Consider the following 55,924-nt stretch of genomic DNA (forward strand, 5'->3'; position numbering starts at 1 on the left):
GAAGACTCGAACTTCCACGACCTTGCGGTCACCAGCACCTGAAGCTGGCGTGTCTACCAATTTCACCATCTGGGCAGTATCGGCAACGTTGCCGTCGTCGATGGCGCGCACTATACGGACCACCTTTTAAACTGTAAACCCCTGTCATCAAAAAAGCCTGGAAAATTTCCCGGGCGGTCGCGCAAGGTGCGTTCCAGGGGCTACAAAGTGTTTTTACGAGCTTGTTGATGTCTGAAATTTCCCGTTTCAATACGCGTATGCCAAACTAACCCGCATATAGACAAGGTGAAAACTCTCTAATGGCCGATTGGCAGTCCCTCGATCCCGAGGCCGCTCGTGAAGCGGAAAAATATGAAAACCCTATTCCTAGCCGCGAACTGATTCTGGCGCATCTCGCCGATCGGGGTTCGCCTGCTAGCCGCGAGCAGTTGGTTGAAGAATTCGGTCTGACCACCGAAGACCAACTCGAAGCCCTGCGCCGCCGCTTGCGCGCCATGGAGCGCGATGCTCAGTTGATCTACACCCGCCGTGGCACGTACGCGCCCGTGGACAAGCTCGACCTGATCCTTGGTCGCATTGCCGGCCACCGTGATGGTTTCGGTTTCCTGATCCCGGACGACGGCAGCGACGACCTGTTCATGAGCCCGGCGCAAATGCGCTTGGTGTTCGATGGCGATCGTGCTCTGGCACGCGTGTCGGGTCTGGACCGTCGCGGTCGTCGCGAAGGCGTGATCGTCGAGGTGGTATCGCGCGCCCACGAGTCTATCGTCGGCCGGTACTTCGAAGAGGGTGGCATCGGCTTCGTGATTCCGGATAACCCGAAGATCCAGCAGGAAGTGCTGGTCACGCCGGGCCGTAACGGCGCCGCGAAGGTCGGTCAGTTTGTCGAGGTGAAAATCACCCATTGGCCAACTCCACGCTTCCAGCCTCAGGGCGATATCGTTGAAGTGGTCGGCAACTACATGGCGCCGGGCATGGAAATCGATGTTGCGTTGCGCACCTACGATATTCCTCACGTCTGGCCTGAAGCTGTGCTGAAAGAGGCTGCCAAGCTCAAGCCGGTAGTCGAAGAAAAAGACAAAGAGAAACGCATCGACCTGCGCCATCTGCCGTTCGTCACCATTGACGGCGAAGATGCTCGTGACTTCGACGATGCGGTCTATTGCGAAGCCAAGCCTGGCAAGCTGCGCCTGTTCTCCGGCGGCTGGAAATTGTTCGTCGCCATTGCCGACGTGTCCAGCTACGTGAAGATCGGTTCGGCCCTGGACAATGAAGCCCAGGTGCGCGGCAACTCGGTGTATTTCCCCGAGCGCGTAATTCCGATGCTGCCTGAGCAGTTGTCCAACGGCTTGTGCTCGCTGAACCCGAAAGTCGACCGCTTGGCCATGGTCTGCGAGATGACTATCTCGAAAACCGGCGAAATGACCGATTACCAGTTTTACGAGGCAGTGATCCACTCCCAGGCGCGCCTGACCTACAACAAGGTCAGCACCATCCTGGAGCAGCCGAAAACCAGCGAAGCCAAGACTCTGCGTGATGAGTACGGCCATGTCGTGCCGCACCTCAAGCAGCTTTATGCGCTGTACAAGGTATTGCTGGACGCACGTCATATACGTGGCGCGATCGATTTTGAAACCCAGGAAACCCGGATCATCTTCGGTTCCGAGCGCAAGATCGCCGAAATCACTCCGACTACCCGTAACGATGCGCACAAGCTGATCGAGGAATGCATGCTGGCCGCCAACGTGGCCACCGCCGAATTCCTGAAGAAACACGAGATTCCTGCGCTGTATCGGGTTCACGATGGTCCGCCGCCGGAGCGTCTGGAAAAACTGCGCGCCTTCCTCGGTGAGCTTGGCCTGTCCCTGCACAAAGGCAAGGACGGCCCGTCGCCGAAGGATTACCAGGCCTTGTTGGCGAGCATCAAGGACCGTCCGGATTTCCATCTGATCCAGACCGTCATGCTGCGTTCCTTGAGCCAGGCGGTGTACAGCGCTGATAACCAGGGTCACTTTGGCCTGAATTACGAGGCGTACACCCACTTCACCTCGCCGATTCGCCGTTATCCGGACTTGCTCACGCACCGGGCGATCCGTAGCGTGATCCATTCCAAGCAGAACACCCCGCACGTCCAGCGCGCCGGTGCCATGACCATTCCGAAGGCGCGGATTTATCCGTACGACGAAGCGGCCCTGGAACAGTTGGGCGAACAGTGCTCCATGAGCGAGCGTCGCGCCGACGAAGCCACCCGCGACGTGGTGAATTGGCTCAAGTGCGAGTTCATGAAAGACCGTGTTGGCGAGTCGTTCCCTGGTGTGATCACTGCGGTGACCGGTTTTGGCTTGTTCGTCGAGCTGACTGACATCTACGTCGAAGGCCTGGTGCACGTCACCGCCTTGCCGGGTGACTACTACCACTTCGACCCTGTGCATCACCGTCTGGCGGGCGAGCGCACCGGTCGCAGCTTCCGCTTGGGCGACACCGTGGAAGTACGGGTCATGCGCGTCGACCTCGACGAACGCAAGATCGACTTCGAAATGGCGGAAAAAACCATTGCCGCACCGATTGGCCGCAAGAAGCGTGGCGCTGAAGCCACTGCTCCTGCTGGCAAGGGCGTCCCTGCGAAAGCCGCTGTCGAGTCTGCACCGGCCAAGGCTGCTGGTCGTCGCACGTCGACCAAGGAAAAAGCCCCTGAGGTTTACCGTCCAGGCGATGCTGCGGCGAAAAACGCCGAGCTGCGCAAGAGCCGTGAGTTGAAGCAGGCATTGCTCAACGAAGCGAAAAGCGGTGGTAAAGCGGCGTCTGCGGGAAAGTCCCAGGGGGCGGAAAAGCCGTCGAGCAAGCCGAGTAAACACCGTAAAGGCCCGCCAAAAGCGGGTTCGGCTCCCGCGAAAAGCGGCGGGTCGCGCAAACCTAAGGCCAAGTCATGAGTCTGGAAAAAATCTATGGCGTACACGCCGTAGAAGCGTTGCTGCGTCACCACCCAAAACGCGTCAAGCAGGTTTGGCTGGCGGAAGGTCGCAATGATCCGCGGGTACAAACGCTGATCGAACTGGCTAACGAAAATCGCGTGGCCGTGGGCCAGGCCGAGCGTCGCGAAATGGACGTCTGGGTTGAAGGCGTGCACCAGGGTGTGGTGGCGGACGTGAGTCCGAGCCAGGTCTGGGGCGAGGCGATGCTCGATGAGTTGCTCGATCGCACTGAAGGTGCGCCGTTGCTGTTGGTGCTCGACGGCGTGACCGATCCCCACAACCTCGGCGCCTGCTTGCGTTCGGCGGATGCTGCCGGTGCGCTGGCGGTGATCGTTCCCAAGGACAAGTCGGCCACCTTGACGCCTACCGTGCGCAAAGTGGCCTGTGGTGCGGCGGAAGTAATTCCGCTGGTGGCGGTGACCAACCTGGCGCGCACCCTGGAGAAGCTCCAGCAGCGCGGCTTGTGGGTTGTCGGCACAGCGGGGGAGGCCGAGGTCAGCATTTATGACCAAGACCTCACCGGTCCTACCATCCTGATCATGGGGGCCGAGGGTAAGGGCATGCGTCGCCTGACCCGCGAGCATTGTGATTACCTGGTGAACCTGCCGATGGCGGGTAGCGTCAGCAGCCTCAACGTGTCGGTAGCGACGGGCGTGTGCCTGTTCGAAGCGCTGCGTCAGCGCGGCGCCAAGGCCAAAGCCAAGAAGTCCTGATTCGCGCACTATCTACTGTAGGGGTGAGCAAGCTCGCTCCTACAGCGTTAGGGCCAGGCTCACATTTTTCGCAGTGTCTGTGATTGTTCAAATAATCACCAATTGCCTTGCGCCCTTTCTTTCCCTTCTCTACAATTGCGCCCCTTGCCTACCTGGCAGGCACACATGTGCCTACCCTGCGGCAAGATCCATAAGTGTCATTCACTCCTTGTCTGACCGTTTTTTAGCGGCAGGCTACAACCCGTAAGGAGCATTCATGCGTCATTACGAAATCATCTTTTTGGTCCACCCGGATCAAAGCGAGCAAGTCGGCGGCATGGTTGAGCGTTACACCAAGCTGATCGAAGAAGACGGCGGCAAAATCCACCGTCTGGAAGATTGGGGCCGTCGTCAACTGGCCTATGCAATCAACAATGTTCACAAGGCTCACTACGTGATGCTGAACGTTGAGTGCACCGGCAAGGCTCTGTCCGAGCTGGAAGACAACTTCCGCTACAACGATGCAGTGATCCGTAACCTGGTCATCCGTCGCGAAGAAGCCGTTATCGGCCAATCCGAGATGCTCAAGGCTGAAGAAAACCGCAGTGAGCGCCGTGAGCGTCGCGACCGTCCTGAGCACTCCGACAGCGCCGATGGCGTTGATGGTGATGACAGCGACGCCAGCGATAACGCTGACGAGTAATCCACGGACCTTTTAAGGAGCCAATTACATGGCACGTTTCTTCCGTCGTCGTAAGTTCTGCCGCTTCACCGCTGAAGAAGTGAAGGAGATCGATTACAAAGATCTCAACACTCTGAAAGCCTACGTATCCGAGACCGGCAAAATTGTTCCAAGCCGCATCACCGGTACCAAAGCTCGTTATCAGCGTCAGCTGGCCACCGCTATCAAGCGCGCCCGCTTCCTGGCCCTGCTGGCCTACACCGACAGCCACGGCCGCTGAGACCGGGCAGTCGACAAGTAGTAAGGGATTGAATGCATGCGCGCCTTAGCTGAGTTCATCATGCGCGGTCGTGTGCAGGCCACTCTAGTAGTGGCTGGATGTGCAGCATTGCCGTTGTTGTATTGGTTGGGTGCTGCCGCTGGATGCCTTGTGCTCCTGCGGCGCGGTTTGAAGGACGCCTTGGGTGTTGTTGCCCTGGGACTGCTGCCAGCCTTGGTCTGGTGGCTGCAATTCGATGATCCACGGGTACTTCTGGTGCTGCTGGGGTCATCGGGACTTGCGTTGGTTTTACGCGCAAGTGAGTCCTGGAGCCGTACGCTGCTGGTCAGCGTGGCATTGGGGTTGGTGTATTCGGTATCGTTAGGCGCGGCTTTCCACCCGCAAATCGAGGCGCTGGCGCAGGAAATCGTCAAGATCCTGCCCTTGGCCCTCGGGGAGCTCTACCAGCAGTTATCGGTAGAGGAGCGAGCGCGCTTTGCTTCACTGGTTGCACCGGTTCTTACCGGCCTGATTGCGGCATTGTTGCAGGTCGTCAGTGTGCTGAGCCTGATTCTTGGGCGCTACTGGCAGGCGTTGTTGTACAACCCGGGTGGTTTTGGTCGCGAGTTTCGTAGTATCAGAATCCCAGCAGGACCGGCGATGTTGCTGCTGGCGTGCATGCTTGTCGGACCGAACTTCGGTCCGCAAATGGCCATGTTAACGCCGTTGTGCAGCGTACCGTTGGTGTTCGCCGGGCTGGCCTTGATTCATGGGCTGGTGGCGCAAAAGCGACTGGCCAGGTTCTGGCTGGTGGGGTTGTACGTGACGCTGTTGCTGTTCATGCAGCTGATCTATCCGTTACTCGTGGTTTTGGCCATTGTCGACGGCCTGATTGATTTTCGCGGTCGTCTGGCGCCGAAAGACGCCGACAACGCGAACGGTGAAGGTTAAAAGTTAGAGGATTTTCACATGCAACTGATCCTTCTGGAAAAAGTCGCCAACCTGGGCAACCTGGGCGACAAAGTGAACGTTAAGGCCGGTTACGGTCGTAACTACCTGCTGCCATACGGCAAAGCCACCGCTGCAACCGCTGCCAACCTGGCTGCGTTTGAAGAGCGTCGTGCAGAGCTTGAAAAAGCAGCAGCAGACAAAAAAGCTTCGGCCGAAACTCGCGCTGCCCAACTGGCTGAGCTGGAAGTGACTATCACTGCCACCGCCGGTGACGAAGGCAAGCTGTTCGGTTCGATCGGCACCCACGACATCGCTGACGCACTGACCGCCTCCGGCGTTGAAGTGTCGAAAAGCGAAATTCGTCTGCCGAACGGCACCATCCGCAACGTTGGCGAATTCGATGTAGCCGTGCACCTGCACGCTGAAGTCGAAGCAACCGTACGCGTTGTTGTGGTAGCAGCTTAAGCAGCACCTAACTGACTGGCACCTCGCGTGCCAGACGGTTAACATCGGGCACGATCCTGTTCACAGGTCGTGCCTTTTGTTTTTCTACAGCCCCCTAATTTCAAGTGGCCATGAACGATATCTCCGCTCCTGAGCAATACGATCTGCAAACCGCGTCCCTGAAGGTGCCACCGCACTCCATCGAGGCCGAACAGGCCGTGCTCGGTGGTCTGATGCTGGACAACAACGCCTGGGAGCGCGTGCTTGATCAAGTCTCGGACGGTGATTTCTATCGACATGACCACCGCCTGATCTTCCGCGCCATCGCCAAACTGGCTGATCTGAATTCCCCCATCGACGTCGTGACCCTTGCCGAGCAATTGGACAAGGAAGGTCAGACCTCGCAAGTGGGCGGTCTTGGATACCTGGGCGAGTTGGCGAAGAACACCCCGTCCGTCGCCAACATCAAGGCCTATGCGCAAATCGTGCGTGCGCGGGCGACGCTGCGGCAATTGATCGGTATCGCTGCCGAGATCGCTGACAGCGCCTTTAACCCGGAAGGGCGTACGGCCGAAGAGATCCTCGACGAAGCAGAGCGGCAGATCTTCCAGATCGCCGAAGCGCGGCCGAAAACCGGAGGCCCGGTGAGCGTTAACGACCTGTTGACCAAGGCTATCGACCGCATCGATACCCTGTTCAATACCGATAACGCCATCACCGGCTTATCTACGGGTTATACCGACCTCGATGGCATGACCAGTGGCTTGCAGCCGTCTGACCTGATCATTGTCGCCGGCCGTCCGTCCATGGGTAAGACCACCTTCGCCATGAATCTGGTGGAGAACGCCGTACTGCGTAGCGAGAAGTGCGTCCTGGTCTACTCGCTGGAGATGCCAGGTGAATCGCTGATCATGCGGATGCTCTCGTCTCTGGGCCGCATCGACCAGACCAAGGTCCGCGCCGGCCGCCTGGAAGATGACGACTGGCCGCGCCTGACCTCGGCGGTCAACCTGCTCAACGATCGCAAGCTGTTCATTGATGACACTGCGGGTATCAGTCCCTCGGAAATGCGTGCGCGGACCCGTCGTCTGGTGCGTGAGCACGGCGAGGTTGGCCTGATCATGATCGACTACCTGCAACTGATGCAGATCCCCGGTTCCAGCGGCGACAATCGGACCAACGAGATTTCCGAGATTTCCCGTTCGTTGAAGTCCTTGGCCAAGGAATTCAACTGCCCGGTGGTTGCCCTGTCCCAGCTCAACCGCTCCCTGGAACAACGCCCGAACAAGCGCCCGATCAACTCTGACTTGCGCGAATCCGGAGCGATCGAACAGGATGCTGACGTAATCATGTTCGTTTACCGGGACGAGGTTTATCACCCGGAGACCGAGCACAAGGGCATCGCCGAAATCATCATCGGTAAACAGCGGAACGGTCCAATCGGCACCACACGCTTGGCGTTTATCGGTAAATACACCCGTTTTGAAAACCTCGCGCCGGGCAGTTATAACTTCGACGACGAATAATTCGTCGCTGGCCAGCAAGCGTTCACGGGCTAATAGAGGCTGATAATTTCCGAGCGTTATAGTCGGAATTGGTCAAATTTTGTGCTATATTCCGCGCCCGCGATTTTTCATCTCAACACCGGTCATCGTCATGCAAACAGCCAAGCCGTTATTTGACTATCCCAAGTACTGGGCCGAATGTTTCGGTCCTGCGCCATTCCTGCCGATGAGCAGGGAGGAGATGGATCAGCTTGGCTGGGATTCGTGCGACATCATCATCGTCACCGGTGATGCCTACGTCGACCACCCATCGTTCGGTATGGCAATCATCGGCCGGCTGCTGGAGTCCCAGGGCTTTCGCGTCGGGATCATTGCCCAGCCCAACTGGCAGTCCAAAGACGACTTCATGAAGCTCGGCGAGCCGAACCTGTTCTTCGGTGTCGCGGCCGGCAACATGGACTCAATGATCAACCGCTACACCGCCGACAAGAAAATCCGGTCCGACGACGCCTATACCCCTGGCGGCATGGCTGGCAAACGCCCGGACCGTGCGAGCCTGGTCTACAGCCAGCGCTGCAAGGAAGCCTACAAGAATGTGCCGATCGTGCTCGGTGGTATCGAGGCTTCCCTGCGCCGCATCGCCCACTACGACTACTGGCAGGACCGCGTACGCAACTCGATCCTGATCGACGCCTGCGCCGACATCCTGCTGTACGGCAACGCCGAACGGGCCATTGTCGAAGTCGCTCAGCGCCTGTCCTACGGTCACAAGATCGAAGACATCACCGACGTGCGCGGCACCGCGTTCATTCGTCGTGACACGCCAAAAGACTGGTACGAAGTCGATTCCACACGCATCGACCGTCCGGGCAAGATCGACAAGATCATCAACCCGTACGTCAACACTCAGGACACCCAGGCCTGCGCCATCGAGCAGGAAAAGGGCCCGTCTGAAGACCCGCAGGAAGCCAAGGTCGTACAGATCCTGGCCAGCCCGCGCATGACTCGCGACAAGACCGTGATCCGTCTGCCATCGGTAGAAAAAGTCCGTGGTGACTCGGTGCTTTATGCCCACGCCAACCGCGTACTTCACCTGGAAACCAACCCCGGCAACGCCCGCGCCCTGGTGCAGAAGCACGGTGAAGTGGACGTGTGGTTCAATCCGCCGCCCATTCCCATGACCACCGAAGAAATGGACTACGTGTTTGGCATGCCTTACGCACGGGTTCCGCACCCGGTATATGGCAAGGAAAAAATTCCGGCCTACGACATGATCCGCTTCTCGGTGAACATCATGCGTGGCTGCTTCGGTGGCTGCACCTTCTGCTCGATCACCGAGCACGAAGGCAGGATCATCCAGAACCGTTCCGAAGAGTCGATCATTCGCGAAATCGAAGAGATCCGCGACAAGGTTCCGGGCTTCACCGGCGTCATCTCCGACCTCGGCGGGCCGACCGCGAACATGTACCGCATTGCCTGCAAGAGCCCGGAAATTGAATCCGCGTGCCGCAAGCCATCCTGCGTGTTCCCTGGCATCTGCCCGAACCTGAATACCGACCACTCGGCGCTGATCCAGCTGTACCGCAGCGCCCGTGCGTTGCCGGGTGTGAAGAAGATCCTGATCGCATCTGGCCTGCGTTACGACCTCGCGGTCGAGTCGCCGGAATACGTCAAGGAACTGGTGACCCACCACGTCGGTGGTTACCTGAAGATCGCCCCGGAACACACCGAGGAAGGTCCGCTCAACCAGATGATGAAACCGGGCATCGGCAGCTATGACAAGTTCAAGCGCATGTTCGAGAAGTACACCAAGGAAGCGGGCAAGGAGCAGTACCTGATCCCGTACTTCATCGCCGCCCACCCCGGCACCACCGATGAAGACATGATGAACCTGGCCCTGTGGCTCAAGGGCAACGGCTTCCGTGCCGACCAGGTGCAAGCGTTCTACCCCTCGCCAATGGCCACCGCCACGGCGATGTACCACTCGGGCAAGAACCCGCTGCGCAAAGTCACCTACAAGAGTGACTCGGTGACCATCGTCAAGAGCGAAGAGCAGCGCCGCCTGCACAAGGCCTTCCTGCGCTACCACGACCCGAAAGGCTGGCCGATGCTGCGTGAAGCACTGACCCGCATGGGCCGCGCCGAGCTGATCGGGTCGGGCAAGGATCAACTGATCCCGCTGCACCAGCCTGCCACCGACAGCTATCAGAGCGCCCGTCGCAAAAACTCGACGCCGGCTGGTAGCCATAAGGTTGCCAAGGAAACCACCACCAAGATCCTCACCCAGCACACCGGCTTGCCGCCGCGTGCCAGTGATGGTGCTAACCCGTGGGACAAGCGTGAACAGGCCAAGGCTGCGGCGTTTGCCCGCAATAAGCAGGCCGCCAAAGAGCGCACCGATGCGGCCAAGGGCAAAGGCAATAAGCCAGCCCGCAAACCGGTCGTGCCGCGTTGATCGCAGCCTGAATCACAAAACGCCAGCCTTCGTGCTGGCGTTTTGCTTTCTAGCGCCCGGCATGGGCGCAATCTTGTGGATGAACGTCCCGCCGTAAGCTGACCACAGCGAACGAAGTGAAGCGCAACTGCATGAGGGCGACCGAGTGTGGGGAGGAAGCGTGAATCGACGTCAGGGCAGATCACGGCGCCGGGTAATCCCACTCCACCTGGGTAGATTCACCACCCGCCCTCACGCTCTTGGCACAAATCTGTGCAACCCTCGCACCACGACGGCAGCCATCGCGCCGTTTTGGTGCTGTACTGCACCGGGTCCCACGATAAAGCGCAATGACCGCCGCACTGGCATAAGTCTTGCGCGCTTTGTTTCATGCTCTGGCTCGCAGGAGGCCGCCGTGTCGATTCATGTCGCGTTGCACCACGTTACGCATTACCGCTACGACCGCGCGGTCGAACTGGGCCCTCAGATTGTGCGTTTGCGTCCGGCGGCCCATAGCCGTACGCGGATTTTGTCCTACGCGCTGAAAGTGCTGCCGCAGCAACACTTCATCAATTGGCAGCAAGACCCCCAGGGCAATTACCTGGCGCGCCTGGTATTCCCGGAAAAGACTGACGAGTTGCGTATTGAAGTCGACCTGGTTGCCGAGATGGCGGTGTTTAATCCGTTCGACTTTTTCCTTGAGCCCTACGCCGAAAAAATCCCGTTCAGCTATGCCGCCGATGAGCAACGCGAACTGGCGCCGTACCTGGAAACTTTGCCGATGACGCCGAAGCTCGCCGCGTACCTGGCAGGCATCGACCGTACGCCACTGCCTGCCGTGGATTTTCTGGTGGGCCTCAACCAGCGCCTGGCCGCCGACATCGGCTACCTGATCCGTATGGAACCGGGGGTGCAAGCCCCGGAATTCACCTTGGAAAACGCTTGCGGCTCGTGCCGCGATTCGGCCTGGCTGTTGGTGCAACTGCTGCGTAATCTTGGTTTGGCAGCACGGTTTGTTTCCGGTTACCTGATTCAATTGACCGCCGACGTCAAAGCCCTCGACGGCCCATCCGGCACGGAAGTGGACTTCACCGACCTGCACGCCTGGTGTGAAGTGTATTTGCCGGGTGCCGGCTGGATCGGTCTCGATGCCACTTCCGGCCTATTCGCCGGTGAAGGCCATATCCCATTGGCCTGTAGTCCCGATCCGTCTTCAGCGGCGCCCATCAGTGGCCTGGTGGAACCTTGCGAGTGCGAATTCACCCATGAGATGTCGGTGGAGCGTATTTGGGAAGCCCCACGGGTGACCAAGCCCTACACCGAAGAACAATGGCTGGCGATCCAGGCCTTGGGCCGGCAGATCGATGGTGACCTGCTCAAGGACGACGTGCGCCTGACCATGGGTGGCGAGCCGACCTTCGTCTCCATCGACGACCCCGACGGCGCCGAATGGAACACCGCAGCCCTGGGCTCGGACAAGCGCCGGCTCTCTGCCGAACTGTTCCAGCGCATGCGCAAGCATTACGCGCCCAAGGGCCTGGTGCACTTCGGCCAAGGCAAGTGGTACCCCGGCGAGCAATTGCCGCGCTGGTCGCTCAATTGCTACTGGCGTCGGGATGGCGTGCCGATCTGGCACAACAGCGCGCTGATTGCCGATGAACAACAAGACTACGGCGCTGATGGCGTGATGGCCGGGCGTTTTCTCGCCAGCGTTGCCGAGCGCTTGAAGTTGCCTGCGCACTTTGTGTTCCCGGCCTACGAGGACAATTTCTATTACCTGTGGCGCGAAGGCGCCTTGCCTCAGAACGTCACCGCGCAAGACCCACGCCTGGGCGACGACCTTGAGCGTGACCGCCTGCGCAAGGTCTTCAGCCAGGGTCTGGATAAAGTCATTGGCCAGGTGCTGCCGCTGGCGCGCACGGCGGCTAATGACTGCTGGCAGAGCGGGCGCTGGTACCTGCGGGATAACCATTGCCGCCTGGTGCCGGGTGATTCGCCCTTGGGCTATCGTCTGCCATTGGCCTCGCAGCCTTGGGTGACGGCGGCGGAGTATCCGTTCGTGCATCCCACCGACCCCAATCAGGATTTGCCTGATCTTCCGACGACGGCGCAGCTGCAAAGCCACGGCGAACCGGCCCTGAGCGACGATCGTATTGCGAAGATCGACGAATCCGCCGATTGGCTCACCCGCACCGCCCTCTGCGCGCAAGCGCGAGATGGCAGGCTGTACCTGTTTATGCCGCCTCTGGAGCGGGTCGAGGACTACCTGGAGCTGGTGGCCGCTATCGAAGCCATCGCCCAAGAGCTGCATTGCCCGGTGCTGCTCGAAGGCTACGAGCCACCGAGCGACGTCCGCCTGAGCAACTTCCGGGTCACGCCGGACCCAGGCGTGATCGAAGTTAACGTGCAACCGTCCGCCACGTGGGACGAGTTGGTGGAACGCACCGAATTCCTCTATGAAGAAGCGCGGCAAACCCGCCTGACCACCGAGAAATTCATGATCGACGGCCGTCACACCGGTACCGGTGGCGGTAACCACTTTGTCCTCGGCGGTGCTACGCCCACGGATTCGCCGTTCCTGCGTCGTCCCGATCTGCTGCGCAGCTTGATCAGCTACTGGCATAACCACCCGTCGTTGTCCTACTTGTTTTCCGGCTTGTTCATCGGCCCGACGTCCCAGGCGCCACGGGTCGATGAAGCTCGCAACGACGCGCTGTACGAGTTGGAAATCGCCTTCGCGCAAATGCCGGTGCCCGGTGAGGAGTGCCCGCCCTGGCTGGTGGACCGACTGCTGCGCAACCTGCTGATAGACGTCACCGGAAATACCCATCGCGCCGAATTCTGTATCGATAAGCTTTACTCGCCGGACGGCGCTACCGGCCGCCTTGGCCTGTTGGAATTGCGGGCCTTCGAGATGCCTCCCCATGCGCGCATGAGCCTGACCCAGCAACTGTTGTTGCGGGCGCTGGTAGCGCGGTTCTGGCGTGAGCCCTATGCACCGCCGAAGCTGGTGCGCTGGGGTACGCAATTGCACGACCGCTTCTTGCTGCCGCACTTTATCGAGCAGGACTTTGCCGATGTCATCGTCGAACTGAACGCTGCCGGTTATCCGCTGCGTGCAGAGTGGTTTGCTGCGCACCTGGAGTTTCGCTTCCCCAAGGTTGGCGATTACTCCGTCAGCGGCATTGAACTGGAACTGCGCCAGGCCCTGGAGCCCTGGCATGTGCTGGGAGAAGAGGGCGCGGTGCGTTATGTCGATTCGTCCCTGGAGCGTTTGCAGGTCAAGGTGAGCGGCTTGGCGCCGCAACGGTATCTGCTGACCTGCAACGGCATTCCAGTACCGCTGCAACCTACCGGGCGGGTCGGTGAGTTTGTAGCTGGCGTGCGTTACCGTGCCTGGCAGCCGGCCAACTGTTTGCAGCCGACCATCCCGGTTCATGCGCCGCTGGTATTCGATCTTTTCGATACGTGGATGCAACGCTCATTGGGCGGTTGTCAGTACCATGTCGCCCATCCGGGCGGGCGCAATTACGACAGCCTGCCAGTCAATGCCAATGAAGCCGAGAGCCGGCGCATGGCGCGGTTTTTCCACCTGGGTCACAGCCCTGGAACGTTGCCCGTGCCGGCGGTGGTGATTAACGACGAATTGCCGATGACCCTGGATTTGCGCCGTTTTGCGAAAAAAATAGAGGATTGAATCTACATAATCCCGAAAACAACAAATCTATAATGTGGGCTTGTCTGCGATAGCATCACCTCGGTACACCTGATGCCCCGAGGTGCCTGCATCGCGGGCAAGCCCGGCTCCCACACTCTGACTTCCCTTGCCTCTGCCGAGCGTTCCATGCCCGACTTGCTCGACCGTTACCCGCTAACCGCGGGCACTTATCACGAACTGCTGGACGACAGCGGCGCGGTCCGCGGCCATTGGCAGCGCCTGCTTGGCCATCTGCAACGCAGCACCCCGGCGCAACTGGCTCAGCGCCAAGCCTTGCTGACCCGGCAGATCCAGGAAAACGGCGTGACCTACAACGTCTACGCCGACCCCAAGGGCGCCGATCGGCCGTGGGAACTGGACCTGTTGCCCCACGTGCTGGCAGCGGATGAGTGGAAGCACCTGTCGGCCGGCATCGCCCAGCGTGCGCGGTTGCTCAATGCGGTATTGGCGGACCTCTACGGCCCGCAACGGCTGATCGCCGAGGGTTTGTTACCAGCAGAACTGATGTTCGGCCATAACAACTTCCTGTGGCCGTGCCAGGGCATACAGCCGCCCGAGGGTGCGTTTCTACACCTGTATGCCGTGGACCTGGCGCGCACCCCCGATGGCCACTGGTGGGTCACCGCCGACCGTACCCAGGCACCGTCCGGCGCTGGTTATGCCCTGGAAAACCGCACCATCGTGTCCCGTGCGTTTCCGGATATGTACCGCGACTTGCAGGTGCAGCACCTCACCGGTTTCTTCCGCACCCTACAGGAAACCCTGGCCCGCCAGGCGCCGAGTGATGACCAGCCACCGCTGATCGTGCTGCTGACCCCGGGCCGTTTCAACGAAAGCTATTTCGAACACCTGTACCTCGCCCGCCAGCTCGGCTACCCGCTGGTAGAAGGCGGCGACCTGACGGTGCGCGACGCCACGGTCTACCTGAAAACCCTCAGCGGCCTGCGCCGGGTCCATGCCGTCATGCGCCGCCTGGACGATGATTTCTGTGACCCGCTGGAGCTGCGCACCGACTCGGCCCTCGGCGTGCCGGGGCTGCTGGACGCCGTGCGCCAAGGCAATGTGCTGGTGGCCAATGCCCTGGGCAGCGGTGTGCTGGAGTCTCCCGGGTTGCTGGGTTTTCTGCCGAAGATCAATCAGTTTCTGTTTGGCGAAGAGCTGATCCTGCCGTCCATCGCCACCTGGTGGTGCGGCGAAGCGCCGGTACTGGCCGAAGCCCTGGAGAAACTGCCGGAGCTGGTGATCAAGCCGGCGTTCCCGTCGCAAAGCTTCGCCCCGGTATTTGGTCGCGACCTGAACGACGAACAACGCCAGGCCCTGGCCGAACGCATGCGGGCGCGGCCTTATGCCTACGTTGCCCAAGAGCTGGCGCAACTGTCCCAGGCGCCGATCTGGCATACCGTCGACGAACATCTACAACATCGCGCCATCGGCATGCGCGTCTACGCCGTCGCCAGCGCCGACGGTTACCGGGTGCTGCCCGGTGGCCTGACCCGCGTGGCCGCCGAAGCCGATGCTGAAGTGGTGTCGATGCAGCGCGGCGGGGCGAGCAAGGACACCTGGGTGCTCGGCGAACGTGCCCCTGGTGGCGAGCAGTGGCGTGCGCCGCGTTCTATTGGCGCCCATGACTTGATTCGACGTGATCCGTACCTGCCGTCGCGGGTGGTGGAAAACCTGTTCTGGTTCGGCCGTTATTGTGAACGCTGTGATGACAGCGCCCGCTGGCTGCGGATCGTCCTCGCACGTTATGTCGACGCAGGCGACCCGCAAGCGCTGCAAGCGGCGGTGGAACTGGGCGAGACGCTGCGACTATTGCCGCAAAAGGGCGAGTTGCCTGAGCGGCTGCTGGCGGCTTTGCTTGGCGATGACTGGCCGTCGAGCCTGCGGGCTAATTTGCAGCGCTTGCAGTGGGCGGCGTCCCAGGTGCGCGGCAAACTGTCCCGTGAAAACTGGCAGGCCTTGGTGGAGTTGCAGCGCGAAGCCGTGGAGCTGGAGGCGCAAGAGCCAGATTTCGGCGAACTGCTGGACTTCCTCAACCGCTTGGTGATGTCCCTGGCGGCGCTGTCCGGTTTTGCCTTGGACGACATGACCCGTGACGAAGGCTGGCGCTTCTTGATGATGGGCCGGCGCATCGAGCGTCTACAGTTTCTCAGCAGCAGCCTGACGGCATTTCTGCGGGGCGTGGCGGTGTTCGATCAGGCGGGGCTTGAATGGTTGCTGGAACTGGGCAATAGCAGTATCACTTACCGTTCCCGCTACCTGGCGGTGCCGCAATTGATCCCGGTGCTGGACCTGTTGCTGCTGGATGAGCAAAACCCCCATGCGGTGCTGTTCCAGCTCAAACTGGTGAGCCGCACCCTGCGTCGTCTGAATGATGATTTCGGTATGCCGCGGGAGACCGGGCTGGCGCCGTTGGTGGAGCGACTGTCGCGCTTTGACCTGGGCTGCCTGGAAAATCCGCTGTTTGGCGAATCCAGCGTGCGCGCCGCCCTCGATGGCCTGGCGGACCTGTTGCAGGCCGTCGCCGATGAAAGCGGGCAAGTCTCCGATCGCCTGGCCTTGCGCCATTTTGCCCATGTTGATGATGTCAGCCAGCAAACGGTGTCCGTGTAATGAGTGCCCGTTACCAGATTTTCCACGATACCCATTACCACTACGACAGTCCGGTGTCCCTGGCCCAGCAGTTGGCGCACTTGTGGCCGCGCCCCTGCGCCTGGCAGCAGTGTACGGTGCAGCAATTGCTCATCCGCCCTGAGCCGACCTCGCGCCGGGATGAGCTGGACGTATTTGGCAACCCGATCACCCGCCTGGCGTTCGAGCGGCCCCATGATGAGTTGCTGGTCAACGCCGGGCTCACGGTGGAAGTCTTCGCGCGGCCTGTGCTGGATTTCAGCCAGTCGCCAGCCTGGGACCAAACCCGCAGCAGCTTGACCTACAGCAGCCAGCCGTTGTCCCCCGAGGTGATCGAGGCGTGCCGCTATCGTTTCGAATCGCCCTATGTGCATCTGAAGAAAAGCTTCGTCGAGTTTTCCGAAAGCTGTTTTCCACTGGGCCGTCCGTTGTTGCTGGGCACCCAGGTGCTGATGGAAAAGATTTTCAGCGAATTCACCTTCGATGCCGAAGCCACCCAAGTCGCCACGCCGCTGGTGGAAGTGCTGGAGCGTCGGCGCGGCGTGTGCCAGGACTTTGCCCACTTGATGCTGGCGTGCCTGCGCTCCCGAGGCCTGGCGGCGCGCTATATCAGCGGCTACCTGCTGACCCAGCCACCGCCCGGCCACCCACGGCTGATTGGCGCCGATGCGTCCCATGCCTGGGTCTCGGTATTTTGCCCGGTGCTGGGCTGGGTAGATTTTGATCCAACGAATAATGTGCAGCCGGCACTGGAGCACATCACCCTGGCTTGGGGCCGGGATTTTTCCGATGTTTCGCCGTTGCGAGGGGTGATTCTGGGAGGGGGGAGTCATGACCCGGAGGTGCGGGTGACGGTGATGCCACTGAAATAAGGCCTGTGGCCGCTGCCTTGGCAGCGGCCACAGTGAGAGGCCTTAGGCGTCAGGCGCCTGATCTTTCGGTGTTTCGGTCTCGTCAGTGGCCACTTCACCTTCTGCATCCGGGTTCAGTACGCCAGCTTCTTCGTCGGCTGCAACTTTCTTGCGTTGCAGCTTTTCCTCTTTCTTCTGCTCTTTGGCCAAGTCTCTCTGACGTTTGGCGAAGGAGTAATTAGGTTTTGCCATGGGCGATCCTCTGGGGGTCGAAGGTGAGGTTGAGCGGCGCGTATTCTGCCTTTAATCGCGTCCCAAGGGTTAATCGGGTTTTTGGTCCACCCATTTGGGCAGGACCAGCGGTTGCCAGGCATCCAGTACGTCAAGCAGCTCAGCCGGCGATTCGCTGGTTTGCAGCATGGCACGATGGGGCGCGCGGACGAAGCCTTCGCCGACGATATGATCGAGAAAACCGGTCAACTTGCTGTAGAAACCATTCACTTCCAGTAAACCCAGCGGCTTGCCGTGGTAACCGAGCTGGCCCCAGGTCCAGACTTCGAACAGCTCTTCCAGGGTGCCGAGGCCGCCGGGCAGGGCGATAAAGGCATCGCTCAGCTCGGCCATGCGCGCCTTGCGAGCGTGCATGCCGTCGACTACTTCCAGGCGAGTCAGGCCCTTGTGGCCGATTTCCAGGACTTGCAGGCTTTCAGGAATGATTCCGACCACTTCGCCACCGGCTTGCAGGGCAGCATCGGCCACAATCCCCATCAGGCCGACGGCGCCGCCGCCGTATACCAGGGTCAGCTTTCGCTTGGCCAACTCGCGCCCGAGGGCAATGGCCGCTTCACGGTAGGCTGGATTAGTACCGCTGCTGGCACCGCAAAATACACATACAGACTTCAAGGACATACCTGACTCCATGCTCAGTAATGGCTAAAGAGTAAAGGTTGGCCGGCGTGTCTTAAAGGATTAAACCTCGCGCTCGCTCTTTTCATAGGTGCCGCTGGCGCCACAGGCATAAGCGGCAAGCAGGCCGCGAAACAGGCTATTGAGGTGCATGGCTGGTACTCCAAAGGTGATGACGAATCGAGCATAGGCCGGTGATAGCCCTTTGGCTGGTTGATTGTGTCGATCAGGCCAATAGCCTAAAGTTGTATACAATCTATTGATTCAGATCATGGGAACTTCTGCCTGTATCAGGCAATCTTGTCGCTGTATGCATTTTTTAACCCTGCCTTGGAGATCCACATGTTTGCCAAACTCGTTGCTGTTTCCCTGCTGACTCTGGCTAGCGGCCAGTTGCTTGCTGCAGAGTGCAAGGTCACCGTTGACTCCACTGACCAGATGACCTTTAACACCAAGGCCATTGAAATCGATAAAAGCTGCAAGACGTTTACCGTTGAGCTGACTCACTCCGGTAGCTTGCCTAAGAACGTCATGGGCCATAACTGGGTGCTGACTACTGCGGCAGACATGCAGCCGGTGGCGACTGAAGGCATGGCCGCTGGCATCGGCAAGAACTACCTGAAAGAAGGCGACACCCGCATCATCGCCCACACCAAAATCATCGGTGCTGGCGAGAAAGATTCGGTGACCTTTGATGTGTCGAAGTTGACCGCTGGCACCGACTACGCGTTCTTCTGCTCGTTCCCAGGCCACATCTCGATGATGAAAGGCACTGTTACCCTGAAGTAATCAGGACAGCAGGCATAAAAAAAGCGCCTTCTCAGGCGCTTTTTTTGTGGTTGGATACGTGTGACGAGCCGCTCGCCACACAATCGCGCTCAGCGCTTATGGCGCAAGCGGCATCACCCGCTTGTGTTCGGTCTTGCGATAGGTCTCGCAGATGATCCGGAACGCCTCTTCGCGCACCGGTTCACCGTGCAAAAACGCATCGATCTCGGCATAGGTCACGCCATGGGAAGCTTCGTCCGGCTTGCCGGGGGAAAGGTCTTCCAGGTCGGCGGTCGGGATTTTCTCCACCAGCGATTCCGGCGCATTGAAGTGCCGGGCAATTTCCCGTACCTGGTTCTTCACTAGCCCGCTCAATGGCGCCAAGTCGCAAGCGCCGTCACCGAACTTGGTGAAAAAGCCCATCACCGCTTCCGCCGCATGGTCGGTGCCGATCACCAGGCCCCCGGCCGCGCCAGCGATGGTGTACTGCGCCACCATGCGCATGCGGGCCTTGGTGTTGCCCAGCACGAAATCCCGGGAGACCGCATGTTTGCCTTCGAAGGCTGCCACTTCATTGGCCAGGGATTTGACCGCTGGGCCGATGTTCACCGTGTGGCGCTCGTCCGGGGCAATAAAGTCCACCGAAGCCTGGGCGTCGTGTTCGTCGAATTGGGTTTCATAAGGCAGGCGCACGGCGATAAAACGGTAGGCCTCATCGCCATTGCGCGCGCGCAACTCGTCCATGGCCCGTTGGGCCAGCAGGCCTGCGGTCAGAGAGTCGACGCCGCCGCTGATGCCCAGCACCAATGTCTTGAGCCCCGAGTTAAGCAGGCATTGCTGGATAAAGGTGATCCGTCGTGCGACCTCCGCCTCCAGGGCGGCCTGGTCTTTGAACGGCGCTTGGACCTTGAGCTGTTCAGCAATCTCGCGCTGTACGGCTTGCATGATTCACTCCTTGCTGGATAGGGCAGGTACTTTGAAAACGTGGCGCAAATAGGCGACGAAGTTCGGGTCGGTACAGTGGGTCTTGCCCGCTTCATCGGAGATCTTCGCCACGGGCTGGCCATTACATGCGGTCATTTTAAGCACGATGCTCATCGGGTCCACACCTGGTATGTCGCAGGTCAGGTTGGTGCCGATGCCGAAGCTGACATTGATACGCCCCCGCAACGCCCGAAAAATCTCCAGGGCCTTGGGCAGCGTGAGGCTGTCGGAGAACACCAGGGTCTTGCTCATCGGCTCGATGCCCAGCTTGTGGTAGTGGGCGATGGCTTTTTCCGCCCAGATTATCGGGTCGCCGGAGTCATGGCGCAAACCGTCGAACAGCTTGGCGAAGTACAAATCGAAATCACCGAGGAAGGCATCGGTGGTGATGCAGTCGGTCAGGGCGATGCCCAGCAGGCCGCGGTACTCGCGCACCCAGCAATCGAGGGCGGCAATCTGGCTGTCGATCAGCCGTGGGCCCAATTGCTGGTGTGCCATGATCCATTCGTGGGCCATGGTGCCCAGGGGTTTCATGTCCAGTTCGCGGGCCAAATGCACGTTGCTGGTGCCGACAAAACGTCCGGGAAAATCGTGCTTGAGCACGTTGACCACTTCTTCCTGGACCCGGTAGGAAAAGCGCCGACGAGTGCCGAAATCGGCGACCTGCAACTCGGACAATTCGTCACTGCTGGCATTGGCGGTCAGCCAGTCGAACTTGCGGTACAACTGCTCGCGCGCTTGTTCGAGGATCACGGTCTGATAGCGATAGCGGTTACGCACCTCGCTGACGATGGCCAGCATCGGCACTTCAAACAGAATCACATGCAGCCACGGCCCGCGCAGGCGGATAAACAACTCGCCGTTTTCGATACCGGTCTGCACGTAGCGCAGGTTGAAGCGAAACAGGCCAAGGAAGCGCAGGAAATCCGGCTTCATAAAGCTGATGCGTTCCAGGAATCCCAGCTGGTCGGGGCTCAGGCTCAGCTCGGCCAGACGCTCGATCTGATAACGAATCTCCGCCAGATACGGGCGCAGGTCTTCACTGTTGCGGCAGCGAAACTCCCATTCAACTTCCACGTTGGGGTAGTTGTGCAGCACCGCCTGCATCATGGTCAGCTTGTAGAAGTCGGTGTCGAGCAGGTTCTGCACGATACGATCGGCAAATACACTCTCGCTCATAACGGGAATCTCCAGACGGGTCGGCGATGGGCGCCGACCGTTACGCACAATTAAGGAATGACGCTAGTGGCGCATAGACGCAGGTCGGTTTGCTAGCGTTTTTTCAGGTTGCGTCAACCTGTTCCATCATCCACTTCACAAAATCGCGCACTTTGGGCACTTGCGCCGAATGCTCGGGGTAGGCCAGGTAATAAGCATCCTGGCTCGGCATCGCGTGTTGCCAGGGGATGATCAACTTGCCGTCGGCCAACTCCTCTTCCACCAGGAACCGTGGCAACAGTGCCACGCCACAGCCCACTTGTGCGGCGCGGATGCACATATAGAAGGTATCGAAACGCGGGCCGTGGTAGCTGTGTTCGGTCTGGTAGCCCTGGCTGGCGAACCAATCGTGCCAGCCCTGGGGGCGCGAGGCGTTTTGCAGCAGGACCAGTTCGCTCAGTTGCGTGGGATCGGTAAACGGTTGAGCAGGCAGGCTGCCCGGTGCACACACCGGAACAAGTTCTTCGCTGAATAACTTCAGGCTTTCGGTACCGGGCCGTGAACCCTGGCCGAAGTAAAAGGCGAGGTCGGCGCGGCCTTGTAGTAAGTCGTCGGGCTCCTGTTCGTTGCACAGGTCCAGGTGGATCTGCGGGTGACGCAAGCGCCAGCCCTTAAGCCTCGGCACCAGCCAGCGTGCGCCGAAGGTGTAGGGCGTAGACACCCGCAATACTTCGGTCTCGCCGCCGTAGGAACGAAGGTAATGGGTCGACATCTCCACCTGGGTGAGGATTTTTCGTACTTCCACCAGGTACAGATCCCCCGCAGGGGTCATCTGCAAACGCCTGCGCACCCGGAGAAACAGCAGGTGCTGCAGCAGTTCTTCCAGCTGCGCGACTTGCTTGCTGACGGCGCTTTGGGTCAGGTTCAGCTCTTCGGCGGCGCGGGTGAAGCTCAGGTGGCGGGTGACGGCCTCGAAGCACTGCAGGGCAGTGATCGAGGGCAAATGTCTTTTATTCAGCACGGTTGGCCTCTTTTTTCTTGTCGTGACACGTTCAGCATGAATAAACGGAATGATATCTCGCCTAATGGTCGTTTGTTGGCAAGTCTTGGGCCAGCTACAAATAAGGTCTGGATCGCCGTGTCAGTTGGCGGCGCATATTTTTGTTTGTGGATTGAAGGAGTGACCCATGGTTGCCGCATTGCTTGATCGTCTCGGGGTAAACCCGGCGCTGTACCAGTCGGGTAAACAACCCGTGCATTCGCCTATCGATGGCAGCCGAATTGCCAGTGTGCACTGGGAAGGCGCCGCCGAGGTGGAGCAGCAGGTCAGTCGCGCCGAGCATGCATTCGAAGCCTGGCGTAAGGTGCCGGCGCCGCGCCGTGGCGAGCTGGTGCGTCAGTTCGGCGAAGTGCTGCGCGAATATAAGGCTGACCTGGGCGAGTTGGTGTCCTGGGAAGCTGGCAAAATCACCCAGGAAGGCTTGGGTGAAGTGCAGGAAATGATCGACATCTGCGACTTCGCCGTCGGCCTATCCCGTCAGCTGTATGGCTTGACCATCGCCTCCGAGCGCCCAGGCCACCACATGCGTGAAACCTGGCACCCGCTGGGCGTGGTGGGGGTGATCAGTGCCTTCAACTTCCCGGTAGCAGTGTGGGCGTGGAATACCACGTTGGCGCTGGTGTGCGGCAATGCGGTGATCTGGAAACCTTCGGAAAAGACGCCGCTGACTGCGCTGGCGTGCCAGGCGCTGTTCGAGCGCGTCCTGAAAAACTTCACTGACGCCCCGCAATACCTGAGCCAGGTGATCATCGGCGGTCGCGATGCCGGTGCCGCGCTGGTGGACGACCCCCGTGTAGCCCTGATCAGCGCCACTGGCAGCACCCGCATGGGCCGCGAAGTGGCGCCGAAAGTCGCCGCACGTTTTGCCCGCAGCATCCTGGAACTGGGCGGCAACAACGCGATGATCCTTGGCCCAAGCGCCGATCTGGACATGGCCGTGCGCGCCATTCTGTTCAGCGCCGTCGGCACCGCCGGCCAGCGCTGTACCAGCCTGCGCCGGTTGATTGCCCATGAATCGGTGAAAGAAGAGATTGTCACCCGCCTCAAGGCTGCCTATTCCAAGGTGCGCATCGGTCATCCGCTGGAAGGCAATCTCGTCGGCCCGCTGATCGACAAACACAGCTTTGAAAACATGCAGGACGCCCTGGAGCAGGCCTTGAGCGAAGGCGGCCGGGTGTTTGGCGGCAAGCGCCAGTTGGAAGACACATTCCCCAGCGCTTACTACGTGTCGCCGGCGATTGTGGAAATGCCGGAGCAGAGCGATGTGGTCTGCACTGAAACCTTCGCGCCGATTCTGTATGTGGTCGGCTACACCGATTTTGCCGAAGCACTGCGCCTGAACAACGCCGTGCCTCAAGGCCTGTCCTCGTGCATCTTCACTACCGATGTGCGCGAAGCCGAGCAGTTCATGTCTGCGCTGGGCAGCGACTGCGGGATTGCCAACGTCAATATCGGCCCGAGTGGCGCGGAAATTGGCGGTGCGTTTGGCGGCGAGAAGGAAACCGGTGGAGGTCGTGAGTCGGGTTCCGATGCATGGCGTGGGTATATGCGTCGGCAGACCAATACCGTGAACTATTCGCTCGAGCTGCCGTTGGCCCAAGGCATCACTTTCGACTGATCGCGTACACCTGTTGATCGTTCCCGCACAGAGCGTGGGAACGAACGGTGGTGAAATCCTCCCGGAGTCTGGCAATGCCATTACGCGAAGCGTGTTTGTGGGAACAACTGACCCCTGGCCGGCCGGATCGCGCTGCGCTCAAGGGTGAAGTAAAGGTGGATGTCTGCGTGATCGGCGCCGGTATCACCGGTTTGTCGGCGGCCATTCATTTATTGGAACAAGGCAAAAGCGTCTGCGTGCTGGAAGCCCATCGCACCGGTCATGGTGGCTCTGGGCGCAACGTCGGGTTGGTCAACGCCGGGATGTGGATTGCCCCGGACGAGATCGAGGCCGGTTTTGGCGAGGCGGTGGGCAGTCAGCTCAACCGCATGCTCGGTGCGGCACCGTCCCTGGTGTTCAGCCTGATCGACAAATACAACATTGATTGTCAGTTACGCCGCGAGGGCACCTTGCACATGGCGCATAACGCCCGTGGCGAGGCGGATTTGCGCAGCCGTGAAGAGCAGTGGAAGCGTCGTGGTGCGCCAGTGGAACTGTTGACGGGTGCCGCGTGCGAGCAGGCCACCGGCACCAAAAAGATCGCTGCCGCCTTGCTGGATCGGCGGGCCGGCACGTTGAATCCGATGGCTTACACCAGTGGTTTGGCCAACGCCGCCGTCGGCCTCGGTGGCCAACTGTTTGACCATTCGCCGGTCACCCAATTGGAGCGCCAGGGCCAGCGCTGGTCTGTACAAACTGCTCAGGGCGCGGTGCAGGCCGAGCAAGTGGTGATCGCCTCCAATGCCTACACCGAAGGCGAGTGGACCGAACTGCGGCGCAATTTCTTTCCCGGTTATTACTATCAGGTGGCGTCAGCACCGCTGACCGCGGACGCCGCACAGCAAATCCTGCCGGGCGGGCAGGGCTCCTGGGACACTCGCCAGGTACTCAGCAGCATCCGCCGCGACGCCGATGGCCGGTTGCTGCTGGGCAGCTTGGGCAATGGCAACCAGAAACCAGCCTGGTTCCTCAAGGCCTGGGCCGATCGGGTGCAGCAACATTATTTTCCCTACCTTAAATCGGTGGACTGGGAATGCACCTGGACTGGCTGCATCGCCTTTACCCCGGACCATCTGATGCGTCTTTTTGAACCAGCGCCCGGTTTAGTGGCAGTCACCGGCTACAACGGACGCGGCGTGACCACCGGTAGCGTGGTGGGCAAAGCTTTCGCCGACTACCTGTGTCACCGCAATCCCCAGGCCCTGCCGATTCCATTTGCTCCGATGCAGCCGCTGGCCGGGGTGGGCCTGCGCAGTTGTTTATACGAGGCAGGGTTCTCGCTGTATCACGCGGGGCAATGTCTGCGTATTGTCATCTGATCAGCGAAATACCAGTAAGAAGGCGGCATTTTATTAGCAAGCTACTAATCTGTATTGGTGCGACGCGTAGCAGTGGCGCACTGTAAATGTGCAGTTCCGTTACGCACATTGTTACAGATGCTCGGACTGTCGCTTGATGGCAGCCTGATATCAAACCGTGGAGAGGGTTGTACTTTTTCGATGCGTTGGTTGCACCTCTGCGAGCTAAAGGGTTGCACGTTCAATCAAAAGGCGTCGAAACGCCTGTAATAACAATGACACCGTGTCTTTTTGAATAATAAAAACGCAATGGCACGCGCCTTGCTCTGGGCTTTCAAGTGAAAGTTTGAAGTGACGTTGCAGTGCCAATTCAACAAAAACCTCGGAGCACCACCTCATGTCCCAGACGTTTTACAAGAAAGGCTTTCTGGCCCTCGCAGTGGCAACTGCGTTGGGTGTTTCTGCGTTTGCTCAAGCTGATGTGAAGATTGGCGTAGCAGGGCCGATGACCGGTGCCAACGCGGCATTCGGTGAGCAGTACATGAAAGGTGCCCAGGCGGCGGCGGATGCGGTCAACAAGGCCGGCGGTATCAATGGCGAGAAAATCGTCCTGGTCGCCGGTGACGATGCCTGCGAACCCAAGCAGGCTGTTGCCGTGGCCAACCGTCTGGCCGATCAGGAAAAAGTGATTGGTGTGGTCGGGCACTTCTGTTCGTCGTCCACCATCCCGGCCTCCGAGGTCTATGACGAAGCGGGGATTATTGCGATCACTCCAGGCTCCACCAACCCTCAAGTGACCGAGCGAGGCCTCTCCGCCATGTTCCGGATGTGCGGGCGTGACGACCAGCAAGGCATCGTGGCAGGCGATTACATCGTCGATGTGCTCAAGGGCAAGAAGGTCGCCGTTCTGCACGACAAGGACACCTACGGTCAGGGTCTTGCTGATGCTACCAAGGCACAGCTGACCAAGCGCGGCGTGACCCCGGTCCTGTACGAAGGCCTGACTCGTGGCGAGAAAGACTTCAGCGCCGTAGTGACCAAAATCCGCGCCGCTGGCGCTGACGTCGTTTACTTCGGTGGCTTGCACCCGGAAGCCGGACCACTGGTTCGTCAACTGCGTGAGGCCGGGCTCAAAGATGTCAAGTTCATGTCCGATGATGGCGTAGTGACCGATGAACTGGTGACCACCGCTGGTGGCGCGCAATACGTCGACGGCGTCTACATGACCTTCGGCGCCGACCCGCGCCTACTGCCAGACAGCAAGGTGGTGGTGGATGAGTTCCGCAAGGCCGGCACCGAGCCAGAGGGCTACACCTTGTACGCCTATGCCTCGATCCAGACCCTGGCTGCCGGTTTCAACGGTGCCAAGTCCAACAAGGGCGAAGATGCGGCCAAGTGGCTTAAGGCAAACCCTGTGAAGACCGTGATGGGCGAGAAGGCTTGGGACGCCAAGGGCGACCTGAAAGTCTCTGACTACGTGGTTTACCAGTGGGACAAGGATGGCAAGTATCACCAACTGGAAAAGCAGAAGTAATCCGAACCGACTGCATGACCTCTCTGTAGGAGCGAGCTTGCTCGCGAAGAACGTTAACGATGACGCGGGCATCCTAGATGCACGCGGCGCTCTCGGGTTTTTCGCGAGCAAGCTCGCTTCTACAGGGGGTTAGTGCCGAGCCTCTGTTTTCCTCCTAGAAGAGCCGCATACCCACAGGTGTGCAGGTTCTCACTGCGTGAGATTGCGTTATGGATGGTATTTTCCTGCAGCAACTGGTCAATGGCCTGACCCTCGGGTCGGTCTATGGCCTGATCGCCATCGGCTACACAATGGTCTATGGCATCATTGGCATGATCAACTTCGCCCACGGCGAGGTTTATATGATTTCCGCTTACCTTGCGGCGATCAGTCTGGCTCTGCTGGCCTACTTCGGTATCGAATCCTTTCCGCTGCTCATTCTCGGCACCCTGGTGTTCACCGTCGTCGTCACCGGCGTCTACGGTTGGGTCATCGAGCGTGTCGCCTACAAACCGCTGCGTAACTCCACCCGACTGGCTCCGCTGATCAGCGCCATCGGTATTTCACTGATCCTGCAAAACTATGCGCAGATCGCCCAGGGCGCCAAGCAACAAGGCATTCCCACCCTGTTGGCCGGAGCCTGGAGAGTCGACATCGGCACCGGGTTCGTCCAGCTGACTTACACCAAAATCTTCATTCTGGTGGCGGCGTTCGCCGGGATGGCCTTGCTGACTTACATCATCAAGTACACCAAGCTCGGCCGCATGTGCCGCGCTACCCAGCAAGACCGCAAGATGGCTTCGATCCTCGGCATCAACACTGACCGGGTGATCTCTTACGTATTCGTCATTGGTGCAGCCATGGCGGCGCTGGCCGGCGTGCTGATTACCCTGAACTACGGCACGTTCGACTTCTATGCCGGCTTTATCATCGGCATCAAGGCATTTACCGCAGCGGTACTCGGCGGCATCGGTTCCCTGCCTGGGGCCATGCTCGGCGGGATCATCCTCGGCATCTCCGAGTCGCTGTTCGCAGGGTTGATCAACTCTGATTACAAAGACGTGTTCAGCTTCTCGCTGTTGGTGGTGATTCTGATTTTCCGTCCTCAGGGCCTGCTCGGTCGCCCTCTCGTGGCGAAGGTATAAACATGTCTGCTGCCAAATCTATCGATATCAAGAAAAGTGTGGTCGATGCGGTCCTCGCCGGGCTGATTTCGTTGATCGTGTTCGGTCCGATCGTCGGCGTGGTGCTCGACGGCTACAGCTTTAACCTGCAACCGGCTCGCGTGGGCATTCTGGTGGCTATCGTGATGGCCGGGCGCTTTGCCATGAGCCTGTTCCTGCAAACCCCCAAGGGGCTACGGATTCTCCAGGGTTTTGAGAACACCGGTTCCGGCGTGCATGTACAGGCGCCGGACTACAAGTCGCGGTTGCGCTGGATCATTCCGGCGCTGATCGTGATTGCCATCGTGTTCCCGTTCTTTGCCAACAAGTACTTGCTGACAGTGGTGATCCTCGGGCTGATCTACGTGCTGCTGGGCCTGGGCCTGAACATTGTGGTTGGCCTGGCCGGCTTGCTCGACCTGGGTTACGTGGCGTTCTACGCCATCGGTGCCTATGGCCTGGCTTTGGGCTATCAATACCTGGGCCTGGGCTTCTGGACGGTGCTGCCACTGGCGGCGATTGCGGCTGCGCTGGCCGGATGCTTACTCGGGTTCCCGGTGTTGCGAATGCACGGGGATTACCTGGCCATCGTGACGCTGGGCTTCGGTGAAATCATCCGTCTTGTGCTCAACAATTGGTTGTCGTTCACGGGTGGGCCGAACGGTATGCCAGTGCCATCGCCAACGTTTTTCGGCCTGGAGTTCGGGCGCAAAGCCAAGGACGGAGGGGTGCCGTTCCATGAGTTTTTCGGCCTGGACTACAACCCCAATATTAAATTCCTGTTTATCTACATCGTGCTGTTTATCGTGGTGTTGCTGGTGCTGTACATCAAGCACCGCCTGACCCGCATGCCGGTGGGCCGCGCTTGGGAAGCCTTGCGCGAAGATGAAATCGCTTGCCGCTCCATGGGCCTGAACCACGTACTGGTGAAGCTCTCGGCGTTCACCATTGGTGCCTCGACGGCTGGTTTGGCCGGTGTGTTTTTCGCCAGCTATCAAGGCTTCGTCAATCCGTCGTCGTTTACCTTCTTCGAGTCGGCGTTGATCCTCGCCATCGTGGTGTTGGGCGGCATGGGCTCGACGGTCGGCGTAGTGATCGCCGCGTTCGTGCTGACGGTGGCGCCGGAACTGCTGCGCAGCTTCTCCGAATACCGCGTGCTGCTGTTCGGCGTGTTGATGGTGGTGATGATGATCTGGCGCCCGCGCGGCCTGATCAGGATCAGCCGTACAGGTGTGACGCCACGCAAGGGGGTAGCGCCATGAGTAAGGAAGTCGTCCTCTGCGTGGAAAATCTGATGATGCACTTCGGTGGCATCAAGGCCTTGAGCGACGTGAGCCTCAAGGTCAAGCGCAACTCGATCTTCGCCCTGATCGGCCCCAACGGTGCCGGCAAGACCACGGTGTTCAACTGCCTGACCGGTTTCTACAAGGCCACCGGGGGCAAGATCGAACTCAATGTGCGGGGCAAGCAGACCAACGTCATCCAGTTGCTTGGTGAGTCGTTCAAGCCCACCGACTTTGTTTCGCCCAAGAGCTTTGCCAGCCGGGTGTTCTACAAGATGTTCGGCGGTACTCACCTGGTGAACCGCGCGGGCCTGGCTCGCACCTTCCAGAACATTCGCCTGTTCAAGGAAATGTCGGTGCTGGAAAACTTGCTGGTGGCCCAGCACATGTGGGTCAACCGCAACATGTTGGCGGGTATCCTCAACACCAAGGGTTATCAGAAGGCTGAAAGCGACGCCCTGGATCACGCCTTTTACTGGCTGGAAGTGGTGGACCTGGTGGACTGCGCCAACCGTCTGGCTGGTGAACTGTCCTACGGCCAGCAACGCCGCCTGGAAATCGCCCGTGCCATGTGCACCCGGCCACAGATTATCTGCCTCGATGAACCGGCCGCTGGTCTCAACCCCCAGGAAACCGAAGCGCTGAGCGCGATGATCCGGCTGCTGCGGGACGAGCATGACTTGACCGTCGTGCTGATCGAACACGACATGGGCATGGTGATGAGTATTTCCGACCACATCGTGGTGCTTGACCACGGCAACGTGATCGCCGAAGGCGGCCCTGAGGCGATTCGCAACGATCCGAAAGTGATCGCCGCCTACCTGGGTGCTGATGAAGAGGAAGTGGTATGAGCGAGGCTGCTATGAGTGGAGCAATCCTCGAACTGAAGGACCTGGACGTGTTCTACGGGCCGATCCAGGCGCTGAAAAAAGTCTCGCTGCACATCAATGAAGGGGAAACCGTCAGCCTGATCGGCTCCAACGGTGCGGGCAAGTCCACGCTGCTGATGTCGATCTTCGGCCAGCCACGGGCCGAGTCCGGGCAGATTCTCTATCGCGGCGTGGACATTACCCACAAGTCGACTCACTACATCGCGTCCAACGGCATCGCCCAGTCGCCGGAAGGGCGGCGGGTGTTCCCTGACATGACCGTCGAGGAAAACCTGCTGATGGGCACCATTCCCATTGGTGACAAGTTTGCCAGCGAAGATATGCAGCGCATGTTCGAGCTGTTTCCACGGCTCAAGGAGCGGCGCAATCAGCGGGCCATGACCATGTCCGGTGGCGAACAGCAAATGCTCGCCATCGCCCGTGCGCTGATGAGTCGGCCCAAGCTGTTGCTGCTGGATGAGCCGAGCCTGGGGCTGGCGCCGATTGTGGTGAAACAGATTTTCGCCACGCTGCGGGAGCTGGCGAGTACCGGTATGACCATCTTTCTGGTGGAGCAGAACGCCAACCATGCGTTGCGACTGTCTGACCGGGCGTATGTGATGGTTAACGGCGAGATCCGCCTCAGCGGTACCGGCAAGGAGTTGCTGGTCAATGAGGAAGTGCGTAACGCCTATCTGGGCGGGCACTAACAGTAAGTCATGTGCTAACCCCTGTAGGAACTAGGCGGCCCCTCGTTCCTACAGCTTTTTGCGGCGTCCACAGGCTCTTCGCCAAATTGTGGAAAACAAATCTGAGCACCTCTCAAGGCGCGACATATAGCCGCCGCAAATCCCTGTTTTGTCACAGTTTTGACTTGTCCCCATTCGCTGTGGAACCGGCTGTGGGTAACGTGGGAGTAGCTGGCTAGAGGCCTTTGAATTCAAGGCTTACAGCGTCATGGTTGTTTTTTGATCAGGCGTTTTTTCGTGGCCTTCCACAGGTTTTGTCAACCTGTTCAAAGACACAGGTATATGACCAAAATATGTCGGTTCAGCCTGTGGATAAGTCTGTGAATAAACTCTGGAAAGACGTCTGTAGAGGCCGCAATGACTGGCCTGGAGCCATCGTCTTCATTCCTGCTTTCGCGATAGGCCTACATACGCCTCGGTCAAGGTCAAGCAAAAAACTTTTTGAATCCCTCTGAAAGCCTTGAGTACAGCGGCTTGGCAGGTTTTGCACTTGCCCCCAAAGACTGTGGACGGGGCTGTGGATAACATGCGCGTATATGGCTGAGAGCCGCGGTGTATATGGCTTGAAGGTGGCTGGTTGAAAATTGAACAGTTGTGTGGCGCCTTGTCACCGTATTGGTTGCCGCCAGGACGGTGTGCGGGCATTCTGCTTGCTGGTTTTTTTATCCCTCTGGCTGCTCGAAGCCCCCCGCAAGGAGAACACCATGACCAATACGTTGTTTATTACCGGCGCAACTTCCGGTTTTGGTGAAGCCTGTGCCCGGCGTTTTGCCCAAGATGGCTGGAAGCTGGTGCTCACCGGTCGTCGCGAAGATCGCCTCAATGCCCTGTGCACCGAGCTTTCGCAACAGACTGAAGTCCACGGCCTGGTGGTGGACGTGCGTGACCGCAAGGGTATGGAAGAGGCGATTGCCAGCCTGCCACCGTCCTTCAGCAAACTGCGCGGGCTGATCAACAATGCCGGCCTGGCCGTGGGCACGGACCCTGCGCCCAAGTGCAATCTGGACGATTGGGAGACCATGGTCGACACCAACGTCAAAGGCCTGCTGTACACCACCAACCTGTTGCTGCCGCGCCTCATCGCCCATGGCCGTGGTGCCGGGATCATCAACCTGGGTTCCATCGCCGGCAACTATCCGTATCCGGGCAGCCATGTGTATGGCGCGACCAAGGCCTTCGTCAAACAGTTCTCCCTGAACCTGCGCTGCGATCTGCAAGGCACCGGCGTGCGGGTGACCAACATCGAGCCGGGCCTGTGTGAAAGCGAGTTTTCCCTGGTGCGCTTTGCCGGTGACCAGGCGCGTTACGACGCCACCTACGCCGGCGCCGAGCCGATCCAGCCACAGGACATTGCCGACACGATCTTCTGGGTGATGAATACGCCGGCGCACGTCAACATCAACCGCCTGGAGCTGATGCCGGTGAGCCAGACCTGGGCCGGGTTTTCCATTGAGCGCGGGGCCAAGGGCTAAAACGGTAGCCGAGGTGGCGTTTGTGGCGAGGGGGCAAGCCCTCTCGCCACAGGGTATTCGCTGGTCTGAAAGGATGCGGCGAATCGGCCAAAACAGGACATAAGGTACACTCCCATCCTGGAAACCCCGCCGCGCTCTGCGGTTTCAAGGTTTTGACAGGAGGATATGTGAGTAACCGAGGTGAGCAGTCGCTGCTCAAACAATCGACCGTACTGATGTTCGCCGTGGCGATCGGCGGTATTGTCACGGGCGTTGTATCTGGCTCCCAATCCATTTTATTCGATGGATTTTTCTCGCTGATCGCAACCTTTATCAAGGTGCTGATGCTGATCACTGCCAAGCTGATCGCCAAGAAAAGCAACGACCGCTTTCAGTTCGGCTACTGGCACCTGGAGCCCATGGTGCTGCTGATCGAGGGCAGTTTTCTGCTGTTGATTGCCATCTACGCGTTTCTTAACGGCGTGTTCGGCATTATCAATGGCGGGCGTGAGATTGAGTTGGGTCTGGTGATCATTTATGCGGCGGTGTTTACCGTCGTCGAGTTCACCTATTTCTTCTATGTGCGTTACCGCAACCGTACGCTCAAGTCGACGCTGATCCAGTTCGACAACATCAGTTGGCTGGTGGATGCCATGTTATCTGTGGGCCTGCTGGTGAGCTTTCTTGCTGCGCTGCTGCTCAAGTCCCAGGGCTATGGCGAGTGGGCGGTGTATGTCGACCCGTTGATCCTGATCCTGCTCGCCCTGAGCATGCTGGCGCCGGCCTTCAAGATCCTGCGCCCGGCCTTGCGTGATGTGCTGGGGATTGTGCCGGACCAACTGGACGGCAAGGTGCGCCAGGTGATGGACGCGGCCAAGGAGCGGCATGGTTTCGATGATTACGTGTCCTACGTGCAGAAGCACGGTCGGGCGCGGTTTATCGAGATTCACGTGGTGTTGCCAGCGGATTACCCGGTAGCCAATGTCGCGACCCTTGATGGGCTGCGTGAAGAGATATCCACAGGGCTGGGCAAGGCTGATGCTGCGCGTTGGCTGACCATCAGCTTTACCGGGGACAGGAAGTGGGTAGCTTGATCGTTAGCCCGAGGTGAGGCCCGAAAGATCAGCCGAGATACTCGACCAACCCCCGATAACAAGTCGCTAAATGATAAGGCGTAGTCGACGGCATATCCCGTCGGCTCACTTTACCCTTGGCGTCCAGGCACTCATTCCAACCCTTCAAATGCAGGAACCGCTGCTGCAACGCCTGCAACTGGCGCAGCAATAACGCTTCACTGTCGGGCCGCAAGGTCAGCGCACGTAGGTATTCGGCCTGGGCCCAGATCCGTTGGGTGGCATCGCGAGCCGTACCGTCCAGGGCCAACATGCCCGTCACCGCGCCGGTCGATTTATCCACACCCATTTGCTCGGCATAGGCAAACGCTCGGGTCAGTGACGTGTGCAACGGCGTTCCGCGCAGCAAGTCCGAAGATTCCAGCAAGAAGAACCACTCGAACTGGTGCCCAGGCTCAAACCAGTTATCCACAGCGCCCAACGGTTTCTCCAGCATCACGCCATGCTGGCGGTCGATGAAGTGCTTTTGCATCGCTGTCGTCAGGGCCAGAAGGGCACTTTGCACGTGCGTATCTTCACGTACCGCAAGGGTGGCGAGGAAGCCTTCGGCCAAGTGCATCAGCGGGTTTTGCAGGGGGCCGGACTTGAGGGATGACCAGTCGCGCTCCAGTATCGCGTCATACAAACCATCGCTCGTGGCGAATCGCTCGGCAACCACTTCCAGGGCGGCATTGAGCACCGACTCCACCAACGGCTCGCGAACCTTGGCCCAGTAATGGGCGCAGGCGAAGATGATGAAGGCGTGGGTGTAGAGGTCTTTGCGTTGATCAAGCGGCTTGCCGTGGGCGTCGATGCTGTAGATCCAGCCACCGTGTTCGGCGTCGCGGAAGTGCCGCTGCAAGGAGCGAAACAGCGCCGCCGCCCGCTCTTCGGCAAACGCCGCGTCGGGTTCGCCGATCAGGCTGGCAAACAGATACAGCTGCCGGGCGCAGGCCATGGCGCGGTAGCGTTGCGGGGGCAAGGGGCGATGATCGGCGTCCAGGGCCTCAAAGGGCAGGGCCAGGTCAGCACTCCAGCCAGGACCGAGCCAGAGCGGCACGATCAGGTCGTTGAAATGCGTGAGCACGGCGTTTAATTGAGGCTTGAGGGCAGAGCTTGGAGCGTCGGGCATCGGCTGGCGTCGTCACGGCAGGGGCGGTTGCGCGCATGGTAGCAGAGAGGCAACTGCAAGCTTCAAGCTTCAAGCGGCAAGAAAGCGTCAATCGGCTTTTAACTTGCAGCTTGAAGCTTGCGGTTTTTAGCCAGCGAGTAGCCACACTCCTGTCGCCGCCGAAGCCGCCCCGGCAACTCGCACCAGTGGCGCCGCGGCTGTTGGCAGCAAACGCACCACGGCATAACCGGCCGCATGCAGCGCGGCCGTCGCAGCCACAAAGCCTGCGGCATATGTCCAAGGGCTGGACATGTCAGGTAGCTCCAGGCCATGCGCCACGCCATGGAAGAGCGCAAACAACGCCGTCGCCGCAACCGCTACCACCACCGGCGGGCGAATCGCCAGCGCAACGGCAAGACCCAGCGCCAACACCGAAGCGGCAATCGCGCTTTCCAGGGCCGGCAACGCCAGGCCTTCAAAACCCAGCATCCCACCAATCAGCATGGTGCCTACAAAGGTGCACGGCAGTGCCCAGCGGGCGGCGCCTTTTTGTTGTGCAGCCCACAGGCCGACGGCAACCATCGCCAGCAGGTGGTCGATGCCGCCTAGGGGGTGGCTGATGCCAGCCACCAGGCCATTGTCGCCATGGCCCGGATGAGCAAAGGCCAGGGCCGGGGTAAGTAGCAGGGCTAGGGCGCCGAACAGTTTCTTGAGGCTCATGGACAGGTTCCTTGTTGGGATGGTCAGACTGCAGTCAGCAGGCCCTGGCGTTCGATGAAGGCGACGATTGCTTCCAGGCCAACGCCGGTTTTCTGGTTGCTGAAGACAAAGGGTTTTTCGCCGCGCATGCGTTTGGTATCGCTGTCCATCAGTTCCAATGAGGCGCCGACCAGGGGCGCCAGGTCGATCTTGTTGATCACCAGCAAATCGGATTTGCAGATCCCTGGGCCTCCCTTGCGCGGCAGCTTGTCGCCGGCCGACACATCGATCACGTAGATGGTCAGGTCCGACAGCTCGGGGCTGAAGGTGGCGGACAGGTTGTCGCCACCGGACTCCACCAGGATCAGGTCCAGGCCGGGAAAGCGCCGGTTCAGTTGATCCACCGCTTCCAGGTTGATGGAGGCGTCTTCGCGAATGGCCGTGTGCGGGCAGCCGCCGGTTTCTACGCCGATGATTCGTTCCGGGGCCAAGGCTTGATTGCGCACCAGGAAGTCGGCGTCTTCGCGGGTATAGATATCGTTGGTGACCACCGCCAGGTTGTAGCGATCACGTAGCGCCAGGCATAGGGCCAGGGTCAGGGCGGTCTTGCCGGAGCCGACCGGGCCGCCGATACCGACACGCAGGGGTTGTGTGTTCATGTGTTTCTCCTAGGAACGAAACAGGCGGCTGTACTGGCGCTCATGGGCCATGCACGCCAGGGACAAGCCGAACGCGGCGCTGCCGTAATGGTGGGGGTCGATTTGGCTGGCGTGTTGCTGGGCTTGTTGCAGCAGCGGCAGCAGTTCGCTGGTCAGGCGCTGGGCGGCTTGTTGGCCCAGGGGCAAGGTTTTCATCAGCACGGCCAGTTGGTTTTCCAGCCAGCTCCATAGCCAGGCCGCGAGTGCGTCGTCCGGGTTGATGCCCCAGGCGCGTGCGGCCAAGGCCCAACCCAGAGCCAGGTGCGGTTCGCCCAGCTGGCCGAGAAACTCTCGGGCCACGGCATCCAGCTCCGGCAAGCCGTTAAGCAACTGTTGCAAGGAATAGCCCATCTGCCGGCTCTCTTGAAACAGCTCACGGGTTTCGCGGCTGGCGCGATGTTCTTCACACCGTTGCAGCAGTCGCGGCCAGTCCTGCTCGGCGGCGGCCTGGCAATGGGCGAGCAGCAGTGGCGCTTCGAAGCGGGCGAGGTTGAGCAGCAGTTGGTCGCTGATCCAGCGCCGGGCACTGGCAGGGTCGCACACGCGGGCTTGCTCCACGGCCATTTCCAGGCCCTGGGAATAGCTGTAGCCGCCAATCGGCAATTGCGGACTGGCCAGACGCAGCAGCGCCCAGGCTGGGTTCATGGGCGCACGCCGAACTGATGCAGTTTGGGCGGATAGTTGAAGTCTTCGTCGCCGTGGCGCGAATGATGATGGCCACCGCCATAGGCGCCGTGCTCCGGTTGAAACGGTGCCTCGATGGTTTCAGTGGTGGCCCCTAATTGGTCGAGCATGGCCTTGAGCACGTAGTCATCGAGCAGGCGCAGCCAGTCGTCGCCCACTTGCAGGGCGACGTGGCGGTTGCCCAGGTGGTAGGCAGCGCGCGTCAGTTCGAAGGCATTGCTGCAGGTGACGTGCAGCAGCTGTTCAGGCCGCGCGCAGACACGTACGACACGTCCGTCTTCAGCCTGCAGGAATTCGCCATCGTGAAGCGGCGGTTGACCGCGCTCCAGAAACAGGCCGACGTCTTCACCGTCGGCACTGAAACAGCGTAGGCGGCTTTTGCTGCGCGCCTCGAAATTTAGCAGCAGTTGGGCGGCCCAGAGGGTTTGGGGGGCGATTCGGCGGTGGATCACCAGCATCAGAAAGCTTCCAGCTATGAGCGATAAGCAAGCTAGAGCAAGGGGCTTGCCAATCACGCCAGGAGCGGGAATTCCCTGTAGGCAGGCACCTTGTGCCTTCTGATGAAGCAGGGGGCTGCCCCAAGATGTTTCATTTTGGTGCGCGGGTGGATGTATAGCACCGGATTCGAGCGTTCGGCGTTGAATTACACGGCGCTGCGCATGAAACCTCTTTCATCATTCATCTGCCCCGCACTACCGTGGAGATGCACCGTTCAACGGCGGCCACGGCCAAGCGTTTTCACGCCGTGCGCTGAGTTATTCGGTGCTGCCCAGTCCTTGCCAGTGCTTGAGACCGATAAAGATAAAGCGCAACTGCTGGGTGATTTTGGCCTGTGGCGTCAGGTGCGCCGGCAGGGCTTCGGCGGGCGGGTCGATGATGTCGGGCAGGGTGGCGAACACGCTTTTGACGATCAGGTCGGCCATGACGTGCAAGCCCTCGGCATTCAGGTGTTGCAGCTTGGGCATCAAGGTCAGGTCGGCCGCAAGGTCCGAGGTGATGTCTTCACGCAAGGCACCGATAGCTTGGCGTACTGCCAGGCAACCACCGTATTGTTCTCGGGCCAGGAACAGGAATTGCGAGCGGTTGGCGGCTACGACGTCGAGAAAAATTCGCACCGAGGCATCGATGATGCCGCCCATGACGAACTCGTTATGACGCACCAGGCGAATCGTTGCGCGAAAGGTTTGGCCGACTTCGTTGACCAATACCAAGCCCAATTGATCCATATCGGCAAAGTGGCGGTAGAAACCGGTGGGCACGATGCCAGCGGTCTTGGCCACTTCTCGCAGGCTCAGGCTGCCGAACCCACGGCCACACTCCATCAAATGGCGGGCTGCGTCCATCAGGGCGAGGCGGGTCTGTTGCTTCTGTTCGGCGCGGGGCAGCATTGGCAGGCAGGCTTTGTGGACAAGGACAGCGTCGCACTCTAGCAAAACAACTTTACTGGCGTCGAACTTGAGGCGGGGCAAAGGTGTTGCGGATCACACAAAGTCAAAGCCCGATCCAGAGATCGGGCTTTTTTCCAGGGCCAGCACGGGCTTAACTCGCTGCTTGATGCAGTTCTTGCAGACGGTCAGCACCGCCTTCGGCAACAGCGTTGCGTTCCAACAGACGATCAGCGCCGCCTTCAACCAGGCCTTTCTCTTCCAGGCGATCACGGCCACCTTCGGCAACACCTTCGGTGTAAGCACGTTTGTTGGCTTGTTCGGCGCCGCCTTCAACCAGACCTTTCTGTTCGAGGCGATCACGACCACCTTCGGCCAGGGTCTGGCTGATGTGTGCGGCGTCAGTCTTGATTTGTGGGGTGACCTGTTCAGCGGCTGGCAGGGCAAATGCGCTGGTAGCCAGGACGGACAGTGCGAAGCTAAGCAGTAATTGGCGTTTCATGAGAGGTTGCTCCTTGGGAGGGCGATAAATTGGGTACAGGGCTAATGCTACTCTCGATAAGTTGATATAAAAGTTCATAAAGACAATGGTAATAATCAACAGAATTGATTGTTCTCGGCAAAGGCTCTAGGTCCGGGCTCTCAAGCACGGGCTTTTGCACCGTGCTGGGTATTTTTGACACGAACGTGGGTAACAACGGTGCGCCGTTGATGATTGAGATTGTCCGATTGGTCAGGAAAGGCGGTTTTTTCAGCTTAATTGGCGCTTGGGTTAAACCCCCAGGCCGTTTGTCAGTCGTAGCCATATAGGCTGTAGTCCTAAGGTGCGCCGCAACGCGCACGCTCAGCCGTATTCAGGAGCCCTGTGCAATGACGCGCACTCGTAAAATTCTCGCCTGGAGCTGCGCCAGCTTCGCTCTGTTAATCGCCGTCGTGGTATTGATCCTGGTGTTCTTCGATTGGAACCGGATCAAGCCCCCCCTCAATGCCAAGATCTGCGAAGAGCTGCATCGTCCCTTTGCCATCAATGGCAACCTGGCCGTGGTCTGGCAGCGCGAGCCCGACGAAGGTGGCTGGCGCGCCTGGATTCCCTGGCCCCACGTAGTGGCCGAGGACCTGACGCTGGGCAACCCCGAGTGGTCGAAAAAGCCGCAGATGGTCACGTTGAAACGTGTGGAGTTTCGCATCGCGCCGTTGCCATTGCTGGCCCAGCGCGTGGTCATTCCGCGTATCGACCTCACCGAACCGAGCGCCGAGTTGCAGCGCCTGGCCGACGGCCGTGCCAACTGGGCCTTCCAGTTTGACCCCAAGGATCCGAATGCAGAGCCGTCCAACTGGGTGGTAGACATCGGCGCCATTGGTTTCGACAAGGGCCACGTTACCCTCGACGACCAAACCCTCAAGACCCAGCTCGATGTGTTGATCGACCTGCTGGGCAAACCGATTCCCTTCAGTGAAATCGTCGGTGATAGCGACACCAAAAAAGCCCAGGAGAAGGGCTCGGTGCCACAGGATTACGCCTTCGGCCTCAAGGTCAAAGGCCAATACCACGGTCAGAAACTAGCCGGCACTGGCAAGATCGGTGGTCTGCTGGCTTTGCAGGACGCGACCAAGCCGTTCCCGCTGCAAGCCCAGGTGAAGATCGCCGACACCAGTATCGCCCTGGCCGGCACCCTGACCGACCCGCGGAACCTCGGCGCCCTGGATCTACGCCTGAAACTGTCCGGCAGCAGCCTGGGCAACCTGTACCCGCTGACGGGCGTCACCCTGCCGGATTCGCCGGCCTATTCCACCGACGGTCACCTGATCGCCAAGCTGCATGAGGCGGGCGGTGCGTCGTTCCGCTACGAGAACTTCAACGGCAAGATCGGCAGCAGTGATATCCACGGCAACCTGGCGTACGTCGCCAGCCAGCCGCGGCCCAAGCTCAGCGGTGCGCTGGTGTCCAATCAACTGCTGCTGGCTGACCTTGCGCCCTTGATCGGCGCCGACTCCAACGCCAAGCAAAAAGCCCGTGGAGGGATGAGCAAGCAGCCGGCGACCAAGGTGCTGCCGGTGGAAGAGTTTCGCACCGAGCGCTGGCGCGACATGGACGCCGATGTTGAACTCACCGGCAAACGCATCGTCCACAGCACCGACTTGCCGTTCACCGATCTCTACACGCACCTGGTGCTCAATGATGGCGAATTGAGCCTGGAACCCCTGCGTTTTGGCGTGGCCGGCGGCAAGCTCGACGCGCAGATTCGCCTCAATGGCCGCGTCACGCCTATGGACGGCCGGGCAAAACTGACGGCGCGCAACTTCAAGCTCAAGCAGCTGTTTCCCACTTTCGAACCGATGAAAACCAGCTTCGGTGAACTCAATGGCGATGCCGATATCGCCGGGCGTGGTAACTCCGTGGCGGCGCTGCTGGGCAGTGCCAATGGCGATCTGAAGATGTTGATCAACGACGGCGCCATCAGCCGCAGCCTGATGGAAATCGCCGGGCTCAACGTGGGTAACTACGTGGTCGGCCGCCTGTTTGGCGACAAGGAAGTGAAGATCAACTGCGCGGCGGCGGACTTCGGCATCAAGACCGGCCTGGCCACCACTCGGCTGTTTGTGTTCGATACCGAGAACGCCATCATCTACGTTGATGGCACGGTGAATATGGCCAGTGAACAACTGGACCTGACCATTACACCCGAGTCCAAAGGCTTTCGGCTGTTTTCCCTGCGCTCACCGCTGTACGTCGACGGGCCATTTATCAAGCCCAATGCCGGGGTGAAAGCGGTGCCGTTGATGTTGCGGGGGGCGGGGATGGTCGCGCTGGGTGTGATCGCAGGTCCTGCTGCCGGCTTGCTGGCGCTGGTGGCGCCAAGTGGCGATGAGCCCAACCAGTGTGCACCGTTGCTGCAACAGATGAAGGAAGGCAAGGCCCCGAAGACGGTGAAAGGCTGACGCGGGCGTGATCATTCCCACGCTCCGCGTGGGAATGGTCGTGGGAAAGGTTTACAGGTCCTGCAGAATATCCGCCATGTCATCGGCGTGTTCTTCTTCCTGGGCCAGAATGTCTTCGAAGATCCGCCGGGTGGTCGGATCTTTATCGCCGATGTACTGGATGATCTCGCGGTAGCTGTCCACCGCGATCCGCTCGGCCACCAGGTCTTCGTAGACCATTTCCTTCAAGGTATTGCCCGCAACGTATTGCGCGTGGGAATTCTTCGACAGCAGGTCCGGGTTGAATTCCGGCTCGCCGCCCAACTGCACGATGCGCTCAGCCAGCTTGTCGGCGTGCTCCGCTTCCTGCTTGGCATGCTCCAGGAACTCCTCGGCGGCGACATGGGCTTTAATGCCGTTGGCCATAAAGTAATGACGCTTGTAGCGCAGCACGCAGACCAGTTCCGTGGCCAGCGACTCGTTAAGCAGGCGCAGGACTTCCTGGCGGTCGGCGTCGTAGCCTTCGGTTACGGCGCCGTTCTCGACGTTCTTGCGGGCGCGCGCTCGCAGTGTGGCTACGTCAGACAAATGTGAGTCAGTCATCTCATTCTCCTCAGGGCGATATCCGGTTTGCGCCACGCTCTGACGGCGTGATCGCTCCAAGTTGTGAGTGCCGCGTCACACAAAAAGTTTTATTGGATGTCACTGTGCGTGTCCGGACAGCCGCGCCTCCTCCTGTAACCACTGGAAAAACGCCCTGACCGGTGGATGCCGCTCGCGTCCAGGTACGCACAGCGCGCTGTACCCCGCGCCGTCGACGCTGACCTGGGGCCTATAAGGCACCAGCAAACCGCTGGCCACGCTTTGTGAAACCAGGATGTTACTGGCCAACACCAGGCCCTGGCCGGCAATCGCCGCTTGAAGGGCGTAGTGCTCTTCGTCGTATTCGCGTATCGACTTGGCTTGCTGCAGCCAATGCTCGCCGGCCTTGTCACACCAGGCTTGCCAGCCCAAGGCGTAGAGCTTGGAGTTGTGCCAGCGCACGCTGATCAGCGTCGGGGGCTGAGTGCTTGCCAATGCCACTTGTTCGGGTGAGCCATAGACCGCGAAACACTCATCGAACAGGCACAGGCCGTACAGGTTGAGGTAATTGTCGAGGCTGTAGCGAATCACCAGGTCGATACTGGCGTCTTGTTGCAAATCCACCACGTCGCAGTGGGTGTCCAGGCGCAGGTTGATCCCCGGATGAGCGGCATAAAAACGCCCCAGCCGTGGCACCAACCACAGGGCGGCGAAGGCCGGCGTCGTGGAAAGCGTGAGGTTGCCGACGCTGCGTTGCGGGCGCAGGGTGTCGACGCTTTGCGCTACCTCCAGCAGCGCGCCGTGCAGGCTGTGGAACAACCGCTCGCCACATTCGGTCAGCCTTACCTGGCGCGGCAGGCGTTCGAACAGCGCCACCCCCAGCCAGGTTTCCAGGGAGCGGATCTGATGGGACACCGCTGTCGGCGTCACCGACAGTTCCAGGGCTGCCGCCTTGAAGCTGAGCAGGCGCGATGCGGATTCAAAGGCGCGCAGGGCGGTGAGGGGCAGCGAGGCAAACATGGCGGGCTCCATGGATGAATTTATTTCATTCTGCGTAACTATTGCTCATTTGTTGGGTGGACTCGACAGCACTAGTTTGCTGGTAAGAAAGTCGACCATTCAGGTCGCCTGAGTCTAGCCCGTGAAGGCCTTATAGATGAATAGAATGCTTGCGATCCATGCCAGCCCCCGTGGCGAGCGCTCCCACTCCCGGCGCCTGACGGAAGTGTTTCTCGACACCTGGCAAACCGCCAACCCTGATACGCGGCTGACCCGACGGGAAGTCGGCCGGGCCTTTATCCCCCATGTCAGCGAAGCGTTCGTCGCGGCGAACTTCTACCCCGAACCCCATGCGCGCCCCCTGGCCATGCAGGCAGACCTGCAATTGAGCGATGAACTGGTGGGCGAGTTGATCGGTCACGACCTGTTGGTGATTTCCACACCGATGTACAACTTCGGCCTGCCCAGCGGGCTCAAGGCCTGGATCGACCACATTGTGCGCATGGGCCTGACCTTCAACGTCACTCAGGACAGCCAGGGCTGCGCCCAATACCAGCGTTTGCTGCTGGGCAAGAAGGCGCTGATCATCACCAGTCGCGGCGGCAGCGGGTTTGGTCCGGGGGGCGAGAACGAAGCGATGAATCACGCTGATCCACACCTGCGCACAGCCCTGGGCTTTGTTGGTATCGACGACATCACTGTGATTGCCGCCGAAGGTGAAGAGTCCGTCCCAGAAGCGTTCCGCCGCTCCAGTGATGACGCCGAGCGCCAGTTGCGCGTGTTGGCGCGGGCGTTCTGAGGAGGCCTGGACTTTTCTGCTGATCACCGCCGCAGTGGTGGGGCTCAAGTAGTGTCATGAGTTGGTCGTTAATTCGTCATATTGGTTTGCCGGTGGTTCGTCTAGGATGGCGCTCATCGGCTCACTTTCAAGGACGTTCGCCCCATGCCTCAGTCATTGGCAACACGTTATCCCCTGGTACTGGTGCCGGGCATGCTTGGGTTTGTGCGCCTGGTGGTGTACCCGTACTGGTACGGTATTGTCCCGGCGTTGCGTGCGGGCGGCGCGCAGGTCGTTGCGGTGCAGGTGGCGCCGCTCAACTCCAGCGAGGTGCGTGGCGAGCAGTTGCTGGCGCAGATCGAGACGATTCGCCGGGAGACCGGTGCCGATAAGGTCAACTTGATCGGCCATAGCCAGGGCTCGCTGACGGCGCGTTATGCGGCGGCAAAGCGTCCTGAGTGGGTGGCGTCGGTGACGTCGGTGGCCGGCCCCAATCATGGCTCGGAACTGGCGGATCACATCCATAGCCATTACCCGGCCAACAGCGCCAAGGGCCGAATCATGAGTGTGGTGCTACGTCTGATCGGTGCCGTGATGAGCCTGCTGGAAACCGGTTACCGCGGTCCGCGTTTTGCGGCGGATATCCACGCCTCTCATCAGTCGCTGACCAGTGAAGGCGTGGCCCTGTTCAATCGCCAGTATCCCCAGGGGCTGCCGGATACCTGGGGCGGGCAGGGCGCTGGGGAGGTCAACGGGGTGCGTTACTACTCCTGGTCCGGCACCTTGCAGCCGGGCAAAACCGATCGCGGGCGCAACCTGCTGGACGGCACGAACCGCAGTTGCCGGTTGTTTTCCCGCACATTCGTCCGGGAGAAAGACCAGTGTGACGGCATGGTCGGGCGCTACAGTTCGCACTTGGGAACGGTGATCGGCGATAACTACCCGCTGGACCACTTCGATATCGTCAACCAGTCACTGGGGCTGGTGGGCAAGGGCGCGGAACCGATCCGGTTGTTTACTGAGCATGCCCAGCGGTTGAAGGCTGCCGGGATTTAGCCAGCAACCCTGACCTTGCCCCCAATCGGCGTGGTCCAGCGCTCCGACAAAATCACCCCACCCAAGGTCAGCACTCCGCCCACCAAGTGATACAGCGCCAACTGCTCCTTCAACACCACCGCCGCAATCAGCGCGGTAATCAATGGCAGCAGATTGAAAAACAATGTGGTGCGGCTTGGGCCCAGGGTCTTGACCGAATGCATCCAGGCCAAGGGTGCGATCATCGAGGCCAGCAGGCAGGCGTACAGCACCAGCGGGATATTCGACCAGCCTAGTCCGGTTTTTTCGGATACGAGGAATAGCGGAAACAGCACCACCACCGCCACCAGCACCTGCAAATACAGCAGCACCAGCGGTGGCAGGCGCAACTGCCATTTTTTCAGCAGCGTGCTGTAGATCGCGTAGGCCAGTGTGGCCACCAGCATCATGCCGTCACCCAGGTTCAGCCCATGTCGCAGCAGCGCGCCAAGGCTGCCGGACGAGACCACCACCAGCACCCCGGCGAACGACAGCACTGCACCGGTCAATGCACCCAATGTCAGGCTCTGGCCGAGGCTGATGATGGCGGCGGCCAGGGTCATCAGCGGCATCAGCGACAGGATGATGCCCATGTTGGTGGCCGTGGTCAGGGTTGCCGCGTAATACGCCAGGCTCTGATACACCGCCATGCCCAGCACACCGAGGATGAAAATCTTGCCCAGGTTGGGGCGAATCAACGGCCAGTTGGCAATGACCGGCTTGAGCATGAACGGGGTGAACAGAATTCCCGCCAGCAGCCAGCGGTAAAAGCCGATCTCGGCGGGGAAGATCGAACCCACCGCGAGCTTGTTGATCACGGTATTGCCAGCCCAGATAAAAATGGCCAGTAACGGATAAGCGTATTGCATCGAAAGGAACCAGAAACGTTAGCGAGCGATGATTATCCTTTGTCTGGATCGAAGCCTATACTTCGATCCGGCCATACGACCTTTGAATCCAGACAATATGTGCAAGAAATACATCAACCTTCCCGATTTCGCTGCGCTGCCGGCCCCGGTGTACTTCCGCTACTCCGAGTTCGAGGCCGACACCCACGCCAGTGCCCACCAGCACGCCTGGGGCTCCCTGGATTACTCGGCCCGTGGCGTGATGCGCTTTGAAGTGGCCGGCAGCCGCTTCATGTCGCCGCCGCAATACGCAGTGTGGATTCCGCCGAACACCCAGCATAGTTCCTACAACGCCCAGGCGATTGTCTACCGCTCGGTGTATCTGGCGCCGGAACTCTGCGAACAACTGCCCAACGTGCCGAGCACCCTGACCATCAGTGACATCCTCAAGGCGATCCTCAGTGATTTCGCCGAGCGCGACGTGAACATCCCTCAGAACGATGCCGACGTGCGCCTGGCCCAGGTTTTGGTGGACCAACTCAAGCAGGCGCCGGTGCATGATTGTTTCCTGCCTTACGCCAGCAACCCCGGCCTGCTCAGCGTGCTGGAAGGGATGCAGGCTGCGCCTGGCGACAACCGGCCGTTGGCGCAGTGGGCGGTCCAGGTGCATGTCAGTGAGCGCACCCTGGCCCGGCAATTTGTTCGCGAACTGGGCATGGGTTTCGGCGAGTGGCGCCAGCGCCTGCGCTTCCTGGTGGCCATCGAAGCGCTGGACAGCACCCGTAGCGTCCAGGAAGTGGCTTTTGACTTGGGCTACAGCACCGCGTCGGCCTTTATCGCCATGTTTCAGCGCCAGGCCGGCTGCACGCCGGAGCACTATCGACGGACGAATATACGTAGCAGGTGAAGGTGTAACAGGCTTTGTCTACACTGCAGGGGAGGCCGTGCTCCTCGGCACGGTAACAGGGAGAAAACTCCATGAAGATGTTGCGTATTCCGTTGTTGATGATGGGCCTGCTGATCTGTTCCCAGGGTTTTGCTGCAACTGCCCAGCAAAACAAAATGACCACCTGCAACGCCGAAGCCACCACCAAGACGCTCAAGGGTGATGAGCGCAAAGCCTACATGAGCACCTGCCTCAAGGCCGCTCCGGCTGCCAACGATGCCAAGACATTGACTCCCCAGCAGCAGAAGATGAAAGATTGCAATGCCACTGCCAAGATCAAAGCCCTGGCAGGTGATGCGCGCAAGACCTTTATGAGCACCTGCCTGAAGAAATAATAGCCTCGTGCCATAGAAGGCTGCGACACTCGCACACAGCCCTCTGTAGGCGCGAGCTTGCTCGCGATGAACGTAAGATCAGTGCGTTTATTCAGAATGAGCGCGTTATCGTTAACGCCCATCGCGAGCAAGCTCGCTCCTACAGCATCCTTTAACGCCGTTCGTTTTGAGGCTGTATGCCAACGTTTTCTCAGCGTCATGTGTTGTTACTGGCCAGCTACATCATCATTTTCGGCGGGTTATTGCTGGTACTGCCGTTGAAGCTGCTGCCCAGCCTCTTGGCTGGCCTGCTGGTCTTTGAACTGGTCAATATGCTCACCCCGCAGTTGCAGCGGTTGATCGAAGGTCGGCGCGCGCGCTGGCTGGCGGTGGCATTGCTGGGCACCTTGATCGTCAGCGTGCTGGCGCTGGTTTTTGCCGGCGCCATCAGTTTCCTGCTGCACGAAGCGGAAAATCCCGGGGCGTCCCTGGATAAATTCATGGGCGTGGTAGACCAGGCGCGTGGGCAACTGCCGCCGTTCCTCGATGCCTACCTGCCCGCCAGCGCCGCTGAATTTCGCATCGCCATCGGCGAATGGGTCAGTAAGCACCTGAGCGATTTGCAACTGGTGGGCAAGGACGCGGCGCACATGTTTGTGACGCTGCTGATCGGCATGGTCCTGGGGGCGATCATGGCCTTGCAGCGCGTGCCGGATCTGACCAAGCGCAAACCCCTGGCGGCGGCCTTGTTCGATCGCCTGCATCTGCTGGTCCAGGCCTTTCGCAACATCGTCTTCGCCCAGATCAAGATCGCCGCGCTCAACACGGTATTCACCGCCGTGTTCCTGGCCGTGGTCCTGCCGCTGTGCGGGATTCACCTGCCGCTGACCAAAACCTTGATCGTGCTGACCTTCCTGCTGGGCTTGCTGCCAGTGATTGGCAACCTGATGTCCAACACCCTGATCACCATCGTCGCGCTGTCGCTGTCGATTTGGGTCGCCGTGGCGGCGCTGGGTTACCTGATTGTGATCCACAAGGTGGAATACTTTCTTAACGCACGCATCGTCGGCGGGCAGATCAGTGCCAAGTCCTGGGAGTTGCTGTTGGCGATGTTGGTGTTCGAAGCAGCCTTCGGCCTGCCGGGGGTGGTGGCGGGGCCGATTTACTATGCGTACTTGAAGAGTGAGTTGAAGCTTGGGGGGATGGTTTAGGAGCAGCGGCAAGCTGTAGGAGCGAGCTTGCTCGCGAAAAACTCGAGAGCGCCGCGGTTAACCAGCAAGCCCGCGTTAGCGTTCACCACCTTCGCGAGCAAGCTCGCTCCTACAGCGTAAAGCTGCTCCTAGTCAGTACCCGTAGCGCTTGCTCGCCTCAATCGCGAGACCACTGCCAATACTGCCAAAGATATTACCTTCCACATGCCGCGCGTTCGGCAGCATCGCCGACACACTGTGGCGCAGCGCCGGAATGCCGCTGGAACCGCCGGTAAAGAACACCGTGTCCACTTGGGCCACATCCACCGAGGCATCGTCCAGCAATTGGGTGACGCTGTTGCGGATGCGTTCGAGCAGGTTATCGATGGCCGACTCGAACAACGCTCGGCTCAACTCAACGCTCAGGCCCGGCTCGACCCGGTCGAGCAGCACATGGCGGCTCTCGTCGCGGGTCAGTTGGATCTTGGTTTCTTCCACTTCCATCGCCAGCCAGTGCCCTGCACGTTGCTCGATCAGCTTGAACAGGCGGTCGATGCCGCCGGTATCCTCGATGTCGTAGCGCATGCTGCCCAAGGCCAACTGGGTCTTTTGCGAGTACACCGAGTTGATGGTGTGCCAGGTCGCCAGGTTCATGTGATGGCTGGTGGGCATATAGGCGCCGCTTTTCATGCGGCTGCCGTAGCCGAACAGCGGCATCATGCCCTGCAGGCTCAGTTGCTTGTCGAAGTCGGTCCCGCCGATGTGCACGCCGCCGGTGGCGAGAATATCGTCGTGGCGGTTGTCCAGGTCGCGCCGCTCAGGCGACAGGCGCACCAGGGAGAAGTCAGAAGTACCGCCGCCGATATCGACAATCAGGACAAGCTCTTCTTTTTCGATGGTCGACTCATAGTCAAACGCAGCGGCAATCGGCTCGTACTGGAAGGAGACTTCCTTGAAACCGATCTTGCGGGCGACGTCCACCAGGGTGTCTTCGGCTTCCTTGTCGGCCATCGGGTCGTCGTCAACAAAAAACACCGGGCGGCCCAGCACCACTTCTTCGAACTCACGCCCGGCGGTGGTTTCGGCGCGCTGCTTCAACTGGCCGATAAACAGCGCCAACAGGTCCTTGAACGGCATGGCCGTACCCAAAATACTGGTGTCGTGTTTGATCAGCTTGGAACCCAGCAGGCTCTTGAGCGAGCGCATCAGGCGGCCTTCGTAACCTTCTAGGTACTCGTGCAGCGCAAGGCGGCCGTAGACAGGGCGGCGCTCTTCGAAGTTGAAGAACACCACCGAAGGCAGGGTGATTTTGTCGTCCTCCAGCGCGATAAGCGTTTCCATGCCGGGGCGGATCCAGCCGACAGTGGAGTTGGACGTGCCAAAGTCGATGCCACAGGCACGGGCTGGGGATAGGTTTTTCATGTCTTTCGGGTTCCGGTTGAAAAACGGCCGCGCAGTGTATGCCACCCACGTTCAGATGCGTAGGCCGACTATCCGCTAAATACAACGGACTTGTTACCTTGAAAGGTCAGCGTTTGCCCCCAAATCCCCTCCATACGGTTGGTGGCTGACGCATTTATCAAGATTGTTCGTCACGCCGCCGATAAACTTCTGACGCACCCCTCGGTCACAAGATTGAGATCGGTCAATCCAAACGCCGCAAACAGGCGCATGCTGTGCCGCTGGCAGTGCGATATCGATAACGGATGGTGATGCCCCCGATGGACTTCAAAGACTATTACAAGATTCTCGGCGTAGAGCCGACAGCAGACGACAAGGCGATCAAGGCGGCCTATCGCAAGCTGGCACGTAAATATCATCCCGACGTCAGCAAGGAAAAGGATGCCGAAGCCAAGTTCAAGGACGCGTCCGAAGCCTATGAAGCGCTGAAAAGCGCCGACAAGCGCGCCGAATACGACGATTTGCGCAAGTACGGTCAGCATGGCCAGCCGTTCCAGGGCCCGCCAGGCTGGCAGAGCCGTGGCGGCTATGGCGGCAGTCAGGACACCGGCGATTTTTCGGATTTCTTCAGCTCGATCTTTGGCTCGCGTGGCAATGGCTTTGGTGGTGCCCAGGGCCATAGTGCCGGGCGTCGAGGACAAGATGTGGAAATGGAATTGCCGATCTTCCTGGAAGAGACCCTGTCCAACGAGTCCAAGCCGATCAACTTCCAGGTGCCGCAGTACAACGCGGCAGGCCAGCACGTCAGCAACACCACCAAAAGCCTGAACGTGAAGATCCCGGCCGGTGTGGCCGACGGCGAACGCATCCGCCTCAAGGGCCAGGGCGCGCCGGGCATTGGCGGCGGTGCCAATGGCGATCTGTACTTGATCATCAAGTTTGCGCCTCATCCGAAATTCGATGTGGAAGGTGAAAACCTGATCATCACCCTGCCGCTGGCTCCGTGGGAGTTGGTGCTGGGCACGGAAGTCGCGGTACCGACCCTCACCGGCAAGATCAACCTGAAAGTGCCGGCCGGCAGCCAGAACGGCCAGCGCATGCGCGCCAAGGGCCACGGCTTGCTGAACAAGGCCGGGCAGCGCGGTTATCTGTTTGTGCAACTCAAGGCAGTCATGCCCAAAAGCGCCGACGACGAGGTCAAGGCGTTGTGGCAGGAGCTGGCGAACAAGGCCGCTTTCGATCCGAGAGAATCATGGAGTAGCTAACGATGAGCAGTCCCCACGTGGTTCAAGTGAACATGACCGAGTTTTGTGAGGCCACCGATTTGTCGGTGGCCTACGTGATCGAGATCGTCGAACACGGCATCCTTGAACCGGAGGGGGCGAGTCCCGAGTCCTGGCGTTTTACCGATTACGAGTTGGCTGTGGCCAAGCGGGCATCGGCGCTGCGCAAGGACCTGGAGCTGGAATGGGAAGGCGTCGCCCTGGCGCTGGACCTGCTCGAAGAGGTCCAGCTACTGCGGTCCGAGAACCAGATGCTCAAGCAGCGGTTGGGGCGGTTGGTGCAAAACCCCTGACGCGGCTCACGCCTGCCGATGACCGGTCAGAACAGAAAATACCGCTGGGCCATTGGCAACACATCCGCCGGTTCACACCACAGCAGTACCCCGTCGGCCTTGACCTGATAGGTCTGCGGGTCGACTTCGATGTCTGGCAGGTAGTTGTTGTGGATCAGGTCGGTTTTCTGCACGTCCCGACAGCCTTTGACCACTGCGATCTGCTTCTTCAATCCCAGTGCTTGTGGCAAGCCGTCCGCCAGTGCCGCCTGGCTGATAAAGGTCAGGCTGGTAGCGTGCAGCGAGCTGCCAAAGCTGGCGAACATCGGCCGGTAGTGAACCGGTTGCGGCGTGGGGATCGAGGCGTTGGCGTCGCCCATGAGGCTTGTGGCAATCGCTCCGCCCTTGAGAATCAGGGTTGGCTTGACGCCAAAGAACGCCGGGCGCCACAGCACAAGATCGGCCCACTTGCCCACTTCGATGGAGCCCACTTCATGGCTGATACCGTGGGTGATCGCCGGGTTGATGGTGTACTTGGCGATGTAGCGCTTGGCGCGGAAGTTGTCGTTGCCCTCTCCGTCACCCGGCAGCGGGCCGCGCTGCTTTTTCATCTTGTCGGCGGTCTGCCAGGTTCGGGTGATGACCTCGCCGACGCGCCCCATGGCCTGGCTGTCGGAGCTGATCATCGAGAACGCGCCGAGGTCGTGGAGGATGTCTTCGGCGGCGATGGTTTCGCGGCGGATGCGGCTTTCGGCGAAGGCCACGTCTTCGGCAATGCTCGGGTCCAGGTGATGGCAGACCATCAACATGTCCAGGTGTTCGTCGATGGTGTTGCGGGTGAACGGCCGAGTCGGGTTGGTAGAGCTGGGCAGCACGTTGGGCAAGCCACAGGCCTTGATAATGTCCGGCGCATGGCCGCCCCCGGCGCCTTCGGTGTGGTAGGTGTGAATGGTGCGGCCCTTGAAGGCGGCGAGGGTGGCTTCGACGAAGCCGGATTCGTTGAGGGTGTCGCTGTGGATCGCCACTTGCACGTCGTACTGGTCCGCGACCGTCAGGCAGTTGTCGATACTCGCCGGCGTCGTGCCCCAGTCTTCGTGCAGCTTCAAGCCAATGGCGCCGGCCTTGACCTGTTCAATCAATGGCTGCGGCAGGCTAGCGTTGCCCTTGCCGGTAAAACCGATGTTCATCGGGAACGAATCCGATGCCTGGAGCATCCGCGCCAGGTGCCACGGGCCCGAGGTGCAGGTGGTGGCATTGGTGCCGGTGGCTGGGCCGGTGCCGCCGCCGATCATCGTGGTGACGCCGCTGGTCAGCGCTTCCTCGATTTGCTGTGGGCAGATGAAGTGCACGTGGGTGTCGATACCGCCGGCGGTAAGGATCATGCCTTCGCCAGCAATCACCTCGGTGCTGGCGCCGACGCAGATGGTCACGCCGGGCTGGATATCCGGGTTGCCGGCCTTGCCGATGGCGGCGATGCGGCCGTTTTTAAGGCCAACGTCGGCCTTGACGATGCCCCAGTGGTCGATGATCAGCGCGTTGGTGATTAGGGTATCGACCACTTCCGCGGCCAGCAGTTGGCTTTGGCCCATGCCATCGCGGATCACTTTGCCGCCGCCGAATTTCACTTCCTCGCCGTAGGTGGTGAAGTCTTTTTCCACTTCCACCCACAGCTCGGTGTCGGCCAGGCGGACCTTGTCACCGACGGTGGGGCCGAACATGTCTGCATAAGCTTGGCGGGAGATTTTCATTGGAAATCCTTGCGCATAGATGAGGTTCTACACTGATTTATTCTGGCAAACCGGCTTGTGTGGCGAACGGGCTTGCCACACAAGCCCGCTAGGCAAACAAATCTGTTCAATCCAGGTCGCCCATGATCCGCCCGGCAAAGCCATACACCCGGCGCAAGCCACTCAAGTCCACCAGCTCCACCTCGCGGCTCTGCCCCGGCTCAAACCGCACCGCCGTACCCGCTGCTATGTTCAGGCGCATGCCACGGCTGGCCGCACGATCAAATGTCAGTGCGTCGTTGGTTTCGAAAAAGTGGTAATGCGAGCCAACCTGGATCGGCCGGTCGCCGCTGTTGGCCACACTCAGGCTGAGGGTGCGGCGGCCGACATTGAGTTCAATGTCGCCAGGCCGGATTCGGTATTCGCCAGGAATCATTCAGGTTGTCCCAGGGTCTTGAAGTAGATGGCGGTCGAGCTGTAGCGTCCGTCCGGGCTTTGGCAGTAGTTGGGCAGTTCCCCGATCTTGATATAGGCCTGAGACTGGTAGAACGCTTCAGCCGGTGAGCCGACTTCGGTGTCCAGGTACAGCAGGCCGCGCTTGTACTGGCGAGCGCTTCGCTCCAGCGCATTTATCAATTGTTGGCCCAGGCCACGGCGTTGTGCCTCGTTGAGTACCAGCAACTTTTGCACCTCGGCGCGGTTCAGTCCGTTGGCTTTCTGGCACAGCGCCAGTTGCACGCTGGCCAGTACCTGTTCATCGCGAACCACCGCCCACAGCAACAGGCTGCCGTCTTCGATGCCGGCCTGCACGCTATTGAAATAGCTGCGGGCCTGGGCTTCGTCGAGGTCGGCCATGAAGCCGACCGATGCGCCGTGCTGCACGGCGTCCAGCAACAGCTCAATCAAGCCCTGGCGGTAATGGGCAAAGCTTTCAGCATTGACGAGGCGCAGGTGGGCGGCGTTCATCGGTTGTTACTCCTTGTCTACGGCTGGCGGCTCCGCGCCGGGGTTAAGCGTCAGTTGCATAAAGGTCAGGTCCAGCCAGCGGCCGAACTTGGTGCCCACTTGCGGCATCTGCCCGGTGATGGTGAAGCCCTGGCGCTCATGCAGGCGGATCGACGCCTGGTTGCCGCTTTCGATGGCGGCGACCATTACGTGTTTGTCGCAGGTTTTCGCCCGCTCGATCAGGGCTTCCATCAGGCGTGGACCGAGGCCCTTGCCGCGCTGGTCGTTGCGCACGTACACCGAGTGCTCGACGGTGTGGCGAAATCCCTCGAAGGGCCGCCAATCGCCAAATGAAGCGTAGCCGAGCACCTGATTGTCTTCGACCGCCACCAGGATCGGGTAGAACTGCGCCTGGCGCGCACTGAACCAGGCCTGGCGATTGCTCAGGTCCACCAGTTGCTCGTTCCAGATCGCCATGGTGTTGAGCACGGCATCGTTGTAGATATCGCGGATTGCCGGGAGGTCGCCGTGTACTGCATCACGAATCAGCATAGACATGGCTGGGCCTCAGGCGATGGGCTGGTGGACGGTCACCAGTTTGGTGCCGTCGGGGAAGGTGGCTTCTACCTGGATATCCGGGATCATTTCCGGGATGCCTTCCATCACTTGCTCACGGCTGAGCAGGGTGGTGCCGAAATACATCAAGTCGGCCACGGTCCGGCCATCGCGGGCGCCTTCCAGCAGTGCTGCCGAGATATACGCCATGGCTTCCGGGTAGTTGAGCTTCACACCGCGCGCCAATCGCCGCTCGGCCACCAGGCCTGCGGTGAAGATCAGCAGTTTGTCTTTTTCCCGAGGGGTCAGGTCCATCGTTCGAAGTCCGCTTTTGGGCAATTTAAAGAATGCGTGTTGTTCATGTGTTCCAGATCCTCGGTTCCAACGCCTCACGCCCAAGCAACGCCGGGCGTAGCAAGCGCCACAATTCAATCAGCCAGCCCCGCGCCAGCAAGGCTTCGCTGGCCAGGCAGCGTGCCACCAGCAAGCCGGGCAATTGCGTCAGGTCGCCGCGCACCGCATGGGGCAGCGAGCGACACTGTTCCAATAAGTCACTGTCGATTTCACCGGTCACCAACAACGTGGCAAACACCGATTTCCCATCCAGGCCAATCGGCGAGTCGAGCAAACCGTCGCCGCCCACAATGCGCTGGCGTTCGTGCCAGAGCAACTGGCCGTCGCGGCGGATATCCAGTTGGGACTGGAAGTGCCCAAGGTCGAAGCGCTCACCGCTGGCCGGTCGTCCCAGTGCCACCACGTCCCAGTAGAACAGCCGGGCGTCGCCTTGCAGGGCAATGCGCGTGGTGAGTTCGGCCTGGGCGGCGCTGAACACGATAGTTTCCTGGGGTAGCCATTCCAGGGTAGCGCCGGCTTCGACCGATAATTCCAGCTGTTGATAGGCCGGGCCGCCGGCGCGGTACCACTTGGCGGCCCCGGGGCTGGTCAGTTGCGCCCAGGCGCCTTCGCCGACATGGGCGTTGATGTCCAGCCTATCACCCCCGGCAATTCCGCCCGGCGGGTGGACGATAATGTGCTGGCACACCTCGGGGCCTTCGGCGTACAGGTGCTTTTGTACCCGCAGAGGGCCCTTGTGGCGGCGCAGGACCGGGCGCGTGGTGTCGCCAACGCGCGCGTAGGCCAGTGTAAGCTCGGCATGCCAGTTGGGGGTGAACAGGGCGGGGGATACAGGCAGGTTCATGGTCAGTGCTTATTGTCAGGACGCTACAGATTAGATGGTAACCAGGCCGCGTACACCGTCGGCTTCCATATTTTCTCCACGGCCCTGCTGGACGATTTCACCCCGTGACATCACCAGGTACTGATCAGCCAGTTCGGCGGCAAAATCGTAGAACTGCTCCACCAGCAGGATCGCCATGTCGCCACGGGCAGCGAGCTTTTTGATCACCACGCCGATTTCCTTGATCACCGACGGCTGGATGCCTTCGGTGGGCTCATCCAGAATCAACAGGCGCGGACGACTGGCCAGCGCTCGGCCAATCGCCAGTTGCTGTTGCTGGCCGCCAGACAAGTCGCCGCCCCGGCGTTGTTTCATTTGCAGCAGCACCGGGAACAATTCGTAGATAAAAGCCGGGACTTCCTTGGCTTCGGTGCCAGGGAAGCGGGACAGGCCCATCAACAGGTTTTCTTCCACGGTCAGTCGCCCGAAAATCTCCCGGCCCTGGGGTACGTAGGCGATCCCCGCGTGCACCCGCTGGTGCGGCTTGAAGCCGGTGATGGTCTTGCCTTCCCAGTTCACTGCGCCCTCTTTTGCCGGCAGCAGGCCCATCAGGCATTTGAGCAACGTGGTCTTGCCCACGCCGTTGCGGCCCAGTAGGCAGGTGACTTCGCCGACGTTCACGTCAAACGAAAGGCCCCGCAGGATATGGCTACCGCCGTAGTATTGGTGCAACTTGTCGACGTGCAGCATGTTCAAAATCTCCTCAATTTCAGAGCCTATTGTGGCGAGCGGGCTTGCCCGCGTTGGGCTGCGTAGCAGCCTCAATAGAGTCACCGCATACCGTCAGTTAGAACGCGGCGTTTGGTTTTTGGGCCGCTTCGCAGCCCAACGCGGGCAAGCCCGCTCGCCACAAACAGCGCCTGTTAGCGACCGAGATACACCTCGATCACCCGCTCATTTTCCTGCACCTGTGCAAGCGACCCTTCGGCCAACACGCTGCCCTGGTGCAACACCGTCACATGGTCGGCAATCGAGCCGACAAAGCCCATGTCGTGTTCCACCACCATCAACGAATGCTTGCCCGCCAGGCGCTTGAACAGTTCGGCGGTGAATTCGGTTTCGGCGTCGGTCATGCCCGCCACCGGTTCGTCCAGCAGCAACAGTTGCGGGTCTTGCATCAGCAACATGCCGATTTCCAGGAACTGCTTCTGACCGTGGGACAGCAAG

Annotated in this window: 53 protein-coding genes (1 of these 53 cut by a window edge); 29 read left to right on the top strand and 24 right to left on the bottom strand. The window is 60.0% G+C overall.

Features of this window, described 5'->3' with window-relative positions; all coding sequences use genetic code 11:
• Nucleotides 1-299 precede the first annotated feature (299 nt).
• The 11 genes from rnr (at nt 300) to AAEZ06_RS20170 (ending at nt 17,160) form a co-directional block, all read left to right on the top strand.
• A complete protein-coding gene (rnr, locus tag AAEZ06_RS20120; RefSeq protein ID WP_149411148.1) occupies nt 300-2,930 on the top strand; it encodes a ribonuclease R in 2,631 nt (876 codons plus the stop codon).
• A complete protein-coding gene (gene rlmB / locus AAEZ06_RS20125) occupies nt 2,927-3,685 on the top strand; it encodes a 23S rRNA (guanosine(2251)-2'-O)-methyltransferase RlmB (RefSeq protein WP_149411147.1) in 759 nt (252 codons plus the stop codon). Before rnr ends, rlmB begins: the two co-directional genes overlap by 4 nt.
• 256 nt (nt 3,686-3,941) lie before the next feature.
• On the top strand, nt 3,942-4,367 hold the full coding sequence (rpsF, locus tag AAEZ06_RS20130; RefSeq protein ID WP_131428048.1) for a 30S ribosomal protein S6: 426 nt from the start codon (nt 3,942-3,944) through the stop codon (nt 4,365-4,367).
• A gap of 28 nt (nt 4,368-4,395) precedes the next feature.
• Entirely contained in the window at nt 4,396-4,626 is a 231-nt protein-coding gene (gene rpsR, locus AAEZ06_RS20135; protein WP_003171373.1) for a 30S ribosomal protein S18, read from the top strand.
• Nucleotides 4,627-4,662: 36 nt separating this feature from the next.
• Nucleotides 4,663-5,556: a YybS family protein gene (locus tag AAEZ06_RS20140; protein ID WP_133101433.1), complete on the top strand. Its 894-nt coding sequence runs from the start codon at nt 4,663-4,665 to the stop codon at nt 5,554-5,556.
• 18 nt (nt 5,557-5,574) lie between these two features.
• Complete coding sequence (rplI, locus tag AAEZ06_RS20145) at nt 5,575-6,021, top strand: 50S ribosomal protein L9 (RefSeq protein WP_133101434.1); 447 nt, start codon at nt 5,575-5,577, stop codon at nt 6,019-6,021.
• Between the two features lie 110 nt (nt 6,022-6,131).
• Nucleotides 6,132-7,526, top strand: a complete 1,395-nt coding sequence (dnaB, locus tag AAEZ06_RS20150; protein ID WP_149411146.1) for a replicative DNA helicase — start codon at nt 6,132-6,134, stop codon at nt 7,524-7,526.
• Nucleotides 7,527-7,656: 130 nt separating this feature from the next.
• Nucleotides 7,657-9,960, top strand: coding sequence for a YgiQ family radical SAM protein (locus AAEZ06_RS20155; RefSeq protein ID WP_149411145.1), 2,304 nt, complete (start codon nt 7,657-7,659; stop codon nt 9,958-9,960).
• Nucleotides 9,961-10,354: 394 nt separating this feature from the next.
• A complete protein-coding gene (locus tag AAEZ06_RS20160) occupies nt 10,355-13,636 on the top strand; it encodes a transglutaminase family protein (RefSeq protein WP_149411144.1) in 3,282 nt (1,093 codons plus the stop codon).
• 147 nt (nt 13,637-13,783) lie between these two features.
• Nucleotides 13,784-16,270: a circularly permuted type 2 ATP-grasp protein gene (locus AAEZ06_RS20165; RefSeq protein ID WP_149411366.1), complete on the top strand. Its 2,487-nt coding sequence runs from the start codon at nt 13,784-13,786 to the stop codon at nt 16,268-16,270.
• A complete protein-coding gene (locus tag AAEZ06_RS20170) occupies nt 16,270-17,160 on the top strand; it encodes a transglutaminase family protein (RefSeq protein ID WP_149411143.1) in 891 nt (296 codons plus the stop codon). Before AAEZ06_RS20165 ends, AAEZ06_RS20170 begins: the two co-directional genes overlap by 1 nt.
• A 42-nt stretch (nt 17,161-17,202) precedes the next feature.
• Here the strand turns inward: AAEZ06_RS20170 and AAEZ06_RS20175 are convergent, their stop codons facing one another.
• Both AAEZ06_RS20175 and AAEZ06_RS20180 read right to left on the bottom strand, forming a co-directional pair.
• Nucleotides 17,203-17,391: a hypothetical protein gene (locus AAEZ06_RS20175; protein ID WP_133101442.1), complete on the bottom strand. Its 189-nt coding sequence runs from the start codon at nt 17,389-17,391 to the stop codon at nt 17,203-17,205.
• 69 nt (nt 17,392-17,460) lie between these two features.
• Nucleotides 17,461-18,048 carry a cytokinin riboside 5'-monophosphate phosphoribohydrolase gene (locus tag AAEZ06_RS20180; protein WP_149411142.1) on the bottom strand — a complete coding sequence of 196 codons (588 nt, stop codon included), beginning with the start codon at nt 18,046-18,048 and terminating at the stop codon, nt 17,461-17,463.
• Between the two features lie 339 nt (nt 18,049-18,387).
• Between AAEZ06_RS20180 and azu the strand changes: the two genes are divergently transcribed.
• A complete protein-coding gene (gene azu / locus AAEZ06_RS20185) occupies nt 18,388-18,834 on the top strand; it encodes an azurin (protein ID WP_149411141.1) in 447 nt (148 codons plus the stop codon).
• A 96-nt stretch (nt 18,835-18,930) separates the two neighbouring features.
• Here the strand turns inward: azu and nadE are convergent, their stop codons facing one another.
• From nadE to AAEZ06_RS20200, 3 genes are all read right to left on the bottom strand, one after another.
• Nucleotides 18,931-19,758, bottom strand: a complete 828-nt coding sequence (gene nadE / locus AAEZ06_RS20190) for an NAD(+) synthase (RefSeq protein ID WP_149411140.1) — start codon at nt 19,756-19,758, stop codon at nt 18,931-18,933.
• Between the two features lie 3 nt (nt 19,759-19,761).
• Nucleotides 19,762-20,976, bottom strand: a complete 1,215-nt coding sequence (pncB, locus tag AAEZ06_RS20195; protein ID WP_133101446.1) for a nicotinate phosphoribosyltransferase — start codon at nt 20,974-20,976, stop codon at nt 19,762-19,764.
• Nucleotides 20,977-21,079: 103 nt separating this feature from the next.
• Nucleotides 21,080-21,976, bottom strand: a complete 897-nt coding sequence (locus AAEZ06_RS20200) for a LysR family transcriptional regulator (protein ID WP_149411139.1) — start codon at nt 21,974-21,976, stop codon at nt 21,080-21,082.
• A 166-nt stretch (nt 21,977-22,142) separates the two neighbouring features.
• On the opposite strand from AAEZ06_RS20200, the gene amaB reads away from it, so the two are divergent.
• The 9 genes from amaB (at nt 22,143) to AAEZ06_RS20245 (ending at nt 33,092) form a co-directional block, all read left to right on the top strand.
• Nucleotides 22,143-23,633, top strand: a complete 1,491-nt coding sequence (gene amaB, locus AAEZ06_RS20205) for an L-piperidine-6-carboxylate dehydrogenase (protein ID WP_350615874.1) — start codon at nt 22,143-22,145, stop codon at nt 23,631-23,633.
• A gap of 74 nt (nt 23,634-23,707) precedes the next feature.
• Nucleotides 23,708-24,991: an L-pipecolate oxidase gene (amaA, locus tag AAEZ06_RS20210; RefSeq protein ID WP_149411137.1), complete on the top strand. Its 1,284-nt coding sequence runs from the start codon at nt 23,708-23,710 to the stop codon at nt 24,989-24,991.
• A gap of 376 nt (nt 24,992-25,367) precedes the next feature.
• A complete protein-coding gene (locus AAEZ06_RS20215) occupies nt 25,368-26,504 on the top strand; it encodes a branched-chain amino acid ABC transporter substrate-binding protein (RefSeq protein WP_149411136.1) in 1,137 nt (378 codons plus the stop codon).
• Between the two features lie 209 nt (nt 26,505-26,713).
• Nucleotides 26,714-27,628, top strand: a complete 915-nt coding sequence (locus AAEZ06_RS20220; RefSeq protein WP_133101451.1) for an ABC transporter permease subunit — start codon at nt 26,714-26,716, stop codon at nt 27,626-27,628.
• Nucleotides 27,629-27,630: 2 nt separating this feature from the next.
• Complete coding sequence (livM, locus tag AAEZ06_RS20225; RefSeq protein ID WP_149411135.1) at nt 27,631-28,908, top strand: high-affinity branched-chain amino acid ABC transporter permease LivM; 1,278 nt, start codon at nt 27,631-27,633, stop codon at nt 28,906-28,908.
• Nucleotides 28,905-29,780 (top strand): ABC transporter ATP-binding protein, encoded by an 876-nt coding sequence (locus AAEZ06_RS20230; protein WP_149411134.1) that lies wholly within the window; start codon nt 28,905-28,907, stop codon nt 29,778-29,780. Before livM ends, AAEZ06_RS20230 begins: the two co-directional genes overlap by 4 nt.
• 11 nt (nt 29,781-29,791) lie before the next feature.
• Nucleotides 29,792-30,508: an ABC transporter ATP-binding protein gene (locus AAEZ06_RS20235; protein WP_149411365.1), complete on the top strand. Its 717-nt coding sequence runs from the start codon at nt 29,792-29,794 to the stop codon at nt 30,506-30,508.
• Nucleotides 30,509-31,251: 743 nt separating this feature from the next.
• Nucleotides 31,252-32,019 carry an SDR family oxidoreductase gene (locus AAEZ06_RS20240; protein WP_149411133.1) on the top strand — a complete coding sequence of 256 codons (768 nt, stop codon included), beginning with the start codon at nt 31,252-31,254 and terminating at the stop codon, nt 32,017-32,019.
• Between the two features lie 167 nt (nt 32,020-32,186).
• Nucleotides 32,187-33,092 (top strand): cation diffusion facilitator family transporter, encoded by a 906-nt coding sequence (locus AAEZ06_RS20245; protein WP_350615878.1) that lies wholly within the window; start codon nt 32,187-32,189, stop codon nt 33,090-33,092.
• 28 nt (nt 33,093-33,120) lie between these two features.
• Here the strand turns inward: AAEZ06_RS20245 and AAEZ06_RS20250 are convergent, their stop codons facing one another.
• From AAEZ06_RS20250 to AAEZ06_RS20280, 7 genes are all read right to left on the bottom strand, one after another.
• Nucleotides 33,121-34,242, bottom strand: a complete 1,122-nt coding sequence (locus tag AAEZ06_RS20250; RefSeq protein ID WP_149411131.1) for an AGE family epimerase/isomerase — start codon at nt 34,240-34,242, stop codon at nt 33,121-33,123.
• Nucleotides 34,243-34,368: 126 nt separating this feature from the next.
• Nucleotides 34,369-34,941 (bottom strand): HupE/UreJ family protein, encoded by a 573-nt coding sequence (locus AAEZ06_RS20255; RefSeq protein ID WP_149411130.1) that lies wholly within the window; start codon nt 34,939-34,941, stop codon nt 34,369-34,371.
• 23 nt (nt 34,942-34,964) lie between these two features.
• The gene (gene ureG / locus AAEZ06_RS20260) at nt 34,965-35,579 is read right to left on the bottom strand and encodes an urease accessory protein UreG (protein WP_149411129.1); all 615 of its coding nucleotides are present in this window, start codon (nt 35,577-35,579) and stop codon (nt 34,965-34,967) included.
• 9 nt (nt 35,580-35,588) lie between these two features.
• Nucleotides 35,589-36,263: an urease accessory protein UreF gene (locus AAEZ06_RS20265; RefSeq protein ID WP_350615881.1), complete on the bottom strand. Its 675-nt coding sequence runs from the start codon at nt 36,261-36,263 to the stop codon at nt 35,589-35,591.
• Nucleotides 36,260-36,760, bottom strand: a complete 501-nt coding sequence (ureE, locus tag AAEZ06_RS20270; RefSeq protein ID WP_149411127.1) for an urease accessory protein UreE — start codon at nt 36,758-36,760, stop codon at nt 36,260-36,262. The genes AAEZ06_RS20265 and ureE overlap by 4 nt, the downstream gene beginning before the upstream one ends.
• Nucleotides 36,761-37,057: 297 nt before the next feature.
• Nucleotides 37,058-37,690, bottom strand: a complete 633-nt coding sequence (locus AAEZ06_RS20275) for a TetR family transcriptional regulator (protein WP_149411126.1) — start codon at nt 37,688-37,690, stop codon at nt 37,058-37,060.
• Nucleotides 37,691-37,841: 151 nt separating this feature from the next.
• The gene (locus AAEZ06_RS20280) at nt 37,842-38,189 is read right to left on the bottom strand and encodes a hypothetical protein (protein ID WP_149411125.1); all 348 of its coding nucleotides are present in this window, start codon (nt 38,187-38,189) and stop codon (nt 37,842-37,844) included.
• 368 nt (nt 38,190-38,557) lie between these two features.
• On the opposite strand from AAEZ06_RS20280, the gene AAEZ06_RS20285 reads away from it, so the two are divergent.
• A complete protein-coding gene (locus AAEZ06_RS20285) occupies nt 38,558-40,627 on the top strand; it encodes an AsmA family protein (RefSeq protein WP_149411124.1) in 2,070 nt (689 codons plus the stop codon).
• A gap of 51 nt (nt 40,628-40,678) precedes the next feature.
• On the opposite strand, the gene AAEZ06_RS20290 is transcribed toward AAEZ06_RS20285, so the two are convergent.
• Together AAEZ06_RS20290 and AAEZ06_RS20295 are read right to left on the bottom strand one after the other, a co-directional pair.
• The gene (locus AAEZ06_RS20290) at nt 40,679-41,209 is read right to left on the bottom strand and encodes a ferritin-like domain-containing protein (protein WP_149411123.1); all 531 of its coding nucleotides are present in this window, start codon (nt 41,207-41,209) and stop codon (nt 40,679-40,681) included.
• A gap of 99 nt (nt 41,210-41,308) precedes the next feature.
• On the bottom strand, nt 41,309-42,220 hold the full coding sequence (locus tag AAEZ06_RS20295) for a LysR substrate-binding domain-containing protein (protein WP_350615885.1): 912 nt from the start codon (nt 42,218-42,220) through the stop codon (nt 41,309-41,311).
• Between the two features lie 124 nt (nt 42,221-42,344).
• Between AAEZ06_RS20295 and AAEZ06_RS20300 the strand changes: the two genes are divergently transcribed.
• Together AAEZ06_RS20300 and AAEZ06_RS20305 are read left to right on the top strand one after the other, a co-directional pair.
• Nucleotides 42,345-42,986, top strand: coding sequence for an FMN-dependent NADH-azoreductase (locus tag AAEZ06_RS20300; RefSeq protein ID WP_350615887.1), 642 nt, complete (start codon nt 42,345-42,347; stop codon nt 42,984-42,986).
• Nucleotides 42,987-43,130: 144 nt separating this feature from the next.
• Complete coding sequence (locus AAEZ06_RS20305; protein WP_350615889.1) at nt 43,131-44,021, top strand: esterase/lipase family protein; 891 nt, start codon at nt 43,131-43,133, stop codon at nt 44,019-44,021.
• Here the strand turns inward: AAEZ06_RS20305 and AAEZ06_RS20310 are convergent.
• Complete coding sequence (locus tag AAEZ06_RS20310; RefSeq protein ID WP_149411119.1) at nt 44,018-44,908, bottom strand: DMT family transporter; 891 nt, start codon at nt 44,906-44,908, stop codon at nt 44,018-44,020. The genes AAEZ06_RS20305 and AAEZ06_RS20310 overlap by 4 nt on opposite strands.
• Before the next feature lie 97 nt (nt 44,909-45,005).
• On the opposite strand from AAEZ06_RS20310, the gene AAEZ06_RS20315 reads away from it, so the two are divergent.
• The 3 genes from AAEZ06_RS20315 to AAEZ06_RS20325 all read left to right on the top strand — a co-directional run bounded on the left by AAEZ06_RS20315 (nt 45,006) and on the right by AAEZ06_RS20325 (nt 47,358).
• Entirely contained in the window at nt 45,006-45,794 is a 789-nt protein-coding gene (locus AAEZ06_RS20315) for an AraC family transcriptional regulator (protein WP_149411118.1), read from the top strand.
• Nucleotides 45,795-45,865: 71 nt separating this feature from the next.
• Nucleotides 45,866-46,168 carry a PsiF family protein gene (locus tag AAEZ06_RS20320; RefSeq protein ID WP_149411117.1) on the top strand — a complete coding sequence of 101 codons (303 nt, stop codon included), beginning with the start codon at nt 45,866-45,868 and terminating at the stop codon, nt 46,166-46,168.
• Nucleotides 46,169-46,344: 176 nt separating this feature from the next.
• On the top strand, nt 46,345-47,358 hold the full coding sequence (locus AAEZ06_RS20325) for an AI-2E family transporter (RefSeq protein WP_133101471.1): 1,014 nt from the start codon (nt 46,345-46,347) through the stop codon (nt 47,356-47,358).
• A gap of 132 nt (nt 47,359-47,490) precedes the next feature.
• Here the strand turns inward: AAEZ06_RS20325 and AAEZ06_RS20330 are convergent, their stop codons facing one another.
• On the bottom strand, nt 47,491-48,759 hold the full coding sequence (locus AAEZ06_RS20330) for an Hsp70 family protein (RefSeq protein ID WP_149411115.1): 1,269 nt from the start codon (nt 48,757-48,759) through the stop codon (nt 47,491-47,493).
• Between the two features lie 299 nt (nt 48,760-49,058).
• Between AAEZ06_RS20330 and AAEZ06_RS20335 the strand changes: the two genes are divergently transcribed.
• Together AAEZ06_RS20335 and AAEZ06_RS20340 are read left to right on the top strand one after the other, a co-directional pair.
• Nucleotides 49,059-50,003 carry a DnaJ C-terminal domain-containing protein gene (locus tag AAEZ06_RS20335; protein ID WP_350615893.1) on the top strand — a complete coding sequence of 315 codons (945 nt, stop codon included), beginning with the start codon at nt 49,059-49,061 and terminating at the stop codon, nt 50,001-50,003.
• Between the two features lie 2 nt (nt 50,004-50,005).
• Nucleotides 50,006-50,314 carry a chaperone modulator CbpM gene (locus AAEZ06_RS20340; RefSeq protein ID WP_149411113.1) on the top strand — a complete coding sequence of 103 codons (309 nt, stop codon included), beginning with the start codon at nt 50,006-50,008 and terminating at the stop codon, nt 50,312-50,314.
• A gap of 26 nt (nt 50,315-50,340) precedes the next feature.
• Here AAEZ06_RS20340 and ureC read toward each other — a convergent pair whose 3' ends face one another.
• From ureC to urtD, 8 genes are all read right to left on the bottom strand, one after another.
• The gene (ureC, locus tag AAEZ06_RS20345; RefSeq protein WP_350615896.1) at nt 50,341-52,041 is read right to left on the bottom strand and encodes an urease subunit alpha; all 1,701 of its coding nucleotides are present in this window, start codon (nt 52,039-52,041) and stop codon (nt 50,341-50,343) included.
• A 106-nt stretch (nt 52,042-52,147) separates the two neighbouring features.
• Nucleotides 52,148-52,456 (bottom strand): urease subunit beta, encoded by a 309-nt coding sequence (locus tag AAEZ06_RS20350; RefSeq protein WP_149411111.1) that lies wholly within the window; start codon nt 52,454-52,456, stop codon nt 52,148-52,150.
• Entirely contained in the window at nt 52,453-52,986 is a 534-nt protein-coding gene (locus AAEZ06_RS20355) for a GNAT family N-acetyltransferase (protein ID WP_149411110.1), read from the bottom strand. The genes AAEZ06_RS20350 and AAEZ06_RS20355 overlap by 4 nt, the downstream gene beginning before the upstream one ends.
• Nucleotides 52,987-52,992: 6 nt before the next feature.
• Entirely contained in the window at nt 52,993-53,523 is a 531-nt protein-coding gene (locus AAEZ06_RS20360) for a GNAT family N-acetyltransferase (protein ID WP_350615899.1), read from the bottom strand.
• A gap of 9 nt (nt 53,524-53,532) precedes the next feature.
• Complete coding sequence (locus AAEZ06_RS20365) at nt 53,533-53,835, bottom strand: urease subunit gamma (RefSeq protein WP_133101479.1); 303 nt, start codon at nt 53,833-53,835, stop codon at nt 53,533-53,535.
• Nucleotides 53,836-53,878: 43 nt separating this feature from the next.
• Nucleotides 53,879-54,718, bottom strand: a complete 840-nt coding sequence (locus tag AAEZ06_RS20370; protein ID WP_350615901.1) for an urease accessory protein UreD — start codon at nt 54,716-54,718, stop codon at nt 53,879-53,881.
• 30 nt (nt 54,719-54,748) lie between these two features.
• Nucleotides 54,749-55,447, bottom strand: a complete 699-nt coding sequence (gene urtE / locus AAEZ06_RS20375) for an urea ABC transporter ATP-binding subunit UrtE (RefSeq protein ID WP_350615903.1) — start codon at nt 55,445-55,447, stop codon at nt 54,749-54,751.
• A 173-nt stretch (nt 55,448-55,620) separates the two neighbouring features.
• Nucleotides 55,621-55,924 carry the 3' end of an urea ABC transporter ATP-binding protein UrtD gene (gene urtD / locus AAEZ06_RS20380; RefSeq protein WP_502948044.1) on the bottom strand. It continues 557 nt past the right edge of the window, so 304 of the gene's 861 nt are visible here — the last part of the coding sequence; its start codon lies beyond the right edge, outside the window; its stop codon occupies nt 55,621-55,623.

It is taken from the genome of Pseudomonas sp. HY7a-MNA-CIBAN-0227 (genome assembly GCF_040310325.1).
Lineage (GTDB): Bacteria > Pseudomonadota > Gammaproteobacteria > Pseudomonadales > Pseudomonadaceae > Aquipseudomonas.

What these genes read in the sequence shown, in the direction of transcription:
- AAEZ06_RS20330 (WP_149411115.1), bottom strand. Translation starts at nt 48,759, where the DNA reads ATGAAAAACCTATCCCCAGCCCGTGCCTGTGGCATCGACTTTGGCACG.
- ureE (WP_149411127.1), bottom strand. Translation starts at nt 36,760, where the DNA reads ATGCTGGTGATCCACCGCCGAATCGCCCCCCAAACCCTCTGGGCCGCC.
- AAEZ06_RS20170 (WP_149411143.1), top strand. Translation starts at nt 16,270, where the DNA reads ATGAGTGCCCGTTACCAGATTTTCCACGATACCCATTACCACTACGAC.
- AAEZ06_RS20175 (WP_133101442.1), bottom strand. Translation starts at nt 17,391, where the DNA reads ATGGCAAAACCTAATTACTCCTTCGCCAAACGTCAGAGAGACTTGGCC.
- AAEZ06_RS20360 (WP_350615899.1), bottom strand. Translation starts at nt 53,523, where the DNA reads ATGTCTATGCTGATTCGTGATGCAGTACACGGCGACCTCCCGGCAATC.
- AAEZ06_RS20320 (WP_149411117.1), top strand. Translation starts at nt 45,866, where the DNA reads ATGAAGATGTTGCGTATTCCGTTGTTGATGATGGGCCTGCTGATCTGT.
- AAEZ06_RS20315 (WP_149411118.1), top strand. Translation starts at nt 45,006, where the DNA reads ATGTGCAAGAAATACATCAACCTTCCCGATTTCGCTGCGCTGCCGGCC.
- ureG (WP_149411129.1), bottom strand. Translation starts at nt 35,579, where the DNA reads ATGAACACACAACCCCTGCGTGTCGGTATCGGCGGCCCGGTCGGCTCC.
- livM (WP_149411135.1), top strand. Translation starts at nt 27,631, where the DNA reads ATGTCTGCTGCCAAATCTATCGATATCAAGAAAAGTGTGGTCGATGCG.
- AAEZ06_RS20265 (WP_350615881.1), bottom strand. Translation starts at nt 36,263, where the DNA reads ATGAACCCAGCCTGGGCGCTGCTGCGTCTGGCCAGTCCGCAATTGCCG.
- rnr (WP_149411148.1), top strand. Translation starts at nt 300, where the DNA reads ATGGCCGATTGGCAGTCCCTCGATCCCGAGGCCGCTCGTGAAGCGGAA.
- AAEZ06_RS20255 (WP_149411130.1), bottom strand. Translation starts at nt 34,941, where the DNA reads ATGAGCCTCAAGAAACTGTTCGGCGCCCTAGCCCTGCTACTTACCCCG.
- AAEZ06_RS20235 (WP_149411365.1), top strand. Translation starts at nt 29,792, where the DNA reads ATGAGTGGAGCAATCCTCGAACTGAAGGACCTGGACGTGTTCTACGGG.
- AAEZ06_RS20140 (WP_133101433.1), top strand. Translation starts at nt 4,663, where the DNA reads ATGCGCGCCTTAGCTGAGTTCATCATGCGCGGTCGTGTGCAGGCCACT.
- AAEZ06_RS20285 (WP_149411124.1), top strand. Translation starts at nt 38,558, where the DNA reads ATGACGCGCACTCGTAAAATTCTCGCCTGGAGCTGCGCCAGCTTCGCT.
- AAEZ06_RS20335 (WP_350615893.1), top strand. Translation starts at nt 49,059, where the DNA reads ATGGACTTCAAAGACTATTACAAGATTCTCGGCGTAGAGCCGACAGCA.
- dnaB (WP_149411146.1), top strand. Translation starts at nt 6,132, where the DNA reads ATGAACGATATCTCCGCTCCTGAGCAATACGATCTGCAAACCGCGTCC.
- nadE (WP_149411140.1), bottom strand. Translation starts at nt 19,758, where the DNA reads ATGCAAGCCGTACAGCGCGAGATTGCTGAACAGCTCAAGGTCCAAGCG.
- AAEZ06_RS20325 (WP_133101471.1), top strand. Translation starts at nt 46,345, where the DNA reads ATGCCAACGTTTTCTCAGCGTCATGTGTTGTTACTGGCCAGCTACATC.
- AAEZ06_RS20155 (WP_149411145.1), top strand. Translation starts at nt 7,657, where the DNA reads ATGCAAACAGCCAAGCCGTTATTTGACTATCCCAAGTACTGGGCCGAA.
- pncB (WP_133101446.1), bottom strand. Translation starts at nt 20,976, where the DNA reads ATGAGCGAGAGTGTATTTGCCGATCGTATCGTGCAGAACCTGCTCGAC.
- AAEZ06_RS20355 (WP_149411110.1), bottom strand. Translation starts at nt 52,986, where the DNA reads ATGAACGCCGCCCACCTGCGCCTCGTCAATGCTGAAAGCTTTGCCCAT.
- ureC (WP_350615896.1), bottom strand. Translation starts at nt 52,041, where the DNA reads ATGAAAATCTCCCGCCAAGCTTATGCAGACATGTTCGGCCCCACCGTC.
- AAEZ06_RS20300 (WP_350615887.1), top strand. Translation starts at nt 42,345, where the DNA reads ATGAATAGAATGCTTGCGATCCATGCCAGCCCCCGTGGCGAGCGCTCC.
- AAEZ06_RS20370 (WP_350615901.1), bottom strand. Translation starts at nt 54,718, where the DNA reads ATGAACCTGCCTGTATCCCCCGCCCTGTTCACCCCCAACTGGCATGCC.
- AAEZ06_RS20340 (WP_149411113.1), top strand. Translation starts at nt 50,006, where the DNA reads ATGAGCAGTCCCCACGTGGTTCAAGTGAACATGACCGAGTTTTGTGAG.
- AAEZ06_RS20365 (WP_133101479.1), bottom strand. Translation starts at nt 53,835, where the DNA reads ATGGACCTGACCCCTCGGGAAAAAGACAAACTGCTGATCTTCACCGCA.
- AAEZ06_RS20230 (WP_149411134.1), top strand. Translation starts at nt 28,905, where the DNA reads ATGAGTAAGGAAGTCGTCCTCTGCGTGGAAAATCTGATGATGCACTTC.
- AAEZ06_RS20180 (WP_149411142.1), bottom strand. Translation starts at nt 18,048, where the DNA reads ATGTCCTTGAAGTCTGTATGTGTATTTTGCGGTGCCAGCAGCGGTACT.
- azu (WP_149411141.1), top strand. Translation starts at nt 18,388, where the DNA reads ATGTTTGCCAAACTCGTTGCTGTTTCCCTGCTGACTCTGGCTAGCGGC.
- AAEZ06_RS20310 (WP_149411119.1), bottom strand. Translation starts at nt 44,908, where the DNA reads ATGCAATACGCTTATCCGTTACTGGCCATTTTTATCTGGGCTGGCAAT.
- AAEZ06_RS20165 (WP_149411366.1), top strand. Translation starts at nt 13,784, where the DNA reads ATGCCCGACTTGCTCGACCGTTACCCGCTAACCGCGGGCACTTATCAC.
- AAEZ06_RS20295 (WP_350615885.1), bottom strand. Translation starts at nt 42,220, where the DNA reads ATGGAGCCCGCCATGTTTGCCTCGCTGCCCCTCACCGCCCTGCGCGCC.
- rpsR (WP_003171373.1), top strand. Translation starts at nt 4,396, where the DNA reads ATGGCACGTTTCTTCCGTCGTCGTAAGTTCTGCCGCTTCACCGCTGAA.
- amaA (WP_149411137.1), top strand. Translation starts at nt 23,708, where the DNA reads ATGCCATTACGCGAAGCGTGTTTGTGGGAACAACTGACCCCTGGCCGG.
- AAEZ06_RS20215 (WP_149411136.1), top strand. Translation starts at nt 25,368, where the DNA reads ATGTCCCAGACGTTTTACAAGAAAGGCTTTCTGGCCCTCGCAGTGGCA.
- AAEZ06_RS20280 (WP_149411125.1), bottom strand. Translation starts at nt 38,189, where the DNA reads ATGAAACGCCAATTACTGCTTAGCTTCGCACTGTCCGTCCTGGCTACC.
- amaB (WP_350615874.1), top strand. Translation starts at nt 22,143, where the DNA reads ATGGTTGCCGCATTGCTTGATCGTCTCGGGGTAAACCCGGCGCTGTAC.
- AAEZ06_RS20305 (WP_350615889.1), top strand. Translation starts at nt 43,131, where the DNA reads ATGCCTCAGTCATTGGCAACACGTTATCCCCTGGTACTGGTGCCGGGC.
- urtE (WP_350615903.1), bottom strand. Translation starts at nt 55,447, where the DNA reads ATGCTGCACGTCGACAAGTTGCACCAATACTACGGCGGTAGCCATATC.
- AAEZ06_RS20250 (WP_149411131.1), bottom strand. Translation starts at nt 34,242, where the DNA reads ATGCCCGACGCTCCAAGCTCTGCCCTCAAGCCTCAATTAAACGCCGTG.
- rlmB (WP_149411147.1), top strand. Translation starts at nt 2,927, where the DNA reads ATGAGTCTGGAAAAAATCTATGGCGTACACGCCGTAGAAGCGTTGCTG.
- rplI (WP_133101434.1), top strand. Translation starts at nt 5,575, where the DNA reads ATGCAACTGATCCTTCTGGAAAAAGTCGCCAACCTGGGCAACCTGGGC.
- rpsF (WP_131428048.1), top strand. Translation starts at nt 3,942, where the DNA reads ATGCGTCATTACGAAATCATCTTTTTGGTCCACCCGGATCAAAGCGAG.
- AAEZ06_RS20275 (WP_149411126.1), bottom strand. Translation starts at nt 37,690, where the DNA reads ATGCTGCCCCGCGCCGAACAGAAGCAACAGACCCGCCTCGCCCTGATG.
- AAEZ06_RS20220 (WP_133101451.1), top strand. Translation starts at nt 26,714, where the DNA reads ATGGATGGTATTTTCCTGCAGCAACTGGTCAATGGCCTGACCCTCGGG.
- AAEZ06_RS20350 (WP_149411111.1), bottom strand. Translation starts at nt 52,456, where the DNA reads ATGATTCCTGGCGAATACCGAATCCGGCCTGGCGACATTGAACTCAAT.
- AAEZ06_RS20290 (WP_149411123.1), bottom strand. Translation starts at nt 41,209, where the DNA reads ATGACTGACTCACATTTGTCTGACGTAGCCACACTGCGAGCGCGCGCC.
- AAEZ06_RS20240 (WP_149411133.1), top strand. Translation starts at nt 31,252, where the DNA reads ATGACCAATACGTTGTTTATTACCGGCGCAACTTCCGGTTTTGGTGAA.